Here is a 56,440-nt window from a genome sequence, read left to right on the forward strand (position 1 = left end):
GCCCCCGCGACATCTCGGTGTCGAAGCTACCCGGGATGACGCAGTTCACTGTTATTCCTTTTCGCGCGACGGCACGTGCGGTCGACCGCGTCAATCCGATGAGCCCTGATTTGGCTGCGGCGTAGGGAATCTGCACCGAGCTACCCATCGTCGCGGAGATCGAGCCGACGTTGACAATGCGGCCGAAGCGGCGCTCGACCATCGCGCCCATAGCCGCCTGAGACAAGAAGAACGCCGCCGATAGGTTGACCGCCAGATGCTGCTGCCAGCCGTCAATAGTGATGTCGCCGTACCGCTGCTCGGCGACCGTGCCTGCGTTGTTGATGAGGTAGTCGAGTTGCCCATGCTGGTCCAAGACGTCGTCGACGAGGCGTCGACAGGACTGCGGGTCCCCCAGGTTCGCCCGGTGCAAGGTCACGCGGGTGCCGGCTTTTTCGCATCGGTCCCGGACCGATTCTGCGGCAACACAATCGGTGGCGTAGGCGGCGGCCACGTCGATCCCGGAATCGGTCAGCCGCTCAGTCACCGCACGCCCGATTCCGCGGGTGCCTCCCGTCACGAGCGCAACCCGGTTGTGCGCGACCACTAGGACTCCCCCGGCGGTCTCGCGGTGAGTCGTAAGCTCAACCGGTCCAGCGCGGCACGATGCTCGTCCGTCTCGAAGCATTCGCTTTCGGCCCGTGCGCACTCGGACAGCATCGGAGCCGCCCGCTCGATGTGCTTGTTCAGCAAGCGCCGCGCCGCCCGAACCGAGTGTGGCGGTAACGCCGCCAGCCGGTGAGCCAGCTCGAGGGCCGCCGTCACCGTTTCTTCGGTGCGAACCACGCGGTTGACCAGGCCGAGACGGTAGGCTTCTGTGCTTGGTACCCGATCGCCCAGCAGCAAGTGTTCTTTAGCCGCCGCGAGGCTGGTCAGCAAGGGCCACAACACGATTCCACCTGCCCCGTCGAGCAGGCCGAGCGCGACTCGGGGATCGGACAGGAAAGCGTCTTGGGCCATGACAGCCAGGTCGCACAGCAGCGCGAGGGTAACGCCCGCCCCGATAGCAGCCCCGTTGACTGCCGCGACAGTCGCGAAGGACAGCCGGTTCATCGCCCAGAACAATTCCTGATGCTTGCCCAGTATCGCGTCGCGAACACCTTTGTCGGCGCCCATCTCTCGGATGGTCTGGATGTCGCCGCCGGCACTGAACGAATGACCGTCGCCGGTGAGCACCATTGCGTGGACGTCACCGCTCTCCGAAAGCGCCCGCAGAGTGTCCAGCAACGCAACGGTGAGTTCGCCGTCCATCGCGTTGGACTTCGTCGGGCGGGCAAGCGCGACCACTGCCACCGGCCCGTCGCGCGTGACGCGTACGGCGGCTTCGGCGAATACGGCGGAATGCTTGTTGCTGTTCACAGCTCGACCAGCCGCGGGATGGTCCCTGTTGAAACCAGTTGCCGCCCAATAGCTCTGCGTAGTTCGGTGGTTGATCCTAAGAGTGAGTCCAGAACCAGGGCGCGTGCCAGGAAACGATGGAACGGGTGCTCGGCGGTGAATCCGATCCCGGCCAGCACTTGTTGGCAGTGCGTCGCCGTGATCCGCGCAGCTCGTCCGGCCAACGATTTGGCCAGCATGCCCGCCAGGTATTCGTCATCGGCTTCCCACGCCATTTCGAGCGCCGCCGCGGCAGCAGCGCGCGCCACGTGGGCCTCCGCGAGCCGATTCCGCACGGCCTGAAAGGACCCGATCGGATGGCCGAACTGCTCGCGATGGCGGGCGTGTTCGACCGCCAGGTCGATCATCGCGCCGACTGCCCCGAGGATGTGGTATCCCAACGCCCGCCGTCCCGCGGTCGCTGCCGCTTTCCACAGAACGCTTGCCTGCTCACCCCGTGACACAACCGTCGCAGCGACCCTCGCGGCACTGACTTCGGTGACCGCGAGCGCTGGATCCAGCCCCGCCGCCACCGTCGTCGTCAGCGACGAAGGATCGGCCATGCGGACCCACGCGGTCTCAAGGCCCGCCGTTACCGGTGCGAGGCATACCGTGGCGGGTCGCCGGCCGATCACAAGCCCACGCACAGTGACGGCGTCGCCATCGAGTGAGCCCGCCACGGCCGCGCCTATTCTGGGTAGCACCACGCAGTGTGCCGCCGTTGCACCGTCTAACATTTCCGTCAAGGGCTGCAGCAGCACATCCTGAAGTTCGGCCGACATCGAACAGGTACGTCCGAGTGCGTCGAATAAAGCCGATACGGCCTCGCGCGGCGCCTCATCGAGCAGCTGGCCGAATCCGAAGTCCACGAGCGCCTTTGAGAGATGTTCGCCGTCGAACTGCTCGGCGATCCGGCGCAGTGTTTGTACCATCAGATCGCGCTCGGTGGCCTCGATAGTGGCGGCCATCAGGCGCTCCTGGGCAATCCGAGCAAGCGCGTAGCGATGATGTCCTTCTGGATCTCGCTGGTGCCTCCGTAGATGGTGGCCGCGCGTGAATAGGCCCATTCTCGCCGCCACGCCCGTCCCCGCGACGTGTCGTCGGTTTCGATGACACCGGATAGTAATTCGCGGGCAGCGTCGAACACTGCCTGATCCGCCGCGGCAATGAGGACCTTGTCGACGGAGGCCTCGGGGCCCGGCAGATCCCCGAGGGCGATCCGGTCTTGGGTGATCTTCGACTGGACGCGGAATGCCCACAGCATTTCGTAGGCCTCGCCGAGGGTCGCCTGTGATGCCGCGTCATGCGCGGTGCCGATAAGCATGCCCAGGTGGTGAGCCAGCCATGCGCCGCGTTGCCAGAAGATCGGCCCGCGTTCACACGACAAGATGTGCTGGGCAATCCGCCAGCCGCCGTTGATGTCGCCGAGCAGCCGGTGTGCGGGCACCTGGACATCGATGAACGACGTGGAACAGAATTCATCGATGTCGGCAATTGTGCGCAGCGGACTCGCGGTGACGCCGGGGGTGTCCATGTCCACCAAAAACGCACTGATGCCACGGGTTCCCGGCTCTCCGGTCCTGGCCAGTACGACGCAGCGGGTGGCGTGTTGGGCGAAGCTGGTCCATAGCTTCTCCCCGTTGATCACCCATCGGTCGCCGTGCTGGATTGCGGTGGTCCGCAACGATCCGAGGTCGCTGCCCGCCTCGGGCTCGGAAAATCCCTGACACCAGAACTCATCCCCGCGCAGAAGCCGCGGAAAGATCGCTTCGGCCAGTTCGGGCCGACCGAACTCGGCGACCGCCGGTCCCAGCACCTCATGCATCGACCAGGATGCGGTATGGACCAGGGCACGGCCGGTCAATTCCTCACCGAGCACGGCGCGAAGAGTCGGCGAGCCGCCGAATCCGCCTAGGCGTGTCGCCCATCCCCACCGCATCCAGCCGGCATCGAAAAGCATCCGCTGGATGCGGCGCTGATGACCAAGCTGAGCGTCTACGCTCTCATCCCCCACTGCGGCAACGAGCTCGTCGCCGCGCGCGTCAATCCAATCCCGCACGCCCGCGCGGAAATCGTGCACCTGCACGGCAACTCTCCGTTTCTCAGGACTTGATGAACTCGGACGCGGTGTACGCCTCGATGATCGGGCCCTTGAGGTTGTCGGGGAACGCGGTCTGCGGCGGCCGTGAATGCGGGTAGTCGCCCACCGGCAGGCCCAGTAGGCTGGCACCGAACTTGAAGCCCGCGCCCCAATGGGTGAACACGCCCGGCCGACCCGGGTGCTCCTGGTAACGGCGGCTGGCGGCCTTCATGCCCGACAGTCCGGTCTCGGCAGCGAACTTGTCGGCCCGATCGAAGTCGCCTGCGAGCAGAAGTACACGCCACTCGGAGAACAGTGGGAGTCCGGGCTTTTCGTAGAGGTAGAGTGCGGACCCCAGAGCGCCGGGGTGTGGTATTCCGAGCCGGATTCCGGCTTCGTCGTTCGCCTCCCACAGCACCATTTCAGGCGCGAGACGGTGAATCGCGAGGCTGTGCTGCGCGTCGAGGAGCCCGTTTTTGAGTCCGCACAGCGCCGGGATCTCGTGGTAGAGCTCTACGCATTCGCTCGGGGTCAGCACCAGACCCGTGGAGTGGGAGTTGAAAAATCCCAGCGGCATGTCGGTGCGATCCGCGACATAGCGCAGATACTCCAGAACGCCTGGCTTGCCGGAGCACTCGAAGTACGGCGTCAGGATGTAACAGATATCGACGCCGAGTTCTTGGGCGTGCAATGTCAGCTCGACACACTGCTTGGCGGTATCGGTGCTGGACATCACCTGCACGAGAGCCCCGGGCTTGATCCGGCGCGCCTCCGCCACGGCGACCCGAACGACTTCCTTGAGCTCCTCGGTAGTCAGCGACCAGAACTCAGCGATGCCGCCGGTGAGCCAGATTCCGTCCTGATTCAGATCGACCAGACAGTGACGTACCAGCGCACGTAGCGCCTCGAAGTCGATGTCGTCGCCGGACTGGCCGGTGAAAGGCGTGTAGAGCGAACTGCAGTTACCCCACAGATGCTCCGACGCCCACTCCTTGGCCTCCTTGCCGGTGACACGTGTGGACACTCGCGCTCCTCCGTTACCGCCCGCAGACTCTTGCCGGCCCAGGTGATGACTATCATGTGCGCGTCATGGTAGAACGACATGTGCGTTTTATGCAATGCTCCGCTGCACTAGCTGTGCAGACGTCGGACGCAATTCATCATCCGGCCGCATGAGGAATCGAGGCTCGCAATGTCCGGCAGCATGGAGGGCAAGGTCGTGGTGGTCTCCGGAGCCTCAATGGGTGTCGGAAGGGCGACCGCCCAACGCTTCGCGCACGAGGGGGCCACGGTCGTTGTACTCGCGCGTCGGAAACAGTTGCTTGACGAGATAGCCGAGACCGCCGCAGGCAATGTGGTCCCGATTGCCACTGACGTCACCTGCGCCACAGAAGTCTCCGCCGCCTTCGATCAGGTGGCGGCACAATTCGGACGCGTGGACGTGCTTGTCAACTCCGCCGGCGCGAGCCGGATTCGGCTCATCGAGGAGGCCAGCGACGAGGACATCACCGTCACGGTGAACACCAACCTCGTCGCACCGATCTACACGACGCGCGCCGCGATCCCGCTGCTTCGGGCCGCCGGCGGCGGCGACATCATGAACATCTCCTCCGAGATCACCCTTGATCACATGCCGATGATGACCCTCTACGCGGCCACCAAGCACGGACTCAATGGCTTCACCGAGGCGATGAATCATGAACTCCGCCCTGACTCGATCCGGGTGACCCTGGTCATTTTGGGCGCCGTCGGCGATTCCGCGGTCCACGAAAACTTCGGACCGGGCGACCTGGAACGAGCCTGGCCGATCTGGGAGGCCGACGGGTATCTGACCCGGATGAGCGGAACGCAACTTCTGACATCGGCGCGCGTCGCCGAGGTCTTGTATGACGTTCTGACCCAGCCACGCGATCTGATGATGGACGTGATCCACGTTCGCCCGGCTAGTACCTGAGGAGATTGCCGTGATCCAACCCATGGAGGGCGTGCGGGTGCTGGAGGTGGCTCAGTTCACCTTTGTCCCGGCGGCCAGCGCGGTCCTGGCGGACTGGGGCGCCGACGTGATCAAAGTCGAGCACGCCGAAACCGGGGACGCCCAACGAGGACTGAGCCGCCTGATGGATATGCCGGTCGGCAGCGGCTCCTTCGCGCCGCTGATGGAACACCCCAACCGCGGGAAACGCAGCATCGGCCTCGCGCTTGAGCAGCCAGAGGCATTGGACGTCCTGCACGAGCTGATCCGAACCAGCGATGTCTTCCTGACGAACTTTCTGCCCAGGGCGCGCCGACGGCTCGGGATCGAGGTCGACGACGTGCGCAAGATCAACGCCGACATCATCTACGTGCGGGGTTCGGGCTTCGGCAGCCGCGGTCCTGACAGCGAGAAGGGGGGTTACGACAGCACCGCCTTCTGGGCGCGAGGTGGCTCGGCCCTCGGGACCACCCCCGCGGAGTTCGACGGCCTGTGCAAGATGCCCGCCGGCGCATACGGTGACTCGCTCGGTGGAATGACCATCGCCGGCGGAATCGCCGCTGCGCTGCTGGCCCGCGAGCGGACCGGCGAGACATCGGTGGTCGACGTCTCCTTGCTGGGTGTGGGCGCCTGGGCGAACGCACTGTCGATCGGCTTCGCGCTCCTCACCGGGGGGCCACCGGAGCGCGTGCCGCGCGGAAGTTCGGCTCGAACCAATCCTCTGGTGGGTGACTACCGGACCGCCGACAATCGGTGGATCGTGCTGGCGATGCTGCAACCGGGACGCTACTGGCCCGAATTCTGTCGGCGGATCGGTCGCGAGGATCTGATCAACGACAGCCGGTTCGCTACCGCCGAGGCACTGATGGGCAACGCGGCAACGGCGGCCGAGATTCTCGTGCACGAGATCGCCGCCCGGACTCTCGCAGAGTGGACGTCAGCGTTCAGCGGTATGGAAGGGCAATGGGCCGTTGCGCAAGATCCCTGGGAAGTGGGACAAGACCCTGCCCTGCGGGCCAACGGAATGATCGCCGAAGTTCTCGACACCGACGGCACGCGGCGCGAACTCGTCGCCAACCCCGTGCAATTCGACGAGACGCCGGCCAGCCTGAGCCGTGCACCACAATTCGCCGAACACACTGACGAAATCCTGCGTGAACTCGGAAAATCCGAAGAAGAGCTGATCAACCTCAAAGTCGCCGGCGCCGTGACGTGATGCCCCGCCGTCAATCCTCGCGACGCAATATCGCAGCCGAACAGAACGCCCACAAATCGTCGACGCTGGTCTGGCTGCCGCCCGTCAACACTCGAGAGTGCGTCGAGGCGAGCAGCAGTTCCTGAAGCAGCGCCGCCTGGGTGTGTAGCCCGAGGTCCTCGCGCAGCCGACCCGAATTGGCCACTCCGGTCAGCAGTTCGACGATGAAGACGTGCAGGGGCTCCACCGCGCTCGCGAGGTCGTTTGACCGAGTCTCGGCCAACCGCAGATGCAGAACGCTCAACCCGCGGGCCAACCGTGCCGGCATCTCGGTGATCTCGGCCAATGCGTCCAGCAGTGCCCGAAGTCGCAGCACGGGGTCGTCAATGCCCTCGCACCGCGCCCGCAACATCGGCATCGCGGTTTTGCGCAGAATCGTCTCGTAGACGGCGAGCATCAGGCTGTCTTTGCTGTCGAAGAAGGTATAGAACGTGCGCTGAGACTGACTGGAGCGATCCACCACGTCCTGAATGGAGAAGTCACTCTCATCACGTTCGGATAGCAGTTCCACGGCGGCGTCAACGAACCGGTCACTACGCTTGCGGGCCCGGTCGATCGCATTGCGTAGCGACCGATCGACGCTGTCCCGTTGCCAGCTCGGAACGTACTCCTCCGCCGGCTCGGCAACCACCGGCTTGCGCTCAGCTGTCTTCTGTCGCGCCATTGATCCCTGCTCTCTCGTTGTCGACTTCAGCCAGGAAGGCACCGATGACTTCGGCGAACCGATCGGCACGCTTGTGGTGCACCGCGTGTCCCGCGCCGTCGAGTTCTGTGTACCGCGCCAAAGGGTTGGCAGCTGCGAACCGCTTCCCCTGAGCGCGCCGCGTCGACTCGTCGTCGGTGCCGGCCACCATCAGCACGGGACACCTGACACCGCCCAGTGCTTCCGTGGAGAACTCGGATCGGCCGACGCTGTCCACATGCATCGCACTCACGAGCTGACGCCAGTGCTCGGGTCCATGATGGGCCTCGTGCAAGCGCCGCAAGGCGAATGGCCAGGTGCGGTACAAATGCTCCAGACGCGGAGCCCGGTAGTCGGTGGGGCGGCCCGTCCCCGGACTTACCATCACCAGAGATCGCGCGGTCCCCGGAGCTGACAGTTCAAGCATGAGCGCGATCTCCGAACCGTAAGAGAAGCCTACGATGTGCGGATGTTCGAGCCCCAGATGCTCGATCAGATAGCGCAGATCCGCGCAGATCGCGTGTCCCAACTCGCCCGACTCACGAAATTCCGATCGTCCGTGGCCGCGCAGATCCGGCAGGACGCATCGATAGTCGGGGGCTAAGGTGGCCGCGAGCCGACCCCACTCGAACTCCCCCGTCGCCGTCGTACCGTGCACGAACAGGATGGGTTGACCGTCGCCCACCACGGAGTACCCCAAGGTCACGCCGTCGCGCTCGTAGGAGAGCGGGCGGCTTCCACCCACAAGATCAGTCATCACTTCATTCGCGCCCACGTCATCCTCGTTTCCGAAGGCGGGAGTCACACCTTTGGCACACTGCTCAGGTACCCCATTCCAGCGACGCCTGTTCAAGTCTCGCTAGCTGACTATTACGTTCTACTTTTACGGTAGCGGTCGTGCTATCGGTGAGATTAGCACGCTAACGTTTGTCGCATGGCGCCGTGACCAGTGCCAACGTGCGGCTCGGAATGGGACCATCGTCAAAGAAGCGAAGGCCCAAGACCCCGAGGCAGCACCGGCAAGATCGTCCGTCGCGAGCTTCAGGCACTCGTCGAAGCGGCCTAGAGCTGCCCGAGCCTGGCATCGCAATCAATCATTCAGGTTCGCGTTGGAACGCGCATCTGTGAATCGATTTCCATCAAGACCTTGGCCGCGGCCTTCGAAGCACCATGCTTCGCCTGTCCAAGAACTGGTACGAAGCTGCATGCTCGGGCTATCACTGACAATCGCGTGTCCGGTCCCAACTATTGGCGGTTGACAACGCCTGGGTCTCAGGCGTTTTAGTGAAGCGGTGGCCGTAGGACGCCGTGAAGCCCGGTTCTTAACCCGTCCTCCAGCCGACCCCGGTCAATTCGCCTTACGCCGCCTACCCGGAGTAAACGATATAGGCAGATGCTTGACCGCGTACACGTCCCCAGCATCGGGATATCTCTCCACCTTGCCGAGATCAACCTTGAAATCCGGTGCCCGGTCGAGCAGTTCGGTGATCATCGTCTTGAACATGACACGTGCCAGGTTCGACCCAAGGCAACGGTGCACACCGAGCGCGAAAGACATGTGCCGGTTGTCGGGACGGTCGAGGTCGAGCGTGTCGGGGTCGTCGAAAACACGGGGATCGCGATTTCCTGCGGCGTACATGAGTAGGACTCGGTCGCCCTCTTTCATTTTCCTACCGTGGAAGACGGCATCCTTGGTTACCCGGCGGCTGAGACCAATCGTCGGCGTCCCGTGTCGCAGAAACTCCTCGGTGGCTCGGTCCAGCATCGACGGATCGTCGATGATCCGCTGGCGCAATTGGTCGTCGGCCGCGATGCGCAGCACAGAGTTGCCGGTGAGTCCCGCGGTCGTGTCCATTCCCCCCAAGATGAGCAGGAACACGACGTTGACCAAGTCGGCGTCGGTGAGCTTGCGACCGTCCTGCTCATCGTTGATCAGTTCTGTCATCAAGCCGGGACGCTGAGTCTCACGCGATTCGTTGATTTCGGCCACGATCTGCCCGGCCATGGTGAGGATCTTGTTCATCGAACCCTCGGGGTCGACGACGCGTTCGTGAACGAATCCGTGCACCCAGCTGATCCATTCCCGCCAGCGGGTGTGGTCGAACCCAAGCATCTTGAGGATCAATTGCGCTGGCAGCGCCGTGAACAACTCTTGCGAGAGGTCGGCGGTGCCCCGTTCGATGAATTCGTCGATGAAGTCGCTTGCCATCTGGGTGATCGTGGGATGAAGCTTTTTGGCTGCTCCGGGCGACATGTGCTTGAGAAGAAATGAGCGATAGAACCCGACTTCCGGCGGGTCGAAATCGATGGGCGCCAGTTGCGGCGATCCCGGGGCCGGTGGCACGCCTTTGCCGTTCTCATCGGGCGTTGAGCTGAACACATCGGTGTCGTGGAGGGCGTCGAAGATTTCCTCGTAGCCACTGATGATCCAGAACCCGTCCCACGAACTACTTTTCGCGACCGGGCAGCGGTCACGCAGCTCGGCCAGCTTGCTGTACGGATCCCGCATGAATTCGGGGGAATGCTGGTCGAGGTCGGTGTCGAATTCTTCAGTACCCTGGGTGGTGGTCATAGCTATCGGCCTCTCGTTACCGCTCACGCACGGATTGTGATGACCTTTTCGGGACAAGCTACAGAGCCCTGCTCGGCAGCCTGCTCTTTTCCCGCAGGCACCTCGCCGCTCTCGCTGGCGATATAGCCGAGGTCGTCGAGTTCGAAGTAATCCTCTGAGGCCATCGCGCACAACGCATGGCCCTGACACTTCGACTTGTCGATGTCTGCTTGCATAACGTGTCCCCCCTCCTCAGCGGGCGGTTCCTCCGTGGTCTTCGAGAATGAGGATGGACCACACTGTAAACAATAATGTGGTGCGCACCACACATTAGGGTTGTTCGTGGTCTCCGTCAAGGTAGTGCAACGAGCAGCGGTTGAGAGGATGGCGGGCATGGCGACGCAGAACAGCTCCGGCCGAGCCGCGGCATGGGGTGCCGACCTCCCCGTTGATGAGGCGGATGCGCGCGAACGGTTACTCGCCGCGGCCGAAAGCTGTTACGCCGAACGAGGCGTGAGACGTACCCGGATGAGTGATATCGCCGCCAAAGCGGGCGTGCACCGTCGCACCGTTTACGACTATTTCGAGACTAAAGACGCCTTGCTGGCGGCCTGTTTCGTCCGCGCCATTACAGCTGTATTCGATGCGGCCGAACGCTGCTGGCGCACCACTAGCCCATTTCTGGAACAGCTGGTCGATGCCATGCTCGTCGGCCTCGACGCCGCACGAAATTCGCCGTCCCTGGCGGTCCTCATTGGTGCCGACGAGTTGGGCCAGACCTTCCGCGCAACCGAGGCGTCAGAGCTCTGGCGACAACGGCTGGCGGAGGGGCTCGGACAACGCCTGGCCGCAGCCGCTGCGGCGGGCGATGTGCGTGACGACGTCTCGGCGGAAACGATGGCGCGCTGGGTGACGCGCATTGCGTTCAGTCTGGTGGCCGAGCCCGGCCGCGCAGAAGACGGCGGGGACGAGGGTCTCGTGCGAGCCTTCGTCCCCGCCTGCCTGGCGCCGAGATCTACCGGTTAACTGCTGCCAACCAACACAGTGGAATTGGCGGAGACGCGTGGGTAGTGAAGCATCCGGCGGGCGTTCTCCTCGACGATCAACGCGCATTCGTCGTTGGGAATGTTTGCGAGTACCTCAGCGGCCCGCTTTCGCGAATTCGGCCAGTTGGAATCCGAGTGGGGGAAGTCGATTTCCAGCTATCCGGTCGATAGTCATCCCAACACGAATTCGAGTAACGGATCGGCGCGGATTTACCTGACCGTCAAACGTTCTCGAACCTTTGAATGCCGTAGCGACCGGACGCCGCAGGTATCGCGGCGCGTTCGACACCTGCCGCGATAAACGGCTCGTCAATCCAGCCGTAGACGGTCGGGACCGGAATACCTTGCTCGGCAAGGGTTTTCTGCAGCGACATTTCGTGATGCAACGGAAACTGCATCGGGATGTCCGCTCCCCGCTCGCCGCGCACGACAAGCGGCAGCGGGATGGTACCTTGAGAGATCAGCTGCAGACCGCCCTTGTCGGTGTGGATGGTGGGACCGATCGATTCCAGATACTGGAACCAGTTCGTCACGTAGGACACTCCGTCCGCCATCACGAAATTCCACAGGATGAATGGAACGAACACGGTGATTACTAGGGCGGCAATGTAATTCACTGCGGAGTGCCGAGGGCGAAACCTTTGCCGCAGCTTGGATGCGTCATCGGCTGTCAGTCGCTGGCTGGAAGAGGTTTGGCTTCCTTGAGTGCCAGCGGCGTCGAGCCGACGCTGAGCGACCCGACGCCGGCCTTGGTGACCAACACCTCAGCGTCGCTGTCATCGACGTAACGCTTGCCCATCGTGGTGCCGTCGGCGAAGGCCGGGTCGAGCGCGGTGTCGGCGGGCCGTTCGGCGCCCACTGGCAGCATCGGCTGGCCACCGCAACGCAGATCGTCCAGGCTCGCACCGGCTTTGACGACAATCACCTGGGTGTCGCACACCTGGCTTTGCAGGCGCGTGCCGTTCTTGATCATGCCGGACTCCTTACTGTCTCGGGGGGTGGGTTCAGTGCTCGGCGGTCGCCGGCGTGAGCTCGTCGAGGATCACCCGGCGCAACACCTTGCCGGTCGGCGTGGTCGGCAGTTCCTCACGGAAGACGATGCGATCCGGCGTCCGGGATCCGCGCAGCGTGCCGCGGGCGAACTCACGCAGCTGCGCGGGTGTCGGCGTCGCGCCGGCCTCGGGCACGACCACCGCCACGATGATCTGACCCCACTCGGCATCATCCTGTCCGACAACAACGACCTCGCGGACGTCAGGGTGTTCGACGAGCACGTCCTCGATCTCCGACGGGGCGATGTTCTCGCCGCCGCGGATGATGGTGTCGTCGGAGCGGCCGCCGATGAACAGGTAACCATCCTCATCCACCATCGCAACGTCTCGGGTCGGGAACCAGCCCTGCGCATCGAGGACGGAACCGATTTCGGCATATCGGCCCGACACCTGGGCGCCTCGCACGAATAGCTCGCCGGTTTCGCCCGGCCCGAGTGCGGTGCCGTCCTCAGCGCGGATCTGCACCTCGATGCCGGGGACCGGGCGACCGACCGAGCTCAGCCGACGGGCCACGGCGCCGTCGCGCGCCGCGTGGGCCACGCGATGGTCCTCGGGTGTGAGCACTGCAATGGTCGAGCTGGTCTCGGTCAGGCCGTAGGCGTTGACGAAGCCGACCTGCGGCAGCAGGTCGAGCGCCCTTCGGACCAGGGGCCGCGCCACCTTCGATCCGCCGTAAGCGAAGTTACGCAGCGTCGGAAGCTCGGCGGACTGCTCCTCGAGGACGGCGACGATGCGCGACAGCATGGTCGGCACCACCGTCGCGGTGGTGACCCGCTCGTCGCGGACCAGCCGAACCCATGCGTGCGGGTCGAACTGGCGCAGGTACACGATCGCCCGTCCCGCATACAGGTTTGACAATGCCGCCCCGACCCCCGCGATGTGATACGGCGGGACGCACACCAGCGCCGCATCGGCGGGATCGGCGCAACCGAATTCGACAGTGCCGGTGACATAACTGGTCAGGTTGTTGTGAGTCAGCTCAACGGCTTTGGGTCGCGACGTGGTACCCGAGGTGAACAACACGACCGCCACTTCGTCGGGGTCGGCGAAGGCCGACCCCGGATCGGTGGATCGCGCCGCCTCGATGAAGGCATCGGATGTCATCACCCGCTTGCCGAAATCAGGCACGACATCGCGGTACTGGCTGTCGACCACGATCAGCGGATCGGGTAGCCGATCGATGAGCTGTCGCAGCCCCTCTGCACTCAGCCGATAGTTCAGCGGGGTGAACGCCATGTTCGCGCGCGCCGACGAGAACAGCAGTAGAGGCAGCAACACTCCCCCGGTGCCCACATAGACGACGTGGGACGCCCCCGATCGGCTAATCACGCCCGCGCCGCCGTCGGCGAGCTCGCTGAGCTCGGCCGCGGTCAACCGAACGTCGCCGTCCACCACGGCAACCCGGTCGGGACCACCCGACGCCGCCATCTCCAGCAGCAACGAAATACTCAAAACCCCTCAGCCTTCACCCGCGATTTGGTGCCCTACGCCGCCGTTAATGCGCAGCGACCCGATTCTAGACCCGCGCCCACTAATCAGATATATAGTTATAGGCTTAGTGCCATCTGAGTCAACGCGCACTCCTGTCGACGGCCGAGTTGACAGTGACGCATCCTGAAGGGAACGCAATGAGCAGCACGCCCGAGATCGCCATCATCGGTGTCGGCCTTCATCCGTTCGGGAGGTACGAGGACCGGTCGGCGCTCGAGATGGGCGCCGTGGCGATCAGCAGGGCACTGCGCGATGCGGGGGTGCAGTGGTCGGACGTGGGCAGTCTGTACGCGGGCAGCCTCGAGGTCGCCAATCCCGAGGCGGTGACCGGGCTGGCCGGCATGACCGGACTCCCGGCGCGGGCCACGTTGAGCGGCTGTGCGACCGGCAACTCGCTGTTGACGTTGGCCGCGCGGGACGTTCAACTCGGCGAAGCCGACATCGCGGTCGGCGTCGGGCTGGACAAGCATCCGCGCGGCGCCTTCGGTGCCGACCCGTCGGTGTCGGGGTTGCCCCAGTGGTACGGCGATCAGGGCATGTTCCTGACCACCCATTACTTCGGGACCAAGATCATGCGCTACATGCACGATCACGGAATCACCGAGCAGACTCTGGCCCGGGTGGCGGCCAAGAACTTCGACAACGGCGCGCTGGCGCCGCACGCGTGGCGCCGCAAGCCGATGAGCGTCGACGCGATCCTGAGCTCTCCGATCGTGAATGCTCCACTGCGGCAATATATGTACTGCAATCCGAACGAGGGCGCTGCCGCCGTCGTGGTGTGCCGCGCCGAGGTGGCCAAGCAGTACACCGACACTCCGATCTACCTTCGCTCGACTGCACTGCGCAGCCGCCACAATGGCGCCTACGAGCTGTTGCGTACCTCGATCGAGCTGCCGATCGTGCCCGGCACCACCGCGGAGGCCGCGCGCGCCGCGTACGAGTTGGCCGGGATTGGCCCTGAGGACGTCGACGTCGCGCAATTGCAGGACACAGACTCCGGGTCCGAGATCATCCACATGGCCGAGACAGGGCTGTGCAAGGACGGCGAACAGGAGGCACTACTCGCCGACGGCGCCACCAAGATCGGCGGCCGATTGCCTATCAACACCGACGGTGGCCTGTTGGCCAACGGTGAACCGGTCGGCGCCTCGGGCTTGCGACAGGTCTACGAGCTGGTCCACCAACTACGAGGCACCGCGGGTGACCGTCAGGTGCCGAACGATCCGCGGGTCGCGCTGGCCCAGCTTTACGGGGCACCCGGAACCGCAGCCGTCGCCATTCTCTCCAAGTAACCCGACGAAAGGGAGCATCGCCAATGACGGACATCCAGGCCAAAGCACGGCGCCGCGCCGAGGTGGACCTCGACCACCACTCCCCAGAGTTCCGCGAGGACCCATACGGCAAGTTCCGTGAGATGCGCGAATCGGGTTGTCCGGTCGCTCATTCCGACCACTACGACGGCTTCTGGGCGCTGGTCGACTACGCCTCGGTGTTCGAGGCGGCCCGCGACGACGCACTGTTCAACTCCTTCCCCTCCGTGGGCGTTCCGGCGAGCGAACTGCCGCTGCAGATCCTGCCGATCGAGTCCGACCCACCAGAGACCCAGGAGTTGCGCGAAATCACCCTCAAGCGGTTCTCACCCGGTTCGGCCGAGCGATTCCGCGAGGCCGCGGTCGCGATGACCAACGAGGCGATCGACGCGTTCATCGAGCGCGGGGAGTGCGACCTGGTCGGCGAGCTGACCACCCCTCTGCCGGCGCGGCTGATCCTGCGGTTGTTGAACTTCGACGAGTCGCGTTACATGGACTGGGTCGGCTGGGTGCACAGCACCGTGCACGATCGTGCCCACGATCCGGAGAAGGCCGGGATGGCCGGCATGGAGATGTTCGGCGAAATCGTCAAGCACATGCAGGAGCGCCGGGCCGAGGGACTTGGCGACGAACTCTTCAGCGACATCCTCCGCGGCACGCTCCACGGCAAGCCGCTCGACGACGGTCAGATCACCATGTACACGGTCCTGATGATGCTCGGCGGCATGGACACCACCAGTGGGTTCACCGGGAACGTCCTACTGCGACTGTGCAAGGATAAGGATCTGCGCCGGCAGTTCATCGACGATCCAGGCCTGATCAAAAAGGGCACCGACGAGCTGCTGCGGTTGTACACGCCGACCCTGGGACTGGCACGCACCGTCTCGCGTGACGCGGAATTCCATGGACAGTCGTTATGCAAGGGCGACCGGGCGATTTTGATGTGGGCGGCGGCCAACCGCGATCCAGAGATGTTCTCCGACCCCGACACGCTGGATCTATCGCGCCCGAATGCCAAGAAGCAGATGGCTTTCGGCGTCGGCATGCACCGCTGCCTTGGATCCCACTACGCCAAGATGATGTTCGACGTGATGATGACCCAGGTTCTCAAGCGGCTGCCGGACTTCGAACTGGCCGAAGAGCCCAAGCTGTTCGAGGACGCCGGTGAGGTCTACGCGGTGCGCGAACTGCGCGTCAAGTTCACGCCGGGACAGCGCGTGACCTGACCGGGCCTGAGATTCGCTCGGCTCCGACGGCCCATTCGGCCGCTTCGATCGTCAATGCCGAAAAGTTGGAGCGGCGACCGTCAAATTAGTTAAATGTTTAGAGCATAGTGGGTGGGACGGGAGGTGCGCAGTGACGGCTGGCAGTATCGCCGCACTGCTGGATGGGTGTGCCTCCAGCAGGCCGGACCGTCCGCTGTTGCGCGACGTCACGGGCAAGGTGTTGACCGTGGCCGACGTCGCCACGCTGTCCCGCGCCGCGGCGGATTGGCTGTGGGACGCCGGAGTGAGACCGGGGATGACAGTCGCATGGCAAATGCCCTCGCACGTCAACGCGGCGGTGGTGATGCTGGCGCTGGCCCGCATGCCCGTCGTTCAGGCGCCGGTGTTGCACCTCTATCGACGCCGCGAGGTGTGCGCGGCGGTCGACGTCGCCCACGCGGACATCCTGCTGGTTGACGAGTCGACGGCCGCGAATGCACCCGGGATACCGGCGGTCTCGGTGCCCCCCGACCTCGTCCGCCGACTCCAGACATTGCCGGCCGCGAGTTCAGCGTTCGACGGGCCGCACTCCCCAGCAGAGCCACGCTGGGTGTACTTCACCTCGGGCACCACAGGCCGCCCGAAAGCCGTACAGCACACCGATGCCACCCTGCTCAGCGCCGCCCACGGTTATGTCGCCCATCTCGGTGTGGGCGCCCATCCGCGGGAAGTCGGCACCATCGCGTTCCCCATCGCTCACATCGGCGGCATGGTCTATCTCGCCACCGCTCTGTTCGGCGACTTTCCGGTGTTATTGATCCCCAAGGTTTCCGCAGATGACTTGCCTCGGGTACTTGCCGAGCACCACGTGACCGTGACCGGAGCGAGCACCGCGTTCTACCAAATGCTCCTGGCCGCCCAAATGGCCGCGCCGACAACCGAATTGCTGATGCCATCGCTGCGGATGCTGATCGGCGGCGGTGCCGCGTGTCCGCCCGAGGTGCACAAGCAGGTGCGTGAACACCTGCGTGTACCGGTCGTACATGCCTACGGGATGACCGAGGCACCGATGATCTGCGTCAGCGAGGCCAGCGACACCGATGAGCAACTGGCCAACAGCGCCGGCCGACCCATCCCCGGATCGGAGGTGCGGATCGGGGCCGGCGGCGAAATCGAGTTGCGCGGCGCCAACCTGACACCTGGATACCTGCAGCGCGAGGAATGGGCCCACGCGCTCACCGCGGACGGATGGTTCCGCAGTGGCGACCGTGGTTACCTTCGCCCGGACGGGCGCATCGTGGTCACCGGACGTACCAAGGATCTGATCATCCGCAAGGGCGAAAACGTTGCCCCTGACGAGATCGAAAATGAACTGCTGGCCCACCCCCTGGTCGACGAGATCGCGGTGCTCGGCCAGCCTGACGAGCTGCGCGGTGAGCTGGTGTGCGCGGTGGTGCGTCGTTCGCGCCGCCACCGTGACGTCACCCTGGATGAGCTGTGCACGTTCCTCGACGAACGCGGGCTGATGAAACAGAAGTGGCCCGAGCGGCTCGTCCTCGTCGACGAGTTCCCGCTGACGGGCCTCGGCAAGATCGCCAAGTCCGAGCTGGCCCGGCAGATCGCAGGAGGAAACGGATGACGGCGTTGTCCCCTGATGAGCGTCAGGAACTCGCGCAGTCCGTGCGCTCCGCCTGTCAGCGACTGGCATCCGCTGACCGGGTGCGCGCCGTCGCGTACGGCGAGGGGGGCCACGACGGCGGAGATGTGCACTCCGGCTTCGACACGGGACTTTGGGACGTGCTGTGCAACCAGGTGGGGGTGGCCGCCATTGCGCTTCCCGAGCACCTCGGTGGCGCAGGTTACGGCACGTCCGCGCTGGGTGTGGTCGCCCACGAACTCGGCCGCGCACTGGCCCCGGTGCCGTTTGTGAGTTCCACGGTGCTGGCCACCGGCCTGCTGCTCGGCTCGACCGAGCGCGACCCCGACGCCGACAAGCGACTCACGGGGCTCATCGAAGGTCGCCGCACCGCCGCAGCAGCCCTCACCGGCGACGGTGGGTTGTGGCGTCCGTCCGCGGTGACGCTCAGTGCCGCCCGGACCGGGGACGACTGGCGCATCGACGGCACGGTGCGCCACGTGCTGGGGGGGTCCGCCGCCGACGACCTCGTCGTGGTCGCCGCCGCCGAGGATGGCGAACCGGCGCTCTTCCTGCTCGACCCGGCCGTAGACGGCGTCGTCGCCGAGGCCGAACGCGTACTCGACGGCACGAGACCGATGGCCACGATCACGCTGAGCTCGGCGCCGGCGGTGCGGCTGTCCGGTGGCGGTCCGATCGGTGACGTCGTCGGCCGCACCGTTGACGTGACGCTGGCGGTGCTGTCGGCCGAGCAAGTCGGCGCGTGCGAACGGGTGCTCGAGATCGCTACGGACTACGCCCGTACCCGCGAACAGTTTGGGCGGCGGATCGGCAGCTTTCAGGCCATCAAGCACAAGTGCGCCGACATGCTGGTGGGTCTCGAGTGGGCGCGGTCGGCCTCGCAGGCAGCCCTGGAAGCTCTCGACGGTGCGGATGCTGCAACTGCCGGCGAAGCGGACTGGCGCGCGAGCATGGCCAAGGCGGTGTGCTCAGAGGCGCTGCGCGATGCGGCGAAAGCGAACGTCCAGATTCACGGCGGCATCGGCTTCACCTGGGAGGATTCCGCGCACCTGTACTTCCGGCGCGCCCGCACGGACGAGGTGGTGTTGGGATCCCCCGCTCAACACTGGGACCGTCTCGCCGCCGAGGCGAAAATCCTGTGACGGGATCCTGTGACCGCTGCCGTCAATCGGCGTCGTCGAACGGCAGGCCGAGCAGAGTCGTCTCCACTTGCCGCCACCGAGTCGCCAGCTCGGCAGCATCACAGTCCAGCGCCTGCTCGAGCAGCGGGCCCAGCAGGATAGGCGCCACGTCGATCAGCACGGCCATCGCCGCCATCACGTCGAGATGTTGCCCATCTGGCCGAGCCTCGGCAATGCGTTCGCGGCGGTGCTCAACGGCGCCGCCGAACCATTCGGCGTCATCGGTCGTGGTGGATTCAAGTAGCCTGCGCCGAAGGTAAGCGGCCACAACGGGATTGGCAACCAGGAATGCGTCGTAGCGAGCCGAATCGACACCCAGATTCGCCTCTCCAGGAAGCAGGCCGGCGCCGATGTCGGTGAGCTGTTGTGACACCCAGGCCTGCACCTCCGACAACAGACGCTGCTTGGTCTTGAAATGATGCTGTACCAGACCGGGCGACACATCGGCGCGTTCGGCGACCGCCTTGAGGGTCGGTCCGCGGTAACCTCGCTCGCCGAACAGCTCCATGGCCGCGTGGCGGATTCGTTGTCGCGGGGTGGTATCCATCGCTCCGTTCGGGATCTTTCTGGACGTGTGCCGGCTACCGAAACCGGGGTTGGCGGTCGCTGACAAAGACAGTAGGCGGTGAAGGGGCCGAGCATCGCGCAACCCGCGGTCAACCCCTTGCCGCTCGGCCTGACGATGTGTTTGTATTGGTTTGTGACACAAGTGTATCGTCGCGGCGATGCCGCGCCCGCCACGGACGTGGTTCGGCTGGACGGTTCCGCGGGCCAACCGCGAGAAGTTCTCGGCAACAAGGGCTTCGGCATCAATGCGATGCGACAGCGCGGTATGCCCGTACCACCGGCATTCTGCATCACCACCGACGTCTGCATGCGCTGGTTTGACGATCCCGAGGGCACCATCGAGAGCATCTGGCCACAAGTGCGTGCTCAGATGGCCTGGCTCGAGGCCGAAACGTCACGCACATTCGGCACCGGGCCGCGGCCCCTGCTGGTCAGCGTGCGCAGCGGAGCCGCGCAATCGATGCCCGGCATGCTCGACACGGTGCTGAACCTCGGCATCAACGACGCCGCGGAAAGGGCTTTGGCCGAGGCGTCCTCACCAGCGTTCGCGAGCGCGGTCCACGAGCGGTTCCAGCGGATGTATCGCAGCATCGTTTTGGGCGACGACCATGGTGTGGTTCCCGAGGATCCGCATCGACAGCTGCGCGAGGCCATCGACGCCGTGTTTCGATCATGGACCGGCGACCGGGCGGTCGCCTATCGACGACACCGGGGTCTCGATGACCGTGCAGGCACCGCGGTAGTCGTCCAGGCCATGGTGTTCGGCAACAGGGACGCCGATTCGGGTACCGGAGTGCTGTTCTCCCGCGATCCCAGAACTGGCGTGGACACGCCATATGGAGAGTGGCTCGCCGGCGGACAGGGCGAAGACGTCGTCTCCGGCAGCATGGACGTCGAATCCATCTCAGCTCTGGCGAACCGGCTTCCTGCGGTATACGACGAGCTGATGCGCGCCGCTCGAAGGCTGGAGAAGTCAACTGGCGACGTCCAGGACATCGAGTTCACCGTCGAGGAGGGCAGGCTGTGGTTACTGCAGACACGGGCGGCCAAACGCTCCGCGCAAGCCGCAGTACGCCTTGCCCTGGCGTTGCGACGCGAGGGATTGATCGATGACGCGCAATCGCTGCTGCGGGTGACTCCCGAAAACATACGGAGTCTGTTGCTGCCCGCTCTACAGCCCGAAACCCGGCTCGCTGCACCGCTTCTCGCATCGGGACTTGCGGCCTGTCCCGGAGTCGCGACCGGCAGGGCGTGTACCGACGTCGATCATGCCATCGACGCCGCCGAACGCGGCGAGGACGTGATCCTGGTGCGCACGACCACCAGTCCCGACGACGTGCAGGGCATGCTCGCTGCACGTGGCATCGTGACCGAGATCGGAGGGGCGACAAGCCACGCGGCAGTCGTCAGCCGGGAGCTGGGCAGGCCGTCAGTGGTGGGCTGCGGTCGCGGCGTGGCCGAAGAACTCGACGGCAGGCTCGTCACCGTCGACGGTAACGAAGGCGAAATCCGCGAAGGCATACTCGAACTCACCGCGTGGTCGGAGAGCGACACCCCGGACCTGAACGAACTGACCGAGATTGCCCGCAAACACCATCGCGCGCAAGGGCACGACAGCAGTGACCATCCGGGCCTGATAGCGATGCTTGCCGCCGTCCATCTCGCGCAACGGTCGAAAGGTGACGATGACTGAACTCGCGGTGCTACAGGGTGTTCGGCTGAAGGGACGTATCGCTACCGACGATTTGGCAGCGACCCTCGGCCAGGAGCCTGCCTCTGTGGCCGGCGTCGTCGATGCCCTCGGCGAGTCGGGCCTTCTGGTCGCAGGCAAGTTCCTGCGCATCACTCCGGAGGGACGCGCACGACTCGGTGAGCTGCTGGCCGAGGAGCGGGCGGCCGTCAATCAGACTTCCGTGACCGCGGCGTACAACGAGTTCCGAGACGTCAATACCGATTTCAAGGCGTTGCTTTCGGACTGGCAACTCAAGGGTGGCGCACCGAACCCCCATGACGACCCCGACTACGACGCCGGTGTGCTGAGACGCCTGGATCACGTCCACGAACGGACCCTGCCGATAATCGCCTCGGTGGCAACGCAACTCCCGCGACTGGCCGACTACGCGGACAAATTGCGCACCGCGCTGGAGAAGGTCCGTTCAGGAGACACTGCTTGGCTCACCCGCCCGATTGTCGACTCGTATCACACTGTGTGGTTCGAACTGCACGAGGAGCTGATCGAAGCCGCGGGACTGACCCGCGAGGACGAAGCGGCGGCGGGTCATGCGTGAGGCTCAGCCCTCAGCCGAGGGCTGCGCGCGTTCCAGGATCTGCACGGTCCCGGTGCTTCCGTCGATGCGGCAGTAGTCGCCCGTGCGCAGCGCGCGGGAGCCGTCTTTGGTGTTGACGATGCAGGGAATTCCCAACTCCCGCGCGATGATTGCCGCATGGTTGAACGTCCCACCGATGTCGACCACCAGCGCGCTGGACAGAAACATCAAGGATGCCCAACTCGGATCTGTCATCCTCGTGACCAGGATCTCCCCGGGTTCCACGTCGGCGCCCGGATCCGCCGGGTCGAGGATCACCTTTACCCGCCCCTCGACGACACCCGCGCTGGCCCCGACACCCTGCAGTTCGGTGATGTGCTCGGTGGAGGAATCTTCGCGTGCGGTGGGCATGCCTTGCCAGGTTTCCGGCAGTGCCATGGCCCGGTATTGATCGTGGCGCTCTCGACGACGGGCCACCACAGCGGTCCAATCATGCTGTTGCGGGGCGGTGATCTCGTCGACGGTCAGGAAGAACACGTCCTCGGGATCGGCCAGGACACCGCGTTCGGCCAGCAACACACCGATCCTGCGCGCGCACGCCCGTGCCATGTCCAGCGACTGCAGGAACGCCGCTTTGGCTACGCCCCGCATCGGTATCCCCCGCTCACCCATCCGAAACACCAGACGCCCGAGCGGCCGCTGCCAGACAGGCAGACTGGCGAGCAATCGCGCTTCGAGCGCAAGGCGTTCTTGGCGCTTGCGTTGCTCAGCGGTGACCGGGTCGGCATCGTCGGCCATGGCCGACCAGCCCGCGAGCGCGCTTCGCAATGGGGCCGGGTCTTCACGCCAGACGCGGCCGGACAGCTCACCCTCGCTGGGGCCGTGGTAGCCGTGCCGCGCCAACAGTTCTTCGACGGAAAGACCGCCCCGCGAGGCCTTCCAAAGGTCTTGGACCATGGCGGTTTCGGCGTGCTCCCCGTACCCGCTGGTGAGTGCGGTGAGATCCCCCACCCCGGCGTGTTGAACCAAGGCCGTAAGTGCTTCGAACGCCGGTTGCACGACGCAGGCGACCGCTTCGCCGTCGAGAATCACGCTGCGCAGGAAGCGTTCTCGTGCATCGGCCAACTGTATGATGGCCTCGGCGTGGCTCATGGTCGCCACCGAACCAATACGACTGCGCCACCACTGATCGATCTTGCGCTGGTTCTCGAGCAGCGTGCGCGGCAGCGTGAGAAAGGCAGTCGTGGACCGCACCGCGATCAACGGATATCGACGGCGGCGGCGCTGGGGGCGGTAGCCCGGCGGCACGATCCCGTAGATGCGCTCGGCCAGACGTGCACCCGTGGTCCCCGGCAGCGAATCCCCCATCCGCGTGAGGAAATCCACGCGGCCGGCCACCCTGCCGAAGAAGATGTTCACCGCGCGTTCGGTGGGGTTGTGCGGCACTCCCCGCTCCCGGCGCGGCAAAACTCCCATCGACACAAACGGTTCGCGCATGCTGCACTCGGCGGGCACACTCCAAATCGACCAGCTCAGCGGGGTCATGACGCCCGGCATCGCCTCACCGATGTTGGAGGAACTCCAGAATGCGTCCGGGGCACTGATCCCGTGTACGGGATTGTCGTCATCGGCAACCAGGTCGAGATGGTCCATCGCCGTCCTTTCATCCGCCCCGTCGGCCTCAGCATACCCGGGCGACGATGTGTTTGTATCGGTTTCAATACACTAGCATTGACATGTCTCCCCAGGGGTGCAAGAGTCGGCTGGTGCCCACGTTCGAGTTCACAGCGAGGCGTCGATGATCACGGCCGCCGACGATGCGTTGCATACTCCGGTCTCGGACGACTTTTGGTGGTCGGAGACGTACTACTTCAACTTCGACGCTCCCGCGGCGGGCCTGTCGTGCATCGTCTACCCTTGGCTGCGCGCGAATCTGGGCATTTCCGCATGTGGCGTCGCGGTTTGGCAGGGCTTCGCCGCATCTCCGTTCCAGATGCGCGTCTACGACTGGCAGCAGCAGCTGCCGATGCCTGACGGCGGTCTGCCCGACGTGGCGTTCGCCAACGGTGTCAGCATCGAATGTCTCGAACCGCTGATGCGCTACCGGCTGCGCTACACCTCGCCCACGTCGATCCGGCAGAAGGTGTCGTTCGACGTGACATGGGAGGGCATTGCGCCGCCCTACGAGGTCCTCAGGCACGACCTGCGGTTCCTCGGCAAGGGTCACTACGACCAACTCGGTCACGCCAGCGGGTGGCTGCAGATCGACGACGAGCGTCACGTCGTCGACTCATATGTCGGCCGGGACCGCTCCTGGGGTCCGCGTCCGGATCTCGGCGACGGTATGGGATACGCCACCACCACGCTCGGAGTCGCCTCGGCCGAATACGGCTGGCATCTCCTGTGCGCCGGCACGTCGGAGGAGGACTATGCCTGCGTCGGCGGGGTCGTGGTGATCGATGGCGTGGTGCGGCAACTTGAGACGGCGTCGCGAGAGGTGTTGCATCGGCACGAATCCGGCCGACCGGAGGTGGTGCGGGTGACGGGCGTCGATGACACCGGACGACGGCTCGATGTCACCGGCGAGGCCCTCAACGGTGCTCCGTTTCACGCCCGGCCGAATTTGTTCTCGTGGGTGACGGCGATGCACTGGGAGGGTGAAGGAGACTGCCGGGGCATTTCGTTCTACGGCCAGGACCAGGACGCTTGGTCGTTCAATTTGTACCGCGACCGGGTCCGCGAGGGACGGTTCGCGATGGGCGCGGAGGCGCCCGCCACCACGTCGCTGCCAATCGGCAACGCACCGACACAGTAAACGGAAGAGCTGACTATGGATTTGGGAATCGCCGGTAAGGTCGCGCTCGTCTCCGGCGGCAGCCGCGGCGTCGGCCGCAAGGCCGCTGAGATGTTCGCCGACGAAGGGTGCAAGGTCGCCGTCGTGGCGCGTGGCAAGGAGGCGATCGATGAGGCTGTCGCGGCCATCCAGGCCAATGGCGGTGCGGCTATTGGTGTTTCGGCGGACTTGACGCTCGAGGGCGATGTCGTTCGGGCCGTGGCCGAGACGACCGAGGCCTTCGGTCCGCCCGATATCGCGGTCTCGAACGTGCATGGCCCCGGCCCCGCGAACTTCGACGACCTCACGGATGAGAACCTCATTGACGCGTTCCAGCGCATGACGATCAGCTTGGTGTACATGGCGCGGGCCTGTCTGCCGCATATGAAGCGACAGGGGTGGGGTCGGCTGGTCAACGTCGGCTCGGGTGCGGCGAAGGAACCGCCTGCGGGGCTGCGGCACATGCTGGCCAACAGCACGCGGGCGGCGGCGGTCGGGCTGAACAAGTCGATGGCTAACGAGCTGGGCAGTTTCGGCATCACAGTCAACACGGTTGCCACGGGCTGGATCGGTACCGAGCGCATGCACGAGTACGTCACGAAAGTTGCCACAGAACGCGGCATCTCACCCGAGCAGGTCCTGAGCACGGTGACCGCCGACATCCCCGCGGGGCGCGTGGGACGCCCGGAAGAGGAGGCGAGTCTGGTCGTCTACCTGGCGTCCGAATTGGGCGGCTACATCAACGGCGAATTCATCAACGTCGACGGCGGCTCCCACCGCAGCGCGTTCTAGGGAGCCGGCATGCTGCAGCCCGTAGGATCTGTTATCGAGATCGCGCACGTTGTCGACGACCTCGACACCGCGATCACGCAATTCGTCGAATTCTGGGGTGCCGGAACGATTTACACCGCGGGTTGAGACATGGCGAAACCAACCATCGACAAAAGTGATCTGACCACCAAGGCGCGCGTACGGGCCGCCGCGCTAGACCTTGTCGGCGAGCAGGGGCTCGATGCGACCACAATCCGCCAGGTGGCCGCACACGCCGGTGTTTCGGTCGGAGTGGTGCAGCACCATTACAAGACGAAAGCCGAGTTGGCCGACGACGTCCGCGCCTGGGTGTTGGCCCGCCTGGTCGACGCCGCGGGGGCCGTCTCCGGCGCACGCATCGATGCGGTCCGCCCGGAACTCGCGGCGTTCGACGACTTGATGTCGGGCAACCCCAAGCTGGCCGCCTACACCCGACGCATCCTCATCGAGGCCACTCCGAATGCCAAGCGGTGGTTCGCCGAAGCGCTGGATCAGACCGTCGAGCAGGTGCGCGAAAAGACCCCCGACGGACTGGCTGCCCGACCCGAGGAGCTACGGACCGTTGCCGCGATGCTGCTGGTCGTGACTTTCGGCCCGGTGATACTCGGGTCGGCGTTGACCGACCTCCTCGACTGCTCTGTCGAGGAGGCCCAGTACCGGTGGCGGCAGGTCGAGGACGGCATGCCGATCACAGCCGCGTTGCCCCGACCCCGGTGATGTGAAAGGTAGGACCAGGCATGACGACGACCGTCGAAGCCACGCGTGACACGCTCATCGCCAAGGACGCGATTCGCGATCTCGTTCTCCAGTTCTGTCGCGCCGTCGACCGTGGCGACGTGGCACTCGCCAGGACCCTGTACGAGAACGACGCCCTCGACGAGCACGGCTTCAATCGCACCAACACCGCGCAGGAATTCCTCGATTCGATCGAGTCGATGGAGGCGCAATTGGCGGTGATCCAGCACAACATTACGAACCACCTGATCCGAATAACCGGCCCGCGCAGCGCAGAGGGTGAGGCCTACATCATCGCGTATCACCGTTCGGAGAGCGAGGATTCCGCGTACCTACTGATCACCGGCGGCCGCTATCTCGATCGCTATTCCAAACGCGGAGGTCAATGGAAGATCGCCCACCGCAAGTGCGTCATCGACTGGGCGCAGGACATGACCGTTCCGGCGAGACTCCGCGACGATTCCATCACCGCCAACGTCGCCACGGGGCGGATGGACGCCGACGATCCTTCCTATGGCTTCTTCGCCGCGTTCATGCGAGGGCAACGGACGTGAATCACTAACTCCCCATGCCGAAATGGTCCGCGAAGCGCGCCAGATAGGTCTCGGCAGATGATGCGGATGTCGCATCGACATGGGCGAGGATCAGGGTGGCCCCGGCCCGCGCCATGCCTTTCACGTATTCATCAAGTGCGTCCACCGCGCGAGCGTCGTCAAAGTCGACCGACGGTGCGGCGACCTGTATTTCAACACTGGCTATATCGCGGCCCGACGCCGTAAGGAGATCACGGAGGGTGTCCACTGCCCGCGAGAAGTCGTCGATGCCTTCGATCGTCGCGGTTCGGACCGACGATGCTACGGCGGCAGGGGCCACTACCGGGCTCCAACCGCTACCGTGTTCGACCACCCTTCGCAGCGTCGCGTTGTTGTTGCCGCCGATCCATAGTGGTGGGTGCGGCTTCTGGATGGGCGCGTCCAGGTTGACTTCACCGTTCGCCGCGAAGGTGGATCCGCTGACCGGCTGCTCGGGGTGTGTCCAGATCCGGCGCAATGCGGCCAGCGATTCGTCGAAAAGCGCCGTTCGATTGTCGAACTCGGCTCCGACAGCAGCGAACTCGGAACGCAGGTAGCCCGCTCCGACGCCGGCGATCAATCGCCCGCCGGAGACGATGTCCAACGACGTGAGGGCTTTCGCGGCCATGTATGGGCTCCGGAAGGGCAGCACATACAGATGCGTCATCAGCCGGATCGTGGTGGTCGTCGCGGCGAAGAAGGCGAGGGCCACGGTCGGGTCGAAGGTATCGTGGCCGCCCGCCCGCCGCCATTTCATCGACGGAGCTGGGTGTTCGGCGAGTGCGATCGCGTCGAAGCCGAGCGCCTCTGCGTGGGTGGCGAGCGCCCGCATGACCGCCGGCTCGCGGAATTCGGCGCTGGCCGTCGGAACATCACTGGGATACTCGATCGAGAATCTCATCGGTCAGTAGATCGATCCGGTGCCGCCGCCATCGAGGTGGAGGTTCATCCCGTTGAAGAAGTCCGCCTTCGTGCTGGCGAGCATCGCGACGGCATAGGCGATGTCGCTGACCTGTCCGATTCGATGAACGGTCTGTCCGGTTCCTTTCAACACGTATTCCGCGGCGCGGTCGAGGTCGTCGCCCCATCCGCGGCGCTCGGCGAAAGTACGTAAGAACGCGCGCAGGCCGTCGGTCATGATCATTCCGGGCATCACCGTGTTGACCGTGACCCCGGTGCCCGCCAGAGCTTTTGACAGGCCCATCGACATATTGATCATCGCCGCCTTGGACTGCCCGTAATCCGGTTGGCCCGATGTCGGGATTATGCCTGCCGCGGACGCGACCTGGATGATGCGCCCCCAACCGTTTTCCTTCATCGCCGGCGTGAGGGCGTGGATGAGGTACCCCGCCGACAACACGTTGCGCTGATATGTGACTCCCCACTCCGACACCGGGAGCGCGAACCACGACTGCACCCCTGACTCCGATGGTCCACCAGCGTTGTTCACCAATATGTCTATCCCGCCGAACGCCGCCGCCGCAGTCTCGGCGACACCCGCCGCGCCGTCCTCGCTGGATAGATCGCCCACCGCGTCGGCTGCCTTCCCGCCGTTCTGCCGGATGCCATCGGCCACTGCCGAAACCCGGTCTGCATTGCGTCCGTGGATAACCACCGACACTCCCTCGGCCGCCAGCATCCTGGCAATTCCGGCACCGATCCCCGAACTACTTCCGGTGACGAGTGCCCGCTTGCCGTCCAGACCCAGCTTCATGACTGACGTCGTCCCTTCACATTGCGGCCCGTCCCAGATTGTCACGGCGCCACCGGCTTTGTCTAGTGGCACTGAACTTAATGTTGGCGTGGCGACACGGGCAAAGCAGCATGGTCGCTATCGTATTGACGATGACGGATAGCCCGAAGGTGCGCCGCGGCCACGCCCGCGCCGCGCTTATCGAGGCCGCGAGGCGGCAATTCGAAGAAGTCGGTTTCACCGCCGCGACGACACTGGACATCGCCAACCGGGCCGGTGTGTCGGAAACGCTGATCTTTCGCTACTTCGGTTCCAAGACCGGACTTTTCGTCGAGGCTGTGCTTACGCCGATGGCCTCGTTCATCAGTGGCCTGGTGGACAGATGGGAAAGCGGCACGCTGCCCGGCGACACGTCGTTCCAAGGGACGATCGGCAGATACATCGACGATCTGTCGGCGGCACTGCCCGACCGAGGTGCGCTCGCACGGGCGACCGTCGAAGCACTTGCGACACATGGGGATGCGCCCGAGATAAAGGAATTCCGGGAGCGGTTGTCGTCCCTGTTCGACACTCTTGCGATCGACATGGAGGCCTATCTCGGCCAGCACGGCCTCCGCGATGCCGATCCGAAGATCATCGTTCGCATGGGGTTCTTGCTCGTGGGTGCCGTCTCGGCCCTTCTGCCCCTTACCTATCCCGACGGCCACACACGGCCATCGCCGCAGCGGGTGAAGCCCGAACTGACGGACTTCATTCTCTACGGTCTGCAATCGCCGCGGCCCTGAGGCTTCTACGACCCACCGGTCGATCGTCTTGTGCACCAGCTCGTCACCGAGGCGCACTATTCGATCCCATCGGCCGAGCACCGCTGAGGCCCGCCCGCGATAGCTGCCTCCATGCCGCTGTCCCATCTCCGCGGGTCGGCGCGGTGTGGATCTGCTTGCAGCGGCAGCGCACGATAAACTACTCTCGAAATAACTAAATGTTTTTATATTTTGGCACATTGAAATGTCCTTGAGGAGCTACCCGTGCCGTTGCAACCCTGGATGGAATTGATCTCTGTCGACGATCACCTGATCGAACATCCGAAGGTGTGGAGTGATCGCCTCCCCACCAAGCACCTGGAGGCGGGCCCGAAAATCATCGAGTGGGAACGCCCCGACACCCACCAGATGTGTCAGGTGTGGGAATACGAGGGCCGGATCTATCCGTACATCGGCCTCAACGCCGTCGCGGGCAAGAAGCCCGAGGAGTACGGCATCGAACCGGTGCGCTATGACGACATGATCCCCGGTTGTTATGACCCCAAGGCACGGGTGGCCGACATGGACATCGACGGTGTGCAGGCGATGACATGCTTCCCGTCGTTCCCCCGATTCGCCGGCGCGGTGTTCGCCGAGGGCGAGGACAAGGAACTCGCCAAGTTGTGTTCGGCGGCCTGGAACGACTTTCACCTCGATGAGTGGGCCGCCACGGCGCCCGACCGGTTCGTCCCGGTGGCCATGCTGCCGTTCTGGGACCTCGAGGCCAGCGTCAAGGAGATCCACCGCGTCGCCGCGAAGGGCGCCAAGTGCGTGACGTTCCCGGACCTGCCCGACCGACTCGGATTGCCTTCCGTGCACTCCGATCACTGGGATCCGGTGCTCTCGGCGATGGAGGAAACCGGCATGGTGCTGGCTCAGCACTTCGGTTCCGGCGGCTTCCCACCGCCGATTGCTCCCGACGCGCCTTTCGCCGTGTTCATCACGCTGATGGGGACCATGTCGATGACCTCGATGACGGACTGGCTGTTCTCCAACACCCTCTACCGACACCCGAAGTTGAAGATCGGCCTGTCTGAGGGCGGCATCGGCTGGATCCCCTACATCCTGGAGCGCTGCGACAGCGTGTGGCGTAAGCACCGCTTCTACAACAACATCAACCAGGATCACCCGCCGAGCTACCTGTTCAAGAAGCACATTCACGGCTGCTTCATCGAGGATGACTTCGGCGTGGAGATGCGCCACATGATCGGCGTCGACAAGATCACCTGGGAGTGCGACTATCCGCACTCCGACTCGTTTTGGCCTCAGAGCCGAGAGCGCGCGGCGCAGGCGTTGGAGAAGGTGCCCGACGACGAGGTGCACCGCATCGTCGAACTGAATGCCCGTGAGTTCTATAACTTTCCGCGGGCGGCGTGACCGGCTGTGACCGACGACGGGGCGACCGGTCGGGCAAGCGTAGAGCGGATCGAGCAACTTCCGCAGTCGGACTGGACCGACCAGGACCTACTCACCAAGGACGAGGCCCGCGGACGCCTCGTCGAGGAGATCGGTCGCACCCGGGCCCGGCTCGAGGAATTGCAGGCCGGTACATGCGACCCGTCTCACCACGATGCCGAGATCACCCTGCTGGCCCGTCGACTCAATGCGATGGAGTCGGTCCGCGACGAATACAACGACTATCTCGACGGGAAGTGATTCCGACCCGTCCTACACCAAGGAGTGACCGGTGTCGGCTACCCCTGACGTCCTAGAAGACGTCGGCGCAATACGCGCGGAGATCCGCTCGTTCCTGGACAACGCACCGAGGCCCGCAGGTCTACGGAACTACGGGCCCACGCCCACCGCGGACGACGTCGAACCTGGCCGGATCTGGCACCGCTACCTCGCCGACCACGGCTACGCCTGCTTGCACTGGCCGCGCGAGTTCGGCGGTGCCGCAGCAACAGTGACGTATCAGGCCGTCTTCGCCGAGGAGTGCGCGCGAGCCGAAGTGCCCCGCCAGCTCAACATCACCGGTGCCGACTTGGTTGGACCTGTGCTGATCAAGTTCGGCAGCCAGCAGCAGAAGGATCGCTACCTGGAACCGATCAGGCTGGGCGACGATGTCTGGTGTCAGCTCTTCTCCGAGCCCGGCGCCGGCTCAGACCTCGCCGGTGTTCGCACGCGGGCCGAGCGCACCGCCACGGGCTGGCGGATCGATGGTCAGAAGGTGTGGAGTTCGGCGGCCGCCTCGGCCCGCTTCGGGCTGCTGCTCGCCCGAACGGGGCCGGACAAGCACCGCGACTTGTCGATGTTCGTCGTGCCCATGGACATCCCGGGGGTCACGGTGCGCCCGCTGACGCAGATGGACGGCGAGAGCAAGTTCAACGAAGTTTTCTTCGACGGCGCCGAACTCGACGAAGGCGCACTGATCGGTGAGGTTGGTCAGGGCTGGACGGTGGCGATGGTGACGCTGGGCCGTGAGCGCCTGACGTTGGGTTCGCAGGCAGTATCGATGTTCCGGTTGCACGAGCGCATGGTCGATGCGGCCCGCGACCACGACCTGCTCGACCCGGTGCTGTCGAGGTCGATGACCCGGCTTTGGGCCAGGATGTGGCTGCTCCGCTACACCTGGCAGCGTGCCATCGACTCGGGTGACCTGACGTCGCCGGCCTTCTCGGTGCTCAAGCTGATGACGTCGGAAACGGACCAGGACCTGGGTGACATGGCCACCGAGGTGCTCGGTACCGACGCGTGCGCGGACCCCGAGGACGACGGCCTGGTGCACCACATGCTGGTCGGACGAGCACAGACGATCCTGGGCGGAACCAGCGAGATTCAGCGCAACATTCTCGGTGAGCGGGTACTCGGCCTCCCCAAAGAACCACGATGACGGCGAGTTTGACTGCGGCCGACTTCACCTCAGCGCTGCGCGCCGCGCTGCGTCCCGGAATGACGGTTGCCCTCGGCGACGGAGTGGGCGCGCTTAGCTGCCTCGACGACGGAGCATCGGTCGGCGCGGCGCTGAGCGTCGCCGCCAGCGAGGTCGGCGCGGTGCGCCTGGTGCTGGGCTGGCTGGCCGCCCCGATCGACGGCCTCGACGCAGACGCATTCGCCGACGTGGTTGCGTTGATGCCCGGATGGGGCGTGCGCGAGGTACTGCGAAGCCCGAAGGCGCGTTTCCTACCGACGCGGCTGGCGGCGATTCCCGCGCTGTTGGCTGACGTGCTGCGGCCCGACGTGCTGCTCACCCGGCTGGTACGTCGGGACGGCTTGCTGCGGTTCGGCACCGAGGTGTCCTGGCAGCGCGCGGTAATCGACAGCGGCGCAAGGACTCTCGCGGTTATCGACACCTCGGCGCCCGTGGCGGATGCCGGACCTCCACTCGACCCGTCGCGCGTCGAGGTGCTCGGCACTGTCGGGAGCGGACCGGCGCAAATACCGCAGCGCGAGCCCGAACCGATTCACGATGCCCTCGCCGACGCGGTACTGCCGCTGCTCCCTGAAGGCGCCCGGATCCAGTACGGGCCAGGGCAGCTCGGCACTGCACTGCTGCGACGGGCGCGGAAGCCGTTGCACGTCGACACCGGGCTACTCACCGACGCCGTCGTCGACCTCGACCGACGTGGCCTGCTGGCGGGAACCCCATCGGCCACGTATCTGCTGGGCAGCGACACGCTCTACGACTGGGCCGACGGGCGCCCCATCTTGCATGGGCTCGATTACACCCACGACTTCACCCGACTGTCGCGCGGCGCACCGCTGGTCGCGGTGAACACCGCCATCGAGATCGACCAATACGGGCAGGTCAACGTCGAGGGCGTGCACGACAAGGTGATCGGTGGCATCGGCGGGCACCCCGACTATTGCGCCGCAGCCCGAATGAGCAGCGGCGGACTGTCGATCATCGTCGTTCCGACGAGAGTAAAAGGGCGCCCACCCCTGGTCGAGCAGCTCAGCCGGCCCGCCTCCACACCCGCCCACGACATCGATCTGATCGTCACCGAGTCCGGATACGTCGACCTGCGCACGGCAGACTGGGCGCAGCGCCGCACGCTCATCACCGAATTGTTCACGGAATGAAGGAGATAACGCGCGATGCCTGAAGGCCCATTGACCGGCAAGGTCGTCCTGGTGACCGGAGGCGGACGGGGTATCGGCCGTGGCCACTGCCTCGAGCTGGCCAAGCAGGGCGCCGCCGTCGTGGTGAACGATCCAGGCGTCGGCCGGGATGGCTCCAGCGGTGAAGGTGAAGGCCCCGCGGCCGATGTTGTCGCCGAAATCGAAGCGGCCGGCGGCAAGGCCGTGGCACACACGGGTTCGGTGTCGGCGTGGGATGACGTCGCCGACATGGTGTCGACCGCCATCCACACGTTCGGCTCCCTCACCGGTGTGGTGAACAACGCCGGCATCCTGCGTGACTCCATGGTGGCCGCCTCTAGTGAGGCCGATTGGGACGCCGTCATCGCCGTACATCTCAAGGGCACCTTCGCCGTCACCCGGCACGCCTGTGAGTACTGGCGGGCACAGTTCAAGGCAGGCAACTCGATTGACGCGCACATCGTCAACACGGTGTCGGGCGCGGGCCTGTGGGGCAATGTCGGGCAGAGCGCTTACGGCGCGGCCAAGGCCGCGATCGCCAACCTGACGTTCGTTACCGCGATGGAGGCACAGCGTTACGGTGTTGCGGTCAACGCGATCTCACCGCTGGCCATGTCGCGGATGACCGCCGACGTGTTCGGTGCTCGAGCTGACGACCCCGCACTCGATCCCGCACGCAGCTCCGCGGTGGTGGCGTGGCTGCAATCTGCCCGCTCGTCCTGGCTCACCGGGCAGATCCTCCGCATCAACGGCGGCAAGCTGACCCGCATCGATGGCTTTGCCGAGGCGCCCGGCGCCTATTATGCCAAAGACGGTGTCTCGCTGACATTTTCGGAGATCGGGCAGGCTGTCAGCTGGCTCTACGGCACTTCTCCCCGCGGGCTGGCCGGGCCGCTGCCGACGGCCTGAACGCCAAACGGATTAGGGCGCCCCGCCATCGGCGTAGATGGTTTGTCCGGTGACGAACGCACAGATGTCCGAGAGCAGGAAGGCGATCAGCGCACCGATCTCGTCAGGCTGCCCGGGCCGACCGAGGGCGGCGTCGAATCCGAAGTCCTCCACGAGTGCCCGCTCGAGTGCCTCGTCGTAGGGATAGCCCTTGCTTTCGGCGATGTATCCCCGAACGGCATGCAGCGCATCGGTTTCCACTGCGCCGGGGGCAACGCTGTTCGCCCGGATCCCCGATTTTCCGTGGGTGCGCGCAATGCCGCGGGTGAACGTGGCGACCGCCGCCTTGAGGCTGGCGTAGGGTAACCGAGGCTCGTGTGGCGAGCGGGCCGAGTATGCGGCGGTGGTCACGATCGCGCCTCCGTTGACCGCGAGGTGCGGCAAAGCAGCTTGCACGCTACGAGTGGTCGCCAGAAGGACGTCGTGAAACGCGGTGTCCCATGCGTCGTCGTCCGAGTCGATGGGCATCATCCCCGCGGTGCCCATGGTGACGGCGATGCCGTCGAGTCGGCCCAGGATGTTGACGGCTTCCTCGACGGCGGCGACCGCCGCGCCGGGTTGACTCACATCAAAGGTCAAGCCGTGCGCCGCGGCAGCGCCTGATTCGGCGATCTGGGCCGTCGCGCCCTTGGCTTTGGCCTCGTCGCGCCCGACCACGACGACGGACGCGCTTTCGCGAGCCAGCGCCCGTGCCGCCGCCAGCCCCATACCGGCCGTTCCGCCGACGACGAGATATCCTTTTCCCTCCATCTGCAGATGCACCGATTAGCTCCTTCCCGTGGAGGGACTGAAGTGACTGAGCGGCCGCTCGACGAACTCGAACACCACGCCGTCGGGCGACCGTAGAAATGCGATGTGCAGGCCCTCGATCTTGGTTCCCGGCAGCGGACACCACACTGGATCACCCATCCGCTCAATCGAATCGGGCACCTGCGCCAGTGCCTCGCCCACATCCTCCACCCGAAGCGCGCAACGGTAGAGGCCCTGGCGGTTACCGGCCCAGGGCACCGGGGTATGCGCGGTTCCAGGATGTTGCACCACCACCAGCGCGAACTGATTCCCATCCTCGGCCAGCGCGTAACGCGCTACCACGCAATCGGTTTCACCCGTGCCGTCCGGGCTGAGCTGCGCACCGGCGACCCGCATCACCCGCGGCGCATCTACCTCTTCGAACCCGATGGCGGTGAGAAACTCGCCAGTCGCGGCCGCGTCGATCGCGGCGATCCTGATCCCATTGAACAGTGTGAATAACGCGCCATTCGCGCCCCCGGCATCAACCGGTGACTCGACCACCTCGATCACCACGCCATCAGGGTCCAGCGCGAGGACCGACTTTCCGTCATCGATGAGGCCGTCGACCGGATCGCCCACCGTCAGTCCCCCGTCGCGCAACGCGGTCACGGCGCCGTCGAGGTCAGCGACCGCCAGTTGCACTGACCGGATTCCGGGGCGCACCGGGTCGCGACTCGGGTCGCGACTCAACGTAGGCGAGCGGTATTCGATCGCCTCCAACGCACAGCCTGCGCGACCGCCACGCGCGTCGTAGAGAAATGCGGTGGCGCAATATGTTTCACCGTCGAGGCCGAGAATGGTGCCGTCGGTGGCGATTTTCGGGTCCGTACGCATACGTGCCCTCAGACCCAGTATGTCCCCGTAGACGTACTCCGTGCGGTCCAGCGATTCGCAATTGAGATTGACGTGCAGGAAGCGCCGCGCGAGGTCCTCCGAACCCACTACAGCACCACCGAGTTGATCTTGAACTCGATGATTTCGTCCTCACTGAAGCCGAGCTCGGCCAGCAACGCGTCGGTATGTTCACCGTGTCCGGGCGCACACGTCAGGTCCAGCGGCACCTCGTCGAACTGCACCGGGCTGGCCGCCAGCGCGAACTCATTGCCACTGGCATTAGTAGCTCGCGGCAGATACCCGTTGGCGATCGTCTGCGGGTCCTCGTGTACCTCGCGGGCGGTGCGCATCACGTCCCACACCCCCTCGAAACCGCCGAAGGCCTTCTCCCAATGGGAAAGGTCCTGCGACTCAAAGGTCCGGCGCAGTTCCGCGATGCACTCCTTGCGGTTGCCGAATCTCACCATCGCCGAAGCGAAGCGCTCGTCATCGATCAGGTCGGTGCGCCCCAGCCGGGTGCAGAAGTCCGCCCAGAATCGGTCGGCCTGCAGCAGCACGAAGGCGATGAACCGGTTGTCGCGGGTCTTGTAGATGCTGGCTACCGGGTTGGGCATCTCGTCCAGGTTGAACTTCGGGATGTCCTGACCGGTGACGCCTGATCCGACGATGTCCGGACCCAACTGCCAGATCGCGGCGTTGAGCAGCGACACGTCGACCACCGACGGTTCTCCGGTGCGCTCGCGCTTCACCAGCGCCGCAGCGATTCCGCCCGCGATCGCCAGCCCGCCGTAGGAGTCGCCGAATGCCGGTCGCTGGATGGGCGGGTACGAACCGTCACCCGCCGAGTAGGCGTCGCCGATTCCGCCTCGGGCCCAGTACGCAGCCAGGTCGAAGCCGCCCTGCGAGGCGAGGTCGCCGCGGGTGCCGTAGCCGTGCCCGCGGGCATAGATGATCTTGGGGTTGCGCGCACGTACCTGCTCGACGTCGATCCCCATCCGCTGGCGCGAATCCGGCAGCAAGTTGGTGACGAAGACGTCCGCGGTTTCGAGCAGCTTCATCAGCAGCTCCAACCCGTCGGGGGTAGAGGTGTCCAGCCCGATGCTGCGCTTGCCCCGGTTGGGCTGCTCGATGAAGTGATTCACTCCCCCGGCGGCGGTGACAATTCCGGAGCTGATCAGGCCACGCTGCGGATCACCGGTTTCGGGGTGCTCGATCTTGATGACGTCGGCGCCCCAGTCGGCGAGGACGGCACCGGCGGCGGGGACGAACGTCCACGCGGCGAGTTCGACGACGCGGATTCCGCTGAGAATGTCGCTCACAGGGGGTATCCGATCGTCTTGGTCTGCAGATGTTGCTCGAAGCCTTCGATGCCGTTCTGCCTGCCGATGCCGCTCATCTTGTACCCACCGAACGGCGCGTCGGCGCCGTAGTACATGCCGCTGTTGATCATCAGTGAGCCGGTTCGGATGCGGCGCGCGACTGCCATGGCCCGCTCGTCGGAGCCCATGATTCCGCCCGCCAGGCCGTAGGTGGAGTTGTTGGCCATCTCGACGGCGCCGTCGTCGCCGCCGTCGTACGGCGTGACGGACAGCACCGGCCCGAAAATCTCCTCCTGGAAGATCGTGTGGTCCGGGGCGACGTCGGCGACGACGGTCGGCGCCACGAAATATCCGCGGTCCAGGCCCTCCGGCACCCCGCCGCCGGCGGTGACGCGGCCTCCCTCACGCTTGGCGGTCTCGATGTAGTTCAACACCCGGGCCTGCTGCTTAGCCGACACCAGCGGCCCGCAGAAAGTATTCGGGTCCGAGGGGTCGCCGACCGTGAGGGAGCCGAAGGTGGCGCTGGCGACCTCGACGGCCTGGTCATAGTGCGAGCGCGGCACGAGCATCCTGGTGGCCAACGCACAGCCCTGACCGGAATGCATCAGCGCGCCAATGCAACCGGGCAACGCCATGCCCATATCGGCGTCGTCGAGCACCAGATACGCAGACTTCCCGCCGAGTTCAAGCATGTTGCGCTTCATGGTGTCGGCCGACAGCCGCTGGATCAGCTTGCCGACCGCGGTTGATCCCGTGAAGGACACCATGTCAATCCGCGGGTCGGTGGCGAGCACCTGGGCGATGTCATTGTCCGACGCCGGCACGATGTTGACGACACCGGCCGGGATGTCGGTCTTCTCGGCGATGATCCGGCCCCACCGCAACGCGCTCCACGGCGTCTCGACGGCCGGCTTGAGCACCATCGTGTTCCCAGTGGCCAGGATCTGGCCCACTTTGTTGCTGATGATCTCGAACGGGAAATTCCACGGTGTGATGGCGCCGACGACACCCATTGGTTCCTTGACCACGACGCGGTTGTACGGCACGCCCATCTTGGCGTCCTCGTCGAGCATCCGCTCCCACTGGAAGGTCGAGATCAGCTGGGCCGGATACCGGATAGCGTCGGCGAGCGGCCATTCCAGCTGCGCGATGTAGGTCATCCCCACCGTCGCGCCGACTTCGGCGATCAGCTCAGCACGGATGTCCTCTTTTTCCTCCTGCAGCGCTTCGTGCAACTGCATCAGGCAGCGTTGCCGGAACTCGTGGTTAGTCGACCAGTCGGTGGTGTCGAACGCACGGCGGGCGGCGGCGATGGCCTCCTGCATGTCCTCTGCGCTGGCGTCGGTGGCGTGCCCGAGCACTTCCTCATTCGCCGGATTGATGTTGTCGACGGTCTTCCCCGTCGACGAATCCCGCAGCCGCCCGTCGATAAACAGCCTGGCCTCGGGATTGAAGTTGACGGTGGCGGCGGCGATGGGTGAAGCCGTCATTGGCGATCCCTCTCACTGAAGTGTGGGCATGAGTTATTGTAGCCTCTTATAGATAACTGTTTAGCTGATTCTGGCATGCGTCAGGGTCCGGCGTCCATGAAGGGGGGTCGGTTGTCCGTCCCTGTCGACAGCGCCATTGACAGCAGTGGCCGACTCGAATATGCGGCCGACGTCGCCTCGTACCGCCAGGACTTCAGGCGTTACCTCCGTGACCTGGAAACAGCCGACGATTGGCGCTCGGCCGCATTCACCAGCGCCGAGGACGGTTTGGCCCATGACGCTCAAGTGATGGCACGGCTGCACGCCGACGGCTGGAACCGGTATGGCTGGCCGGAGGCGGCCGGCGGTCTCGGTGGAAACGAAATCCATCGGGCCGTGTACTACGAGGAACTCGGCTACGCGATGCTGCCGATACCGGCGCAACATTGGACGTTGGAGACCCTGGGTCCGGCCCTGCTCAAGTTCGCTCCCGGTCTGGCCGCGGCCTACCTGCCCGGCTACCTCGGCGGCGCCGAATGGTGGGGCCAGAGCTTCTCCGAACCGGAGTCCGGGAGCGACCTCGCCACGCTGCGTACCCGCGCGGTCGCTGATGGTGACGGCGGCTTCGTCATCAACGGGCAGAAGATCTGGACCAGCCAGGGTCCGACGGCCACCCGACTGCTCGTGCTGCTGCGTACCGGTACGACCGAGAGCCGCCACCGCGGACTGACGATGATCATGGTCGACGCCGACGCGCCAGGGGTCACCATCCGGCCGATCGCGCTGGCAAGTGGCCGTCGCGAACTGGCCGAAGTGTTCTTCGACGATGTCAGGGTCGACCGCGAACGAGTGATCGGCGACGTCGACGGTGGCTGGGCGGTGGCGATGCACCTGATGCAGTACGAACGTGGCATGTACGGCTACGCCGTCCTCAATAAAGTGCTCATCGAGCTGAGCCGGCTGCGGGAGGACATGGTGATCGCCGGTGCGACCGAAGCGCAGCGCCAGCGCTTCGCCCAGGTCTACGTCGACGTGATTGCCGCCCAGGCCCGGACCGCCACCACTGTCCGGCGACTGGCTGCGGGTGAATCAGTCGGCGCGGACAGCAGCATCGACAAACTCCTCTTCGGCCGGGCCGAAAAGCAAGTGAACGACCTGGTCCTCGAGATCGGCAGGGAGCAGATGCTGGCCGGAACCGGTCGCGGCGGCGCGGCGCTGAACACCGCGCGCGCCGAGTGGTGGTACTCGCGGGCCGCCACGATCATGGGCGGCACAGCCGAAGTCCAGCGCGGCATCATCGCCGACCACCTCCTCGGGTTGCCCAAGGAGAAGAGATGAGCCGCGCCCGCGACGATGCGGGCCGCTTGGCGGCCCGACCAGGAGCGACGCCCATGAGCAAGGAGGGCCAACCGATCGACGAGTCGTGGCCAATGGTCGAGGAAGCCGTGTTCCGTCTCTTCGAAGAACTGGCAGGCAAGTCCGGCAACGGTGCCGTCCCCGCAGCGACATCGGGCTCGGCGGAACACGTGGCGATCGGTCCGCGTCTGGCTGAGCTGGGCTGGTCGGATATCGAAGCCGAGTATCCCGTCGAGGCGTGCGAGCTGCTGTTCCGCGCCCAGGGTCGATCGCTGGCCCTCACTGACTGCCTCGATCGCGTCATGTTGGCTGAGCTCGCCGAACTGCTCGACGAACCCGCCGACCACGTTCTGCTGCCCGGGCTGAGCCCTGGACATATTCCGGGTTCCGATGACGATCGGGTCTCGGGCATCGTGCTAGGCCCACTCGAGGGTCGGCTGGTCGTTCCGGTGTCGAGGCCGATGGGGGCGGTGTCGGTGGGTGTGGTCGACTCGTCGCAGCTCGACGGCGAGCGCATGGACACCTTCGACGCGTCGGCGTTCTGGACTCGGGTCAGGGGTCCGCTGGACGCCAGCCTCGTCGAAGCGTCCACCGAATGGGACCGGGCGATGGCCGCGGCACACCGGGCGCTGGCCACCGAACTGGTGGCGCTGGCCGAGCAGGCGTTGCGCATCGCGGTCGAACACGTCAGCGTGCGCGTGCAATTCGGCGCCCCGATCGGGTCGTTCCAATCGCCGCGCCACGCGCTCGCCGATGCGTCGGCGGTGCTGGCCGGCGCGCGGGCGCTGCTGAGCGAGTCCTGGCGCTACGGCGGCCGGCTATCGGCCGTGACCGCCAAGGCCGCGGCCGGGCGGGCACACCGCGCGGTCAGCGACGTGGCGTTGCAGGTGTGCGGCGCGATCGGCCTGACCGCCGAGCACGACCTGCACCGTTACGTCACGCGTGGCTTCCAGGTTGATGCGCTCTGTGGGTCGCACGATCACCTCGAAGCGCTGCTCGGCGAACGGCTGTTCGAGATCTACGCTCCGGGCCGTGCATTGCCCGCCATCGTCACGTGGTCCGACTAGAAGAAAGCCGAGCAAAGGGAAATCCATGCGCCGCAACATCTTCGACGAGATCCACGACGACTTTCGAGCCAGCGCTCGCGAGTTCTTCGAGCGGGAATGCGTGCCGAACATTGAGAAGTGGGAACGCGACGGCAAAGTCAGTCGCGAGGCGTGGCTGGCCGCGGGGGCCGCTGGCCTTATCGGGTGGGAGTTCGACGAGAAGTACGGCGGCCTTGGGGTCAAGGATTTCCGGTTCAACCAGATCATCTCCGAGGAGATGTTCCTGACCGGATCGGTGGGCATCGGTCTTGGCGTCCAGAACGACATCCTGGTGCCGTACCTCAACCACCTCACCACCGACGAACAGAAGGCCCGCTGGCTGCCCAAGTTCGTCTCCGGTGAGTACATCGGCTCGATCGCGATGTCAGAGCCTGCGGCCGGATCCGACCTGGCGGGCATCAAGACCACCGCACGCGACGAGGGCGACCACTGGGTTGTCAACGGCCAGAAGACGTTCATCAGCAACGGCCTGCTGTCCAAGCTGGTGCTGACTGCCGTGAAGACCGACCCGACCGCCAGGCACAAGGGCATCAGCCTGCTGATGATCGAAGATGGCATGGAGGGCTTCACCCGCGGCCGCAAGCTCGACAAGATCGGCCAGTACTCCGCCGATACCGCGGAGCTGTTCTTCGAGGACGTCACGGTGCCCAAGGAGAACTTGGTCGGCGAACTCAACCGCGGCTTTTACCATCTGGTCGCCAATCTGCCCAGTGAGCGGGTCGGTGTGGCCTGTTACGCGCTGCCCGCCGCTCGTCGAGCACTGGACCTGACCAAGGCATATGCGCTCGAACGCACCGCGTTCGGTCAGCCGATCGGCAAGTTTCAGGTCAACAGGCACTTCCTCGCCGAAATGCAGACCAAACTCGATGCCGCTCAGACCTACCTCGACCAATGCGTGCTGTCGGTCAACGACGGCACATTGTCCGATCAGGATGCCGCAGGCCTGAAATGGTGGACCTCAGAAGTTCAGTGGGAGATCATCGACCGCTGCCTACAGATGTACGGCGGCTACGGCTATATCAACGAGTACGAAGTGGCGAGGCTCTGGCGGGATTCGCGGGTGCAGCGGCTCTACGCCGGCACCACCGAGATCATGAAGGACCTCATGGGACGGGCGATGGGGTACTAGGGGTGACGTTGCTTACTGACTGGCGCCAATCGCTGGATCGACCGGCTGGTTCGGCTAACCTTCTAAACGGTTATTTGATTCGCATATTCGCATAGCGGTGGAGGTTGCAATGGAGGTCACCAGTCTTCGGGAACCGAAGATGGCCGATCGGGTGGCCACGGTGTTGCGGCGGATGTTTATCCGCGGCGAAATCACCGAAGGCACCATGCTCCCCCCGGAATCGGAGCTGATGGAGCGTTTCGGCGTGTCCCGGCCGACACTGCGGGAAGCGTTTCGCGTGCTCGAGTCCGAGTCGCTGATTCAGGTCCAGCGAGGCGTGCGCGGCGGGGCCCGCGTCACCCGGCCCCGGCGCGAGACACTGGCCCGCTACGCCGGCTTGATCCTGGAATACGAAGGCGTCACGGTCAAGGACGTCTACGACGCCCGGGTGACTCTGGAAGTTCCGATGGTCGAGCAGTTGGCCAAGGACCGCAACCCCAAGGTGATCGCCGAACTCGAGCAGATCGTCGAACGTGAGTCGCAGCTGAATCCCGGCAGCGAAGCGGTCGATCAGCTCACCGATTTCCACGCCGCGATCGCGCGGCTGTCCGGCAACAGCACCCTGCAAATCGTCAGCGACATGCTGCATCACATCATCGAGCAGGCCAACCGGTCGCTCCAGCCCACCAAAGGCACGCGCGCCGAGCAGGCGGTCCGCCGCTCAGCGAAAACCCACCGGATGGTGCTGGACATGATCAAGGATGGCGACGCCGAGAAGGCCGGCAAGCTCTGGAAGCGCCATCTGCAGAAGGCAGAGGAGTTCGTCCTGACCGGCGCCGAATTGTCCACTGTCGTAGACCTTCTCGAATGACCGGTGTCGACGAGCAGGTAAACCAGCACGATCTCGAGACACCCGACTCGATACAAGTCCGATTCGGTATCGAGTACGTCGAATCGCGCCCGGCGGAAGCCATTGCCGCGCTGACCATGCCGATGGAAAGGTGTCGCAATCCTTTCACCGGAGCGCCGACGGTCGGCCCGTTGGCCATCCTCGTGGACGCGGCGGCCGGCATCGTCAACCACTATCGGCGTCGGCCCGGCCAGTGGACGGTATCGAGCGAGTTGTCGATGGAGCTCGGCCTGGACAGCGTTGGGGACCTCGACGGTCCCGTGCTGGCCACCGCGCACACACTTGGTCCGCTCGGTACGACTTCGCTCGGGATCTGCACGCTGACCTACCGCGGAACGGTGATCGGCGGCGGCACGGTGCGGTCGTTCTTCATCGACGCCGATGACGTTATCCCCCAGCAGCGGCCGGAGACCCTGCGCAGGTCGGCTGAGACCACGTTCGCCGAGCTGATGGCGGTGCACGTTGCGGAGGATGGTCCGGCGACGGTGCTGGCGCAGCGCGTCGACCGCAACCTGAACAACGACATTGACATCGTGCATGGGGGCGTGGCCGCCGCCGGCTTGGAGCTCGCGGCATCGGCGGCCCTGAACCGGGACCGTTCCGAGGGTCTGCTGCAGACCGCGTCGCTGCGAGTGAACTTTCTGCGTCCGTTCTTCGCCGGCACTAAATCCCGCTATGAGGGCACGCCGCTACGCGTAGGTCGCAACACCGGCGTGGGGGATCGCGGCATCGGCGGCCCAGGCCATCGGCGACGACGGCAAAGTGGCGATCACCGCGCGGGTGACCGCCTACCGCTGAGGTCGATCGCGCTCACGAGACGACCACACGGACCTGCGCGACGTTGGCAATTCGGCACGAGCTCGCGGCCGGGTCACCATTCCGATGCGAATGGACTCGGCCGGTCACGAAATACTCGCCTGGCCGATCGAACGCGTGCGTGGTGGAGAGCGTGACGGACGCCGCCGACCCGTCGATGCCGTCGTGGCTGAACGGAAAGGAGCCGGTGCCGTCGAAGTCCCAGTCGGCGGACACGATCGTGCCGGCGCCCGGAGGCACCGTCGCCCGGAGCTCCAGCTCGACGGCTTCGCCCACCGCCGCCTCCGCCCGGTCACCGCCGTTGACGGTGACCGCGATGACCGCTTGGATGCCCCGTCGCTGCGCAGCGTCCGGGGACAGGATCACCTTGTTCTCGACGTAGTCGAAGGCGGTATCGACGGGCTCGATGCCGTCTTCCACCCACGCGATCAGGTCGGCCACCGACTGCTCAATGTACGGCATGTAGTCGATAAGCCAGGTGTTGCTGGCCCGGTTGGGCAGCGAGGGCACCATCATCGAGGGGCCGTGCTCGGCGTTCTCGATCCAGCGGAGCCGGAACCGCTCCTTGGCGCCTTCCTCCCCCTGCGCCCGTAGCACGGCCTGGCGGTAGACGATCCCCTGCGAGGGCCATAGCGACGAGTCTTTGGTGTGGTGGACCCAGATGAGCTTGCCGCGGTAGAGCCCGGAGTAGCCGACACCCATGAGGGCCGACTGGCGCGGCACGGGGTGCTGCGGGTACACGGGCCGATCGTCCACGCGCAGGGAGTCGAATTGTGGATCGCTCATCAGGTGGTGCCGAGCGAAGTAGTGGAAGGCCAGGAAGTCACGGTTGTCGACCTGTACCTCGTCGCCGGGCCGCACATCGGTGAACCGGAGCAGGTTGACATCGCCCACGCCGTCGCAGTAAAGAACGTCGTCGGCGTGGGCTCCGCAGTAGAGCCGCCGCCCGGCCGCCGCGCCGGTGAGCACGGTGACGCTCGCGCCGAGCCGATAGCCCGTCTGCCCGAGGCCCTCGAGCTCGACCACCATGGGCAGCGAGGGGTCTCCGAGGCTCGCGAACACCATGACCACCATTCGGAAGTTCTGGTGTCGGGGTTCGAGGAAGCGCGGATCCTCCAGAATGTTGGTGCCCGTTAGCACCTTGGTCACGGTGGCCCGTGTGCTCAGTATGTCGGACTCGACGAGGCCCGGCTGGTCGAAGCCGACGTAGCCGGGCTTAGTCCAGAAATCCTCGAAGTAGCTCGGGTCCTGCTCGAGCAGCGATGTGGCCATCGAGGTCCACAGCCACATCTGGCCCAGGGGCTTGCCGATCATGTACTCGTCGCCGCGCGGGAAGCCCTGGCGGTACAGGCTGGCCAGCTCCTCGCGCTGGTGAGTGCTCAACCCGAGGAAGGGGTCGCCATGCCCGCCGGGCGCCATGGCGGCGGCGATCTCGTCCGTCTTCTCCCCGAGTAGGCGCTGGCAGTTGAACATCGTGGCGAACGACATCACCTGGGCGCCCTCGATCTTCTCCGTGCTGCCGTGCTCCACGATCGGCCCGCCGCCGGCGAACGGCAGAGCGCCGTCCCATGCGTCGGGCGCGTTCTCGAGGCACAGCGGCGACCGCCGCCCTCCGCCCGATCCTCCCCAGACGTAGGCGTGATGGGGCGCCTCGCCGTAGACCTGCGCGGCGACGAACTTGGCCAGTCGGGCCGTCTCAGCGCTGGCACGGTGCCCGTACAGCGTCGGGTCGTCGCCCCCTCGCGGGTCGAGGTCGTCACCGACGTGTCCCTGGTTGGACTCCACCATGCAACCGCCGAGGCGGGCGCACATCCGAAGCCCGCCAATGAAACCGGCCATGAGGTCGTTGCCGAAGGCGTTCTCGTGGCCGCCGTGAGCGCCCTCGAGCGGCTGGAGGATCCGTCCGCGGTACTGCCCGTCGGTCGGGAACCAGAACGCCCAGCGAGTGGCGGTGTCCGCGAACCCACCGTGGACGTAGCGGTGCGCGATCGGTTCCGATCGCTCTTCGTCGACGTCCACGTACGGCGTACCGAAGAATCCGTCCGTCGACACGTACCCCCCAACGTTGATCGTGCCGTTTCCGATCTTCGAACGCTGACCGGTCTCGGTCATCGATGCCTCCCTTACGGTCGTTCTGCCGCAACGTTGTTTCCGACTGGAAGCAAGATTGCGGGTGTCTGTCAACTTTTGCACTCTCTGCCACAGTTTGTCTAGAGTCGTGCCGTGATGACTAAATCCACCGCTCCGGCCGCGCTCGTCGGGGAAGGGGTCTGGGATCGTCGCCGCCGCCTCGTCACGGGTGAGATCGAGCAGATCGCGCTCGCCCTGTTCGCGGAACAGGGCTACGACAACGTCACGACCGACGACATCGCCCGAGCATGCGGCATATCGGCGCGAACGTTCTTCCGGTACTTCGCCGCGAAGCGCGACGTGCTTCTCGCCGTCCCGCGCCGCAGCCTCGTCGCCCTGTGCGATGCGGTGGACCAGCGCCCCGCAAACGAGGACCTCCTGACCTCGTGGCGAGCGGCCGCCATCGGTGTCCTCGGTGGTGACGAGGTCGATCTCGCCCTGATCGAGCAGCTCAAGGTGCTCGTCCGCGACAGCCCGGCCCTCGTCGACACGATCAACGGCGACGCCGAGCTCACCGAGCGATTCGTGCGGACCAACGCCCAGCGGCTCGGCGTCGACCCGGCAACGGACCTGCGTCCGATCATCGTCGCAGGGGCTGTGCGCAACGCGCTGATCGCGGCATTGGACCAGTGGTCCTCCGGCCGGGCCGACGACCTCGTGCGATCCTTCGGGGAGGCCTTCGACATCCTCGCTCGCCTCGACGCGATCGGTGGCCGACGCGCCGCCGAGACCTCGCGTTCGCGCACCCGTCGCACGTAACCGATCCGACGTCTGACGCGGTCACCGCTCGAATGGCATTGCGCCGCAGGGTCCGACGAGCCCCTACTTCTTCGAGCGTGCCCGGAACGCAGCCACCCGCTCCTTGAACTCCGGGGTGGAGAACGACGTGTACTCCTCGGCCAGCGCGTACTCCAGCACACCGAGCGCGGCTCGCGATAAGTGCATGTTCATCGCAACCTTGCTGGCGCGCAGTGCCTGGGGCGGCAGACCGGCCAACCGCTCCCCTATCGCGAGCGCCTCGTCCAGCACGGTGTCATCGGTGGCCACTTTGGTGACGAGGTTCAGCTTGTCCGCAATTGCCGGAGTGATCCGATCCCCCAGCAGCACATACTCTTTGGCCTTCATCAGACCGATCAGCAGCGGCAGCATTGCCGCGCCGCCGTCGCCGGCCACCAACCCGACCGCGACGTGCGGGTCGGCCAGATAGCTGCTCTCCCCCATCACGAGGAAGTCACTCAGCAATGCGATCGAACAACCCAGACCGACAGCCGGGCCGTTGACCGCCGACACCAGCGGCTTGGGGAAGTTGATCACCTCCAGGAACACCGTGCGGGCCTCGGCGATCTGGAACTGGCGGGCCACCGCGTCGTCGATCAGACGTCCGAACATCACCATGTCGCCGCCGGCTGAGAACGCCTTGCCGATACCGGTCGTCACCACCGCCCGCACGTCGTCGTCGGCAGTCAGTACCCGCCAGATCGTGGCGAACGCATGGTGGACCTGCTCGTTGACGGCGTTGAACGCCTCCGGCCGGTTGATGCTCACGACGTGGACGTTGCCGCGCTTCTCCACCAGTAGCCACGGCGCAAATTCTTCGTAGCCAGGCAGAGTAGCGATCTCGGAGGTGGTCATGTGATGGTCCCGTCAGTTCTTCTCGTTGGAAAGGACGGTGACCGCGGAGACCGCGGTCGGCCCACCGATATTGTGGGCCAACCCGACTCGCGCACCGTCGACCTGATTCTCTGCTTCACCGCGAAGCTGATTGAACAGTTCGTAGCACTGTGCCACCCCCGTGGCACCCGGCGGGTGCCCCTTCGCCTTCAACCCGCCGCTCGGGTTGATCGGAATCGATCCGCCAACGTAATGTTCACGGCCCTCGACCAGCTTGTAGGCCTCGTGACGATGGGCGAACCCCAGATCCTCGTAGCTGATCAACTCGACGCCGGTGAAGCAGTCGTGGACCTCAGCGACGTCGATGTCGCGCGGCGTCACGCCGGCCATCTTCATCGCCGCCTTGGCGGCGCGCACCGTCGGCGGGAAGGTCGTCATGTCGCCCTTGTGCTGGTGCATCACCCGGTCCATGCCCAGCCCGACGCCGCGAACCCAGACCGGACGGTCCGTGTAACGGTCGACGACCTCCTCGGCGGCCAAGATCACCGCGGCCGCGCCATCGCTCTGCGGGGTGCAATCGTAGAGTCCGAACGGTTCGACCACGAGCGGCGCGGCCAGCGCCTGCTCGACGGTGATCTCGTAGCGCAGTTGAGCTTTCGGGTTCTTCACCGCGTGGAAATGGTTCTTCACCGCCACCATCGCCATGTGTTCCTTCGTCGCCGGCGATTCGTGCAGGTATCGCATCACGTGGAGCGCGAAGTTGGCCGGCGCAACCAGTCCCAAGGGGTAGTCCCAGGCGTTGTCACGGGTCATCGCCGCCCAATCCCAGAACGTGGTGTTCGATGACGTTTCGCGGACCTTGTCGGCCCCGACCACCAGCACCACGTCGTAGAGGCCCGAGGCGATGGCCAGCGTTCCGTTCCGGATCGCGTCATTACCCGTGGCGCAAGCATTTTCGACTCGCGTCACAGGAATCTCGGTGAGGTCAAGGGTGTCGGCCAAAATGCCGGATGGGAACCCGTCGGTCGTCGAAAGCTCACCGAACCACGCGGCTTCGATGTCGGATTTCTCAATGCCCTTGTCTACCTTGGCGGCCGCCTCGGCGTAGGCCATCGGGATCAGGTCCTTGACGCCCAGGGCGAAGTGTTCGGCAAAGGGCGTCATCCCCGCGCCGACGATGGCAACGTTTCTCATGCAACGGCTCCTTCCAGCGTCCGCCCCGGCCAGAATGCATAGCCGTAGTCGGGGATGCCGGCGCGAATAGCGATCCTGCGCAACACGACTGAGCCCGGCTGTCCTATCGCCGCCTCGCCGGCGGGTACCCCGGTGACCTTGAGCAGCACCCGCACCGGGCTGTCGTCGAGCTGGACGACGGCCAGTGAGTAAGGGCTGGGTAGGTCGGGCACCGGGATCCGCACTGTGGTGTGGGTATAGACGGTGCCGGTGCGTGGCAGCGGCTCGAGCCGGTATTCGGTGGCCAACCGTCCGGCATTGTCGACTCGCAGCCGCGGCGGGAACTGCGGCGCGGTGTCGATGCCCGGGCTTTCCTCGAAAACCGCTGCCTCCCAGCGGATCTTCGGCTCGAAAGCGCGCGCATATGCGGGCATCGAAATCGGGATGCCGACACCGTCGGCGACGCGGGCCTTCGGTAATTCCTGGGCCGGAAACTCATCGCGGGCGATCCGGGTCTCGGTCCCCGCGGACGCCAGGTGCGCTGCGCTGATGCTGGACTGCTCGACCGCGAGCAACAGGCCCTCGATGCCCGCCTCGATCGCATCGGCCAACAGCAGGATGATCGCCGCGCTGGAGACAGCGGAGTCCGCAACGGCGTGCGTCGTATCGAAGTCGCCCGCGACATGCGCCAAGGGCACGCCTGCCGCCGCGGCCACCGTCGGAGTTCCGGTCAGGCCCAATCGGGTCAGGGTGGAGCGCACCCCGACCTCGCGTTGCAGCCGGGGGTCGACGTAGGCGTGGCGGGCGCCGTCGGCACCACGGGCGCTTAACGGCAGGCTGCGCGTCTGGCGTGCCAGCGGGGTCACGATGGCGCCGTCATCGCCGGTGAGCACCGCGCCCGCCCCGGTCGCGAGATCGTTGTCGTCGGCGGCGATCACCAGGGTCCTTTCGCCGGCGCTGACGATTTGGTCCAACACCGCGGGTGCGCCGCCCAGCACCTCCGTCACGGCGGTGTCGGCCGGCAGCGACAACGCCGCCAATAGCACCGCGCCGTTGCCACCTTCCAACAGCGGAAAATCGCGAGACACCAGCACCACCCGTTGCGCAGTGGCGTCGGGATCGGCCGCGCGGCCGGCGGCGACGGCCATCGTCAGCGCATCCTCGTCGGGACCCTTGACCCGCCGGTCGCGCACAGCCCATGGCGGCAGATAGGTGCCGACCGAAATGACCCGAGTCATAGATCCCCGCTTTTGTGGATGACCGCGCGTTACATCGCGCGACTAATGATCTATATAGTTATAGCATTCGACCGCATATCCTGGCGACCGACGGAAGGGTCAACGAACCGTGGGCAATCCCCATCCTCGCACTCTGAAGGATCGCGTCGTGGTGATAACCGGCGCCAGCCGCGGCATCGGCGCCGCCATCGCCGAGCGGATCGCCGAAGACGGTGCCGCCGTGGCATTACTGGCCAAAACTGAGGCGCCGAACCCCAAGATCGCGGGCACCCTTGCCGAGACCGCGGACGCCGTACAACGTGCGGGTGGCCGGGCGCTCCCGTTGACCTGCGACGTCCGGGACGCGGGCGCGGTGGCGTCGGCGATCGCTTCGGTGGCCGAGAAGTTCGGTGGCATCGACGTCGTCGTCAACAACGCCGGGGCCCTGGATCTGCGGCCGACCGCGCAGTTGCCGCCCAAGAACCTGCGCCGGCTGCTGGAAATCAATGTGGAAGGGCCGTTCGCGGTGGTGCAGGCCGCACTTCCGCACCTGCGCCGGTCGGGCAACGCGCACGTCGTCAACGTCTCTCCCCCGCTGAACATGGACCCCAGATGGGTAGGCGCCCACGTGGGGCACACCGTGGGCAAGTACGCCGAAAGCCTGCTCACCCTGGGCTGGGCCGAGGAGTTTGCCTCGGTGCCGATCGCGGTGAACTCGCTGTGGCCGGCCACCACGATCGCCAGCACCGGAATGATGGTCGCAATGGGGGAGGCAGCGGTACGCGCGCAGGCCCGTAGCCCACAGATCATGGCCGAGGCGGTGCACGCGCTCGTCACCCGACCCGCCGCGGCGTGCAGCGGCCATTTCTACACCGATGAGCAGATCCTGCGGGAAGAAGGCCGCGAGGACCTGTCGGGCTACCTATTGGCCCCGAGCGAGGGGGACCTGACGCCCAACTTCTATCTCCTGTCGGCCCCGGTGCCCACGGTTTAGGAAGCGGCTGTGGTGAATTCGTTTGACGCCTTGAGCGCGCGTGAGCCCGAGTTGGTCAAGCTGCGGCTCGCCGTGCGGGACTTCCTACAGTCCGACCGCGCTGAATTCGGGTGGAAGCCCGGCGTCGACTCGTGGTTGGGCGGTTGGGACGAGGAGTTCTCCGCCCGGTTGGGCGCCGCCGGATTCACCGGCCTGACCATCCCGAAGCGGTACGGCGGCCACGGGCTGGGGCATCTGCACCGCTACGTGGTGACCGAGGAGCTGATCGCGGCGGGTGCGCCTGTGGCGGCGCACTGGACCGCCGATCGCCAGGTCGCGCCGGGCCTGTTGACCTACGGCACCGACGAGCAGCGCGAACGTCTATTGCCCAAAATCGTTGCCGGCAAGCTTTATTCATCGATCGGCATGAGCGAGCACGGCGCCGGATCCGACCTTGCCGCCGTGCAAACCAAGGCCGTCCGCAGCGACGGCGGCTGGCTGCTCTCCGGTAGCAAGGTGTGGACCAGCGGGGCCCACCACGCGCATCAGGTCGTCGTGCTGGCCCGCACCAGCCCGCCGGACCCGCAGCAGCGGCACGCCGGCTTCAGCCAGTTCTTGGTGCCGTGCGATGCCGAGGGCGTCCGCGTCGAACCCATCATCTTGATGTCGGGGGCACACCACTTCAACGAGGTTCTGTTCGACGGGGTCTTCGTTCCCGATGCCGACGTGCTCGGTGACGTCGGCAACGGTTGGCACCAGGTCACCTCCGAATTGTCGTTCGAACGCAGCGGACCCGAACGGATCCTGTCCACCGGCCCCCTGCTGTTCGCTGCCATCCGTGCACTCGGCCGAGTCTCGCTGCCCGACGACCGCACCGCCGCCGACATCGGTGACCTGATGGCGCGGTTGATCTCGCTGCGGCAGCTGTCGTTGTCAGTGGCCCGCACGCTCACCGAGGGCGGCGATGCCGCCAATCAGGCGGCGCTGGTGAAGGACCTCGGCACGCGTTTCGAAGCCGAATCAGTGGGGTTGATCGCCGATCTACTCGAGGCGACGCCACCGAATTCCGAACTGCAGACGATGCTGAACACCGCGTGGCTGCACAAGCCCATGTTTACCTTGCGCGGCGGCACCAACGAGGTGCTGCGCGGCGTGGTCGCCCGCGGAATGGGGCTGCGGTGAGCGCTCTGGCCGGCGGGGTGTTCGCCGCGACCGACGCCCGGGACGACGATGCGGAGCTGCGTCAACTCGTCGACGACATTGGGCAGCGCGCTTATGACGCGGGGCTGGGCCACCGCGGCGTCCCAGACCAGTTCGACGCCGTGCTCTGGCGCAACCTCGAGGACACCGGGCTGGCCAGGCTGACGAGCACGCCGGACATGGGAGCCGGCCCGCGCGAGTTGGCGGTTGCGCTCTACGGCGTGGCCCGCCACGCCGGCGCGGTGCCGTTGGCCGAAACCGACGCGCTTGCCGGGTGGCTCGGACAGCAGGCCGGCATCGAGCTGCCCGCCGGCCCGCTGAGTGTCGCGATCGCCGATGCCGAAACCGACCACGGCCGGGTCACCGGCACCGCGCACGCGGTGCCATGGGCACGAGCGTGCACCGCCGTGGTGCTGGCCGTCAGCGCGCCCGCTGGACTTCAGGTCGGCGTGATCGACGTGACGCCCGGTGAGCTGCGAGAAGGTCACAACCTGGCAGGCGAACCGCGCGACTCGATTGCCTTCGACGTGTCGGCCGACCAGTTGCACGCCGTAGACCCGACGGTGGGCGCCGAGCTGGCTCGGCGCGGCGCGTGGTCACGCTGTGTGCAGACCATCGGAGTGTTGGATGCCGCCGCAGCGCTGTCGGTAGAGCACACCCGCCAGCGCATCCAGTTCGGTCGTCCGCTCAGCGCTTTCCAGTCCGTGCAGCAGTCACTGGCCGGCATGGCCGGAGAGATCGAAAGAGCCCGTGCCGCTGCGGAATTGGCCGTTGCCGCCGCTGCTGAGCACGGCTTTGCGTCGCCTCACACCGACTACGCCGTCACCGTCGCCAAGGTGGCGGTCGGCCGGGCCGTCGGGCCGGTCACCAGCGTTGCCCACCAGCTGCACGGCGCGATCGGCGTCACCAGTGAACACCCGCTATGGCTGTTCACCTTGCGCGCTCAGAGCTGGACCAGCGATTACGGCAGCACCACGCATTTCGCGCGGCGACTCGGCCGGCTTGTCCTGGCCGCCGAGGATCCGTGGAGTTTGGTGACGGGCGACCTGACTCAATTGGAAAACAACAGTAGATAAGGGAGAACTAGTGACAGTTCAGCAATTCGAGGGCGCCTCGGCGATTGTCAGCGGAGGAGCAGGTGGCCTGGGCGAGGCGACGGTCCGTCGGCTCCATGCCGAAGGACTTGGCGTGGTGATCGCCGATCTCGCCGCCGACAAGGGCAAGGCGCTGGCCGACGAGCTGGGTAGCCGGGCACTGTTCGTCAGCACCGACGTAACGAGCGACGACAGCGTGCAGGGTGCCATCGAGCAGGCCAACCAGCTCGGTCAGCTGCGCTACGCGGTCGTTGCACACGGCGGCTTCGGGGTGGCCCAGCGGATCGTGCAGCGCGACGGCAGCCCGGCCGACATGGCCGGTTTCACCAAGACCATCAACCTCTATCTCACCGGCACCTACAACCTGACACGGCTGGTAGCGGCTTCGGTAGCCGCCGCCGAACCCCGCGACGACGGCGAACGGGGTGCCATCGTCATGACGGCCTCGGTCGCGGGCTATGAGGGTCAGATCGGCCAGACCGCTTATGCCGCAGCGAAAGCCGGTGTCATCGGGTTGACCATCGCTGCCGCTCGCGACCTCAGTTCGGTGGGCATCCGGGTCAACACCATCGCCCCCGGAACGATGAAGACGCCGATCATGGAGTCGGTCGGCGAGGAGGCTATCGCGAAGTTCGCTGCCAACATCCCGTTCCCGAAGCGACTAGGCACTCCAGCCGAGTACGCCGACGCCGCGACGTTTCTGCTGTCCAATGGCTACGTCAACGGCGAGGTGATGCGCCTCGACGGCGCGCAGCGCTTCACTCCGAAGTGACCGGCGCGCGCTACGGGCCGGCTCGCACCGGCCTGTAGCGGCGCGCTACAACCGCCCCTCTACCCGAAGCTTCGGGTGCACCCAGTCGGGCGAGTTCTTCTGCTTGAACGCCCGGAAGCCTTCGGCCGCTTCAGGTCCGAAGAGACTGGTCGTCATGCCGATCCGGTCGTAGAGCCCGAGGTAGTTGTCCAGGCTCGCCTTGACCAACCCCCGCGCTCCCGGAGCGGTCCGGCAGCACTGCGCGAGCAGCTCCTTGGCGACGCTCAACAGGTCGTCGTGCGGAACAACCCTGCTCACCATTCCCCAGTCGAGCGCCTCGTCGGCGTTCAGCGTCCGTCCGGTGAACATCAGGTCCTTGGTCCGGACCGGTCCAATGAGCCGGGCCAGCACCTGGCTGTAGTACGTGTCGGCGATGCCACGGAACAATTCCGGCACCCGGAATACAGCCCGATCGCTCACCACGGCGAGGTCGCTGCACATCGCGATCTGCAGGCCACCGCCCTGACAGAGGCCGTTGACCGCGGACACGACCGGCTTGGCCGACTGCCGCAGCGTGTCGAACGGAGTGACGTCGGTTCCCAGGGTGGACGCGAAGTCCATCCAGTTGTCTGCTGCTTTCTGACCCAGGTCACCTCCCGGTGCGAAGACGTCGCCGGTGCCGGTGATGAGCAGGCCGGCGAGGTCGGGGTCGGCATTGACGCGACTGACCGCGTACCGGATCCCGAAGTACATCGCAGGCGTCATCGCATTCCGGGCCTCGGGGCGGTCCAAGGTGCAGATCGCAAATGCGCCTTCACGCTCAAACCTCAGGTAGGGGCTGCCCAACCAGTCACCGTCGGGTGGGCGCGGACCGCCATTGGGGCTGTCGGGCATGTGGGATCCCTTCCAAAGCTCTGAGTGTGCCGTCGTCCACCAAATTAGCCAAATAGTTGTATGATTCCAAGCCGTCGGCGTAGCATCCTCGACGTGGCGTACGTCACTGCGTCGCGCCCCACCAACGCGCTGAGCGCGGCCGATTGCGAGCTATTGGAGGCATACGAATGGGTTCACTGGACGGCAGGGTCGTCTTCATCACCGGAGCCGCTCGCGGGCAAGGCCGTTCGCACGCGGTGATGTGCGCCGAGCAAGGTGCCGACATCATCGGTGTCGACATCTGCGAGAACCTCGACATCGTGCCCTACGCCCTGGGCACCGAAGACGATCTCGATGAGACGGCCCGCCTGGTGGAGAAAACCGGCAGGAAGATGATCACCCGCAAGGCCGACGTCCGAGACTTCGCTGCGTTGCAGGATGCGTTCGACGCGGGTGTCAACGAATTCGGCCACGTCGACACGGTGCTCGCCAATGCCGGGGTGGTGCTCACCAACGCCGACGAGCGCGACGCATCAGAGGCGCTGCGGCTAGGGCTCGACATCATGCTTATCGGGGTGTGGAACGCCTTCCAGGTGGCGATCCCGCACATGAAGGAACGTGGCGAGGGTGGCAACCTGATCGCGACGAGTTCAATGATCGCCCTACTGGACCTGACCGACGGCCGCGGCGGGAGCGACGCCTACCTGATGTCCAAGGTCGCCGTCGTCGGTCTGGTCCGCGCGTACGCGGCCATGCTGGCCCCCGACCGCATTCGCGTCAATGCGGTGGCGCCGACGAATTGTGCGACCCCGATGATCACCGACAACCCGGCGCTGTTCAAAGTGATCGAGGACAACCCTCGCATGGTCAACGCGGTCCAGACCGCGCTGCCGGACCTGCCGCTGATCGAGCCACGCGACGTGAGCAACGCGATCCTCTTCCTGCTCAGCGACGCGGGCCGTTCGTTCACTGGAAGCATGCTGAAGGTGGACGCCGGCATGGACGTAAGGCGCTGACCGGGATTCTGCGATGGACTACGGAATCGACCGCCGATCGGCGCTGATCGTCGGCGGCAGTAAGGGAATCGGCTTCGAAGCCGCGAAACTGCTTGCCGCAGAGGGGGCGCGGGTTGCGGTACTGGCCCGCACCAAGTCCGACGTCGACGCCGCCGTCGAATCGATTCGTAACGAGGGTGGCACCGCGATCGGCGTCACCGCCGACGTCAGCAACGCCGAGCAGCTTCAGAACGCGGTGCGAGAAGTGACCACCGAGCAGGGTCCGCCGCTCATCGTCATCGGTCAAGCCAAGTACCAGAAACCCGGCGACTTCGCGGACATCACCGACGTGAACATCTACCGCGAGTCCTTCGACATGCACACCACGAGCCAGATCCTGCTCCTGCATGCGGTGCTGCCCGCGATGAAGGAAGCGGGTTGGGGCCGCTTCGTCCACATCGGATCAGCCACAGCGAAGGAACCCGCGGGCAACATCCATCACGCGGTGGCCAATACCAGCCGTCCGTCGACGGTCGGGCTGCTCAA

Annotated in this window: 55 protein-coding genes and 2 pseudogenes (2 of these 57 running past the window's edge); 31 read left to right on the plus strand and 26 right to left on the minus strand. The window is 65.5% G+C overall.

Annotation, left to right across the window (positions count from 1 at the left end; genetic code table 11):
- From AC0KTM_RS12875 to AC0KTM_RS12900, 6 genes and pseudogenes are all read right to left on the minus strand, one after another.
- Positions 1–586 carry the 5' portion of an SDR family NAD(P)-dependent oxidoreductase gene (locus AC0KTM_RS12875; RefSeq protein ID WP_472415710.1) on the minus strand. It extends 164 nt beyond the left edge of the window, so the window shows 586 of its 750 coding nt (coding positions 1–586); the start codon lies at positions 584–586; its stop codon lies beyond the left edge, outside the window.
- Positions 586–1,398 (minus strand): enoyl-CoA hydratase/isomerase family protein, encoded by an 813-nt coding sequence (locus tag AC0KTM_RS12880; RefSeq protein ID WP_472415711.1) that lies wholly within the window; start codon positions 1,396–1,398, stop codon positions 586–588. The genes AC0KTM_RS12875 and AC0KTM_RS12880 overlap by 1 nt, the downstream gene beginning before the upstream one ends.
- Positions 1,395–2,384: an acyl-CoA dehydrogenase family protein gene (locus AC0KTM_RS12885; RefSeq protein WP_472415712.1), complete on the minus strand. Its 990-nt coding sequence runs from the start codon at positions 2,382–2,384 to the stop codon at positions 1,395–1,397. The genes AC0KTM_RS12880 and AC0KTM_RS12885 overlap by 4 nt, the downstream gene beginning before the upstream one ends.
- The gene (locus tag AC0KTM_RS12890) at positions 2,384–2,950 is read right to left on the minus strand and encodes an acyl-CoA dehydrogenase family protein (protein ID WP_472417470.1); all 567 of its coding nucleotides are present in this window, start codon (positions 2,948–2,950) and stop codon (positions 2,384–2,386) included. Before AC0KTM_RS12890 ends, AC0KTM_RS12885 begins: the two co-directional genes overlap by 1 nt.
- Positions 2,924–3,502 (minus strand): annotated as a pseudogene (locus AC0KTM_RS12895) (acyl-CoA dehydrogenase family protein); the annotation flags it as partial. The gene AC0KTM_RS12890 and the pseudogene AC0KTM_RS12895, both read right to left, overlap by 27 nt.
- 16 nt (positions 3,503–3,518) lie before the next feature.
- Positions 3,519–4,520: a dihydrodipicolinate synthase family protein gene (locus AC0KTM_RS12900; RefSeq protein WP_472415713.1), complete on the minus strand. Its 1,002-nt coding sequence runs from the start codon at positions 4,518–4,520 to the stop codon at positions 3,519–3,521.
- Positions 4,521–4,688: 168 nt separating this feature from the next.
- On the opposite strand from AC0KTM_RS12900, the gene AC0KTM_RS12905 reads away from it, so the two are divergent.
- Positions 4,689–5,450: an SDR family oxidoreductase gene (locus tag AC0KTM_RS12905; RefSeq protein ID WP_472415714.1), complete on the plus strand. Its 762-nt coding sequence runs from the start codon at positions 4,689–4,691 to the stop codon at positions 5,448–5,450.
- 22 nt (positions 5,451–5,472) lie between these two features.
- The gene (locus AC0KTM_RS12910) at positions 5,473–6,684 is read left to right on the plus strand and encodes a CaiB/BaiF CoA transferase family protein (RefSeq protein WP_472417472.1); all 1,212 of its coding nucleotides are present in this window, start codon (positions 5,473–5,475) and stop codon (positions 6,682–6,684) included.
- Between the two features lie 10 nt (positions 6,685–6,694).
- On the opposite strand, the gene AC0KTM_RS12915 is transcribed toward AC0KTM_RS12910, so the two are convergent.
- The 4 genes from AC0KTM_RS12915 to AC0KTM_RS12930 all read right to left on the minus strand — a co-directional run bounded on the left by AC0KTM_RS12915 (position 6,695) and on the right by AC0KTM_RS12930 (position 10,192).
- The gene (locus AC0KTM_RS12915) at positions 6,695–7,387 is read right to left on the minus strand and encodes a helix-turn-helix domain-containing protein (protein WP_472415715.1); all 693 of its coding nucleotides are present in this window, start codon (positions 7,385–7,387) and stop codon (positions 6,695–6,697) included.
- The gene (locus AC0KTM_RS12920; protein ID WP_472415716.1) at positions 7,365–8,210 is read right to left on the minus strand and encodes an alpha/beta fold hydrolase; all 846 of its coding nucleotides are present in this window, start codon (positions 8,208–8,210) and stop codon (positions 7,365–7,367) included. Before AC0KTM_RS12920 ends, AC0KTM_RS12915 begins: the two co-directional genes overlap by 23 nt.
- A 543-nt stretch (positions 8,211–8,753) precedes the next feature.
- The gene (locus tag AC0KTM_RS12925; RefSeq protein ID WP_472415717.1) at positions 8,754–9,977 is read right to left on the minus strand and encodes a cytochrome P450; all 1,224 of its coding nucleotides are present in this window, start codon (positions 9,975–9,977) and stop codon (positions 8,754–8,756) included.
- Between the two features lie 23 nt (positions 9,978–10,000).
- Positions 10,001–10,192 (minus strand): ferredoxin, encoded by a 192-nt coding sequence (locus AC0KTM_RS12930; RefSeq protein ID WP_472415718.1) that lies wholly within the window; start codon positions 10,190–10,192, stop codon positions 10,001–10,003.
- A gap of 157 nt (positions 10,193–10,349) precedes the next feature.
- On the opposite strand from AC0KTM_RS12930, the gene AC0KTM_RS12935 reads away from it, so the two are divergent.
- Positions 10,350–10,982 (plus strand): TetR/AcrR family transcriptional regulator, encoded by a 633-nt coding sequence (locus AC0KTM_RS12935; RefSeq protein WP_472415719.1) that lies wholly within the window; start codon positions 10,350–10,352, stop codon positions 10,980–10,982.
- A gap of 241 nt (positions 10,983–11,223) precedes the next feature.
- On the opposite strand, the gene AC0KTM_RS12940 is transcribed toward AC0KTM_RS12935, so the two are convergent.
- The 3 genes from AC0KTM_RS12940 to AC0KTM_RS12950 are packed head-to-tail and all read right to left on the minus strand — an operon-like array spanning position 11,224 to position 13,506.
- Positions 11,224–11,619: a hypothetical protein gene (locus tag AC0KTM_RS12940; RefSeq protein ID WP_472415720.1), complete on the minus strand. Its 396-nt coding sequence runs from the start codon at positions 11,617–11,619 to the stop codon at positions 11,224–11,226.
- A gap of 53 nt (positions 11,620–11,672) precedes the next feature.
- Positions 11,673–11,975, minus strand: coding sequence for a hypothetical protein (locus AC0KTM_RS12945; RefSeq protein ID WP_472415721.1), 303 nt, complete (start codon positions 11,973–11,975; stop codon positions 11,673–11,675).
- 31 nt (positions 11,976–12,006) lie between these two features.
- Positions 12,007–13,506, minus strand: coding sequence for a class I adenylate-forming enzyme family protein (locus AC0KTM_RS12950; protein ID WP_472415722.1), 1,500 nt, complete (start codon positions 13,504–13,506; stop codon positions 12,007–12,009).
- Positions 13,507–13,682: 176 nt separating this feature from the next.
- On the opposite strand from AC0KTM_RS12950, the gene AC0KTM_RS12955 reads away from it, so the two are divergent.
- The 4 genes from AC0KTM_RS12955 to AC0KTM_RS12970 all read left to right on the plus strand — a co-directional run bounded on the left by AC0KTM_RS12955 (position 13,683) and on the right by AC0KTM_RS12970 (position 18,859).
- Positions 13,683–14,837, plus strand: coding sequence for a thiolase family protein (locus AC0KTM_RS12955; protein WP_238956073.1), 1,155 nt, complete (start codon positions 13,683–13,685; stop codon positions 14,835–14,837).
- 23 nt (positions 14,838–14,860) lie between these two features.
- On the plus strand, positions 14,861–16,081 hold the full coding sequence (locus AC0KTM_RS12960; RefSeq protein WP_238956074.1) for a cytochrome P450: 1,221 nt from the start codon (positions 14,861–14,863) through the stop codon (positions 16,079–16,081).
- Positions 16,082–16,211: 130 nt separating this feature from the next.
- On the plus strand, positions 16,212–17,699 hold the full coding sequence (locus tag AC0KTM_RS12965) for a class I adenylate-forming enzyme family protein (RefSeq protein ID WP_472415723.1): 1,488 nt from the start codon (positions 16,212–16,214) through the stop codon (positions 17,697–17,699).
- Positions 17,696–18,859, plus strand: coding sequence for an acyl-CoA dehydrogenase family protein (locus AC0KTM_RS12970; RefSeq protein ID WP_472415724.1), 1,164 nt, complete (start codon positions 17,696–17,698; stop codon positions 18,857–18,859). Before AC0KTM_RS12965 ends, AC0KTM_RS12970 begins: the two co-directional genes overlap by 4 nt.
- A gap of 22 nt (positions 18,860–18,881) precedes the next feature.
- Here AC0KTM_RS12970 and AC0KTM_RS12975 read toward each other — a convergent pair whose 3' ends face one another.
- Complete coding sequence (locus AC0KTM_RS12975; protein ID WP_472415725.1) at positions 18,882–19,445, minus strand: TetR/AcrR family transcriptional regulator; 564 nt, start codon at positions 19,443–19,445, stop codon at positions 18,882–18,884.
- A gap of 198 nt (positions 19,446–19,643) precedes the next feature.
- On the opposite strand from AC0KTM_RS12975, the gene AC0KTM_RS12980 reads away from it, so the two are divergent.
- Together AC0KTM_RS12980 and AC0KTM_RS12985 are read left to right on the plus strand one after the other, a co-directional pair.
- Complete coding sequence (locus AC0KTM_RS12980; protein WP_472417474.1) at positions 19,644–21,158, plus strand: pyruvate, phosphate dikinase; 1,515 nt, start codon at positions 19,644–19,646, stop codon at positions 21,156–21,158.
- The gene (locus tag AC0KTM_RS12985) at positions 21,151–21,753 is read left to right on the plus strand and encodes a MarR family transcriptional regulator (RefSeq protein WP_472415726.1); all 603 of its coding nucleotides are present in this window, start codon (positions 21,151–21,153) and stop codon (positions 21,751–21,753) included. The genes AC0KTM_RS12980 and AC0KTM_RS12985 overlap by 8 nt, the downstream gene beginning before the upstream one ends.
- Positions 21,754–21,756: 3 nt before the next feature.
- Here AC0KTM_RS12985 and AC0KTM_RS12990 read toward each other — a convergent pair whose 3' ends face one another.
- Positions 21,757–23,385, minus strand: a complete 1,629-nt coding sequence (locus AC0KTM_RS12990; protein ID WP_472415727.1) for a PEP-utilizing enzyme — start codon at positions 23,383–23,385, stop codon at positions 21,757–21,759.
- Between the two features lie 145 nt (positions 23,386–23,530).
- On the opposite strand from AC0KTM_RS12990, the gene AC0KTM_RS12995 reads away from it, so the two are divergent.
- The 4 genes from AC0KTM_RS12995 to AC0KTM_RS13010 all read left to right on the plus strand — a co-directional run bounded on the left by AC0KTM_RS12995 (position 23,531) and on the right by AC0KTM_RS13010 (position 26,664).
- Positions 23,531–24,547, plus strand: a complete 1,017-nt coding sequence (locus AC0KTM_RS12995; RefSeq protein WP_238956080.1) for a hypothetical protein — start codon at positions 23,531–23,533, stop codon at positions 24,545–24,547.
- Between the two features lie 15 nt (positions 24,548–24,562).
- Positions 24,563–25,357 carry an SDR family oxidoreductase gene (locus AC0KTM_RS13000; RefSeq protein ID WP_275254150.1) on the plus strand — a complete coding sequence of 265 codons (795 nt, stop codon included), beginning with the start codon at positions 24,563–24,565 and terminating at the stop codon, positions 25,355–25,357.
- A gap of 129 nt (positions 25,358–25,486) precedes the next feature.
- Complete coding sequence (locus AC0KTM_RS13005) at positions 25,487–26,092, plus strand: TetR/AcrR family transcriptional regulator (RefSeq protein WP_238956082.1); 606 nt, start codon at positions 25,487–25,489, stop codon at positions 26,090–26,092.
- A 20-nt stretch (positions 26,093–26,112) separates the two neighbouring features.
- Entirely contained in the window at positions 26,113–26,664 is a 552-nt protein-coding gene (locus AC0KTM_RS13010) for a nuclear transport factor 2 family protein (RefSeq protein ID WP_472415728.1), read from the plus strand.
- 4 nt (positions 26,665–26,668) lie between these two features.
- Here AC0KTM_RS13010 and AC0KTM_RS13015 read toward each other — a convergent pair whose 3' ends face one another.
- Positions 26,669–27,583: a TIGR03619 family F420-dependent LLM class oxidoreductase gene (locus tag AC0KTM_RS13015; RefSeq protein ID WP_472415729.1), complete on the minus strand. Its 915-nt coding sequence runs from the start codon at positions 27,581–27,583 to the stop codon at positions 26,669–26,671.
- A gap of 3 nt (positions 27,584–27,586) precedes the next feature.
- Positions 27,587–28,396, minus strand: a complete 810-nt coding sequence (locus tag AC0KTM_RS13020; RefSeq protein WP_238956085.1) for an SDR family NAD(P)-dependent oxidoreductase — start codon at positions 28,394–28,396, stop codon at positions 27,587–27,589.
- Between the two features lie 131 nt (positions 28,397–28,527).
- On the opposite strand from AC0KTM_RS13020, the gene AC0KTM_RS13025 reads away from it, so the two are divergent.
- The 6 genes from AC0KTM_RS13025 (at position 28,528) to AC0KTM_RS13050 (ending at position 34,128) form a co-directional block, all read left to right on the plus strand.
- Entirely contained in the window at positions 28,528–29,160 is a 633-nt protein-coding gene (locus AC0KTM_RS13025) for a TetR/AcrR family transcriptional regulator (RefSeq protein WP_472415730.1), read from the plus strand.
- Between the two features lie 243 nt (positions 29,161–29,403).
- Positions 29,404–30,555: an amidohydrolase family protein gene (locus tag AC0KTM_RS13030; protein WP_139826530.1), complete on the plus strand. Its 1,152-nt coding sequence runs from the start codon at positions 29,404–29,406 to the stop codon at positions 30,553–30,555.
- A 6-nt stretch (positions 30,556–30,561) separates the two neighbouring features.
- On the plus strand, positions 30,562–30,834 hold the full coding sequence (locus AC0KTM_RS13035) for a hypothetical protein (protein WP_472415731.1): 273 nt from the start codon (positions 30,562–30,564) through the stop codon (positions 30,832–30,834).
- Between the two features lie 31 nt (positions 30,835–30,865).
- Positions 30,866–32,011, plus strand: coding sequence for an acyl-CoA dehydrogenase family protein (locus AC0KTM_RS13040; RefSeq protein WP_014385018.1), 1,146 nt, complete (start codon positions 30,866–30,868; stop codon positions 32,009–32,011).
- Entirely contained in the window at positions 32,008–33,201 is a 1,194-nt protein-coding gene (locus tag AC0KTM_RS13045) for an acetyl-CoA hydrolase/transferase C-terminal domain-containing protein (protein ID WP_472415732.1), read from the plus strand. The genes AC0KTM_RS13040 and AC0KTM_RS13045 overlap by 4 nt, the downstream gene beginning before the upstream one ends.
- Before the next feature lie 15 nt (positions 33,202–33,216).
- Positions 33,217–34,128 carry an SDR family NAD(P)-dependent oxidoreductase gene (locus AC0KTM_RS13050; RefSeq protein ID WP_080588021.1) on the plus strand — a complete coding sequence of 304 codons (912 nt, stop codon included), beginning with the start codon at positions 33,217–33,219 and terminating at the stop codon, positions 34,126–34,128.
- A gap of 12 nt (positions 34,129–34,140) precedes the next feature.
- On the opposite strand, the gene AC0KTM_RS13055 is transcribed toward AC0KTM_RS13050, so the two are convergent.
- From AC0KTM_RS13055 to AC0KTM_RS13070, 4 genes are read right to left on the minus strand one after another with little or no spacing between them, the layout of a single operon-like run.
- Entirely contained in the window at positions 34,141–34,917 is a 777-nt protein-coding gene (locus AC0KTM_RS13055; protein ID WP_014385021.1) for an SDR family NAD(P)-dependent oxidoreductase, read from the minus strand.
- 15 nt (positions 34,918–34,932) lie between these two features.
- The gene (locus tag AC0KTM_RS13060) at positions 34,933–35,901 is read right to left on the minus strand and encodes a VOC family protein (RefSeq protein ID WP_238956089.1); all 969 of its coding nucleotides are present in this window, start codon (positions 35,899–35,901) and stop codon (positions 34,933–34,935) included.
- A complete protein-coding gene (locus AC0KTM_RS13065) occupies positions 35,901–37,112 on the minus strand; it encodes a CaiB/BaiF CoA transferase family protein (RefSeq protein ID WP_014385023.1) in 1,212 nt (403 codons plus the stop codon). Before AC0KTM_RS13065 ends, AC0KTM_RS13060 begins: the two co-directional genes overlap by 1 nt.
- Positions 37,109–38,602 carry an aldehyde dehydrogenase family protein gene (locus AC0KTM_RS13070; protein ID WP_472415733.1) on the minus strand — a complete coding sequence of 498 codons (1,494 nt, stop codon included), beginning with the start codon at positions 38,600–38,602 and terminating at the stop codon, positions 37,109–37,111. The genes AC0KTM_RS13065 and AC0KTM_RS13070 overlap by 4 nt, the downstream gene beginning before the upstream one ends.
- A 111-nt stretch (positions 38,603–38,713) precedes the next feature.
- Between AC0KTM_RS13070 and AC0KTM_RS13075 the strand changes: the two genes are divergently transcribed.
- The 5 genes and pseudogenes from AC0KTM_RS13075 (at position 38,714) to AC0KTM_RS13095 (ending at position 43,859) form a co-directional block, all read left to right on the plus strand.
- Positions 38,714–39,919, plus strand: a complete 1,206-nt coding sequence (locus AC0KTM_RS13075; protein WP_472415734.1) for an acyl-CoA dehydrogenase family protein — start codon at positions 38,714–38,716, stop codon at positions 39,917–39,919.
- A 53-nt stretch (positions 39,920–39,972) separates the two neighbouring features.
- Positions 39,973–41,004: an acyl-CoA dehydrogenase family protein gene (locus AC0KTM_RS13080; RefSeq protein WP_238957299.1), complete on the plus strand. Its 1,032-nt coding sequence runs from the start codon at positions 39,973–39,975 to the stop codon at positions 41,002–41,004.
- A gap of 25 nt (positions 41,005–41,029) precedes the next feature.
- On the plus strand, positions 41,030–42,172 hold the full coding sequence (locus AC0KTM_RS13085) for an acyl-CoA dehydrogenase family protein (protein WP_472415735.1): 1,143 nt from the start codon (positions 41,030–41,032) through the stop codon (positions 42,170–42,172).
- A gap of 109 nt (positions 42,173–42,281) precedes the next feature.
- Positions 42,282–43,022 (plus strand): FadR/GntR family transcriptional regulator, encoded by a 741-nt coding sequence (locus AC0KTM_RS13090; RefSeq protein ID WP_472415737.1) that lies wholly within the window; start codon positions 42,282–42,284, stop codon positions 43,020–43,022.
- Positions 43,019–43,859 (plus strand): annotated as a pseudogene (locus tag AC0KTM_RS13095) (PaaI family thioesterase). The gene AC0KTM_RS13090 and the pseudogene AC0KTM_RS13095 overlap by 4 nt, the downstream one beginning before the upstream one ends.
- A gap of 12 nt (positions 43,860–43,871) precedes the next feature.
- Here the strand turns inward: AC0KTM_RS13095 and AC0KTM_RS13100 are convergent.
- Entirely contained in the window at positions 43,872–45,989 is a 2,118-nt protein-coding gene (locus tag AC0KTM_RS13100; protein ID WP_472415739.1) for a hypothetical protein, read from the minus strand.
- Between the two features lie 114 nt (positions 45,990–46,103).
- On the opposite strand from AC0KTM_RS13100, the gene AC0KTM_RS13105 reads away from it, so the two are divergent.
- Positions 46,104–46,766, plus strand: a complete 663-nt coding sequence (locus AC0KTM_RS13105; RefSeq protein ID WP_472415740.1) for a TetR family transcriptional regulator — start codon at positions 46,104–46,106, stop codon at positions 46,764–46,766.
- Between the two features lie 63 nt (positions 46,767–46,829).
- Here AC0KTM_RS13105 and AC0KTM_RS13110 read toward each other — a convergent pair whose 3' ends face one another.
- From AC0KTM_RS13110 to AC0KTM_RS13120, 3 genes are read right to left on the minus strand one after another with little or no spacing between them, the layout of a single operon-like run.
- Positions 46,830–47,639: an enoyl-CoA hydratase/isomerase family protein gene (locus AC0KTM_RS13110; protein ID WP_064939706.1), complete on the minus strand. Its 810-nt coding sequence runs from the start codon at positions 47,637–47,639 to the stop codon at positions 46,830–46,832.
- Between the two features lie 12 nt (positions 47,640–47,651).
- Positions 47,652–48,812 carry a thiolase C-terminal domain-containing protein gene (locus AC0KTM_RS13115; protein WP_472415742.1) on the minus strand — a complete coding sequence of 387 codons (1,161 nt, stop codon included), beginning with the start codon at positions 48,810–48,812 and terminating at the stop codon, positions 47,652–47,654.
- Complete coding sequence (locus AC0KTM_RS13120; RefSeq protein WP_472415744.1) at positions 48,809–50,029, minus strand: Zn-ribbon domain-containing OB-fold protein; 1,221 nt, start codon at positions 50,027–50,029, stop codon at positions 48,809–48,811. Before AC0KTM_RS13120 ends, AC0KTM_RS13115 begins: the two co-directional genes overlap by 4 nt.
- A 109-nt stretch (positions 50,030–50,138) precedes the next feature.
- Between AC0KTM_RS13120 and AC0KTM_RS13125 the strand changes: the two genes are divergently transcribed.
- From AC0KTM_RS13125 to AC0KTM_RS13140, 4 genes are read left to right on the plus strand one after another with little or no spacing between them, the layout of a single operon-like run.
- The gene (locus tag AC0KTM_RS13125; protein ID WP_472415746.1) at positions 50,139–51,002 is read left to right on the plus strand and encodes an SDR family oxidoreductase; all 864 of its coding nucleotides are present in this window, start codon (positions 50,139–50,141) and stop codon (positions 51,000–51,002) included.
- Between the two features lie 9 nt (positions 51,003–51,011).
- On the plus strand, positions 51,012–52,163 hold the full coding sequence (locus tag AC0KTM_RS13130; RefSeq protein WP_472415748.1) for an acyl-CoA dehydrogenase family protein: 1,152 nt from the start codon (positions 51,012–51,014) through the stop codon (positions 52,161–52,163).
- Positions 52,160–53,257 (plus strand): acyl-CoA dehydrogenase family protein, encoded by a 1,098-nt coding sequence (locus AC0KTM_RS13135; protein ID WP_064939700.1) that lies wholly within the window; start codon positions 52,160–52,162, stop codon positions 53,255–53,257. Before AC0KTM_RS13130 ends, AC0KTM_RS13135 begins: the two co-directional genes overlap by 4 nt.
- A 10-nt stretch (positions 53,258–53,267) precedes the next feature.
- A complete protein-coding gene (locus AC0KTM_RS13140; RefSeq protein ID WP_472415750.1) occupies positions 53,268–54,047 on the plus strand; it encodes an SDR family oxidoreductase in 780 nt (259 codons plus the stop codon).
- A 45-nt stretch (positions 54,048–54,092) separates the two neighbouring features.
- On the opposite strand, the gene AC0KTM_RS13145 is transcribed toward AC0KTM_RS13140, so the two are convergent.
- Positions 54,093–54,920 carry an enoyl-CoA hydratase/isomerase family protein gene (locus AC0KTM_RS13145; protein WP_014385039.1) on the minus strand — a complete coding sequence of 276 codons (828 nt, stop codon included), beginning with the start codon at positions 54,918–54,920 and terminating at the stop codon, positions 54,093–54,095.
- A 167-nt stretch (positions 54,921–55,087) separates the two neighbouring features.
- Between AC0KTM_RS13145 and AC0KTM_RS13150 the strand changes: the two genes are divergently transcribed.
- Together AC0KTM_RS13150 and AC0KTM_RS13155 are read left to right on the plus strand one after the other, a co-directional pair.
- Positions 55,088–55,915, plus strand: a complete 828-nt coding sequence (locus tag AC0KTM_RS13150; RefSeq protein ID WP_064939696.1) for a mycofactocin-coupled SDR family oxidoreductase — start codon at positions 55,088–55,090, stop codon at positions 55,913–55,915.
- Between the two features lie 13 nt (positions 55,916–55,928).
- A protein-coding gene (locus tag AC0KTM_RS13155; protein ID WP_064939694.1) for an SDR family oxidoreductase crosses the window boundary here: on the plus strand, positions 55,929–56,440 show its 5' portion. The gene runs 286 nt beyond the window's last position; 512 of the gene's 798 nt are visible here — the first part of the coding sequence; its start codon is at positions 55,929–55,931; the stop codon falls past the right edge of the window.

This window comes from Mycobacterium sp. NTMscope_Eco_3, assembly GCF_976985685.1.

Coding starts and splice junctions, on each gene's coding strand:
- AC0KTM_RS12885 (WP_472415712.1), bottom strand. CDS start 2,384: ATGGCCGCCACTATCGAGGCCACCGAGCGCGATCTGATGGTACAAACA.
- AC0KTM_RS12890 (WP_472417470.1), bottom strand. CDS start 2,950: ATGGACACCCCCGGCGTCACCGCGAGTCCGCTGCGCACAATTGCCGAC.
- AC0KTM_RS12905 (WP_472415714.1), top strand. CDS start 4,689: ATGTCCGGCAGCATGGAGGGCAAGGTCGTGGTGGTCTCCGGAGCCTCA.
- AC0KTM_RS12910 (WP_472417472.1), top strand. CDS start 5,473: ATGGAGGGCGTGCGGGTGCTGGAGGTGGCTCAGTTCACCTTTGTCCCG.
- AC0KTM_RS12915 (WP_472415715.1), bottom strand. CDS start 7,387: ATGGCGCGACAGAAGACAGCTGAGCGCAAGCCGGTGGTTGCCGAGCCG.
- AC0KTM_RS12925 (WP_472415717.1), bottom strand. CDS start 9,977: ATGACCACCACCCAGGGTACTGAAGAATTCGACACCGACCTCGACCAG.
- AC0KTM_RS12930 (WP_472415718.1), bottom strand. CDS start 10,192: ATGCAAGCAGACATCGACAAGTCGAAGTGTCAGGGCCATGCGTTGTGC.
- AC0KTM_RS12935 (WP_472415719.1), top strand. CDS start 10,350: ATGGCGACGCAGAACAGCTCCGGCCGAGCCGCGGCATGGGGTGCCGAC.
- AC0KTM_RS12945 (WP_472415721.1), bottom strand. CDS start 11,975: ATGATCAAGAACGGCACGCGCCTGCAAAGCCAGGTGTGCGACACCCAG.
- AC0KTM_RS12955 (WP_238956073.1), top strand. CDS start 13,683: ATGAGCAGCACGCCCGAGATCGCCATCATCGGTGTCGGCCTTCATCCG.
- AC0KTM_RS12960 (WP_238956074.1), top strand. CDS start 14,861: ATGACGGACATCCAGGCCAAAGCACGGCGCCGCGCCGAGGTGGACCTC.
- AC0KTM_RS12970 (WP_472415724.1), top strand. CDS start 17,696: ATGACGGCGTTGTCCCCTGATGAGCGTCAGGAACTCGCGCAGTCCGTG.
- AC0KTM_RS12975 (WP_472415725.1), bottom strand. CDS start 19,445: ATGGATACCACCCCGCGACAACGAATCCGCCACGCGGCCATGGAGCTG.
- AC0KTM_RS12985 (WP_472415726.1), top strand. CDS start 21,151: ATGACTGAACTCGCGGTGCTACAGGGTGTTCGGCTGAAGGGACGTATC.
- AC0KTM_RS12990 (WP_472415727.1), bottom strand. CDS start 23,385: ATGGACCATCTCGACCTGGTTGCCGATGACGACAATCCCGTACACGGG.
- AC0KTM_RS12995 (WP_238956080.1), top strand. CDS start 23,531: ATGATCACGGCCGCCGACGATGCGTTGCATACTCCGGTCTCGGACGAC.
- AC0KTM_RS13000 (WP_275254150.1), top strand. CDS start 24,563: ATGGATTTGGGAATCGCCGGTAAGGTCGCGCTCGTCTCCGGCGGCAGC.
- AC0KTM_RS13005 (WP_238956082.1), top strand. CDS start 25,487: ATGGCGAAACCAACCATCGACAAAAGTGATCTGACCACCAAGGCGCGC.
- AC0KTM_RS13010 (WP_472415728.1), top strand. CDS start 26,113: ATGACGACGACCGTCGAAGCCACGCGTGACACGCTCATCGCCAAGGAC.
- AC0KTM_RS13015 (WP_472415729.1), bottom strand. CDS start 27,583: ATGAGATTCTCGATCGAGTATCCCAGTGATGTTCCGACGGCCAGCGCC.
- AC0KTM_RS13020 (WP_238956085.1), bottom strand. CDS start 28,396: ATGAAGCTGGGTCTGGACGGCAAGCGGGCACTCGTCACCGGAAGTAGT.
- AC0KTM_RS13025 (WP_472415730.1), top strand. CDS start 28,528: ATGACGGATAGCCCGAAGGTGCGCCGCGGCCACGCCCGCGCCGCGCTT.
- AC0KTM_RS13045 (WP_472415732.1), top strand. CDS start 32,008: ATGACGGCGAGTTTGACTGCGGCCGACTTCACCTCAGCGCTGCGCGCC.
- AC0KTM_RS13050 (WP_080588021.1), top strand. CDS start 33,217: ATGCCTGAAGGCCCATTGACCGGCAAGGTCGTCCTGGTGACCGGAGGC.
- AC0KTM_RS13055 (WP_014385021.1), bottom strand. CDS start 34,917: ATGGAGGGAAAAGGATATCTCGTCGTCGGCGGAACGGCCGGTATGGGG.
- AC0KTM_RS13070 (WP_472415733.1), bottom strand. CDS start 38,602: ATGACGGCTTCACCCATCGCCGCCGCCACCGTCAACTTCAATCCCGAG.
- AC0KTM_RS13080 (WP_238957299.1), top strand. CDS start 39,973: ATGAGCAAGGAGGGCCAACCGATCGACGAGTCGTGGCCAATGGTCGAG.
- AC0KTM_RS13085 (WP_472415735.1), top strand. CDS start 41,030: ATGCGCCGCAACATCTTCGACGAGATCCACGACGACTTTCGAGCCAGC.
- AC0KTM_RS13090 (WP_472415737.1), top strand. CDS start 42,282: ATGGAGGTCACCAGTCTTCGGGAACCGAAGATGGCCGATCGGGTGGCC.
- AC0KTM_RS13100 (WP_472415739.1), bottom strand. CDS start 45,989: ATGACCGAGACCGGTCAGCGTTCGAAGATCGGAAACGGCACGATCAAC.
- AC0KTM_RS13105 (WP_472415740.1), top strand. CDS start 46,104: ATGACTAAATCCACCGCTCCGGCCGCGCTCGTCGGGGAAGGGGTCTGG.
- AC0KTM_RS13110 (WP_064939706.1), bottom strand. CDS start 47,639: ATGACCACCTCCGAGATCGCTACTCTGCCTGGCTACGAAGAATTTGCG.
- AC0KTM_RS13115 (WP_472415742.1), bottom strand. CDS start 48,812: ATGAGAAACGTTGCCATCGTCGGCGCGGGGATGACGCCCTTTGCCGAA.
- AC0KTM_RS13120 (WP_472415744.1), bottom strand. CDS start 50,029: ATGACTCGGGTCATTTCGGTCGGCACCTATCTGCCGCCATGGGCTGTG.
- AC0KTM_RS13145 (WP_014385039.1), bottom strand. CDS start 54,920: ATGCCCGACAGCCCCAATGGCGGTCCGCGCCCACCCGACGGTGACTGG.
- AC0KTM_RS13150 (WP_064939696.1), top strand. CDS start 55,088: ATGGGTTCACTGGACGGCAGGGTCGTCTTCATCACCGGAGCCGCTCGC.